We start from the raw sequence: 55,803 nt of genomic DNA, 5'->3' as shown, positions 1-55,803 counted from the left end.
CGCTGATTGAAGCTAATAATGGCCGCTGCTTTATGCTCTGTACCTCGCACGCCATGATGCGCGAGCTGGCGGAGCAGTTCCGCGCCACGCTCTCGCTGCCGGTGCTGCTGCAGGGCGAAACCAGCAAGGGACAGCTGCTTGAGCAGTTCGTTACGGCGGGCAATGCGTTGCTGGTCGCCACCAGCAGCTTCTGGGAAGGGGTGGACGTACGCGGCGATACGCTGTCGCTGGTCATCATCGACAAACTCCCCTTTACGTCGCCGGACGATCCGCTACTTAAGGCGCGCATGGAGGATTGTCGACTGCGCGGCGGCGACCCATTCGATGAGGTGCAGTTGCCGGACGCCGTCATTACGCTGAAACAGGGGGTAGGGCGACTTATCCGCGACGTGGACGACCGCGGCGTGCTGGTAATTTGCGATAACCGGCTGGTGATGCGGCCTTATGGCGCCGTCTTCCTGAAAAGCCTGCCGCCCACGCCGCGAACCCGCGACATTCAGCAGGCGGCGCGCTTCCTCGCCGACGGCGGCGCGCAGTAATTTATGCCAGACTATGGTAATATGCGCGCCATTTTGAATACCACACCTCGCGAGAGTGCAATTTAGCTATGCGAATTCTGGCCATTGATACCGCCACGGAAGCCTGTTCGGCTGCGCTGTGGGACAACGGTACCGCCTATGCCCACTTTGAACTTTGTCCACGCGAACATACCCAGCGCATTCTGCCGCTGGTGCGCGAGATCCTGAACCAGAGCGGCGTTTCGCTGTCTGAGCTAAGCGCGCTGGCCTTTGGCCGCGGCCCCGGCAGTTTTACCGGCGTGCGTATCGGCATCGGCATCGCCCAGGGCCTGGCGCTTGGCGCGAACCTGCCGATGATCGGCGTTTCAACGCTTGCCACGATGGCGCAGGGCGCCTGGCGCAAAACCGGCGCGACACGCGTACTTGCCGCCATCGACGCCCGTATGGGCGAGGTTTACTGGGGCGAATACCAGCGCGACCACGAAGGCGTGTGGCATGGCGAAGAGACGGAGACAGTACTGAAACCCGACGCGGTTGCCGAACGGTTGAAACAGCTTGACGGCGAATGGGCTACGGTGGGTACGGGCTGGCCCGCATGGCCCAGCCTTGCGCAGGACAGCGACCTGTCGCTTTACGACGGCGAGATGCTGTTGCCTGCGGCGGAAGATATGCTGCCGCTGGCTTGTCAGCTTTTCATTGCCGGTCGCACCGTCGCGGTAGAAAACGCCGAGCCGGTTTATCTGCGTAACGAAGTGGCGTGGAAAAAACTGCCCGGCAGAGAATAGTTGCTCAGCGCACTGTCGCTGGGTTAAGGAGTTGCGGTATGGCGAGTCAAATGAAAAAAAGGGGCTGGCTGGCGCTGTTCGCCGCGCTGGCCCTGAGCGGTTGCGTTAGCGTGCCGGATGCCATTAAAGGCACCAGCCCAACCCCGCAGCAGGATCTGGCGCGGGTCATGAATGCTCCGCAGCTTTATGTCGGTCAGGAAGCGCGCTTCGGCGGCAAAGTGATCAACGTGAAGAATGAACAGGGCAAAACCCGTCTCGAAATTGCCACCGTGCCGCTCGATGAAGGGGCGCGGCCGCTGCTTGGTCAGCCGTCGCGCGGCCGTATTTACGCCGATGTCAGCACCTTCCTCGACCCGGTCGACTACCGCAATCAGCTTATCACCGTCGTGGGGCCGATAACCGGCACCGCTGAAGGTAAAGTTGGCGACGCTACCTACAAATATATGGTGATGCAGGTTAACGGTTTTAAGCGCTGGCGCGTTACGCAACAGGTTATGTTGCCGCCACAGCCGATAGATCCCTGGTACTGGGGGCCTTACAATCGCCCCTGGGGTTACGGTCCCGGCGTCTGGTATAGCCCTGGCCCCGCGCCTGTTCAGACAATAGTAACCGAGTAACTGATTGATTTTTTAATAAAAATAAACAGCGGCCGGTCCGCTGTTTATTTGTTTATAACCCATAACAAAAATAATTAGTGACGCGCTTCGCAACCTGAAACCAGCTTAATTAATAAACTGGTACGCTGAGTTAAAATAATGTTAACAACATGTTTATTGCTGCGGGGTTGTGATGACGACGAATACGATTTTCAGAGGTGACGCATTGAAGAAGGTTTGGCTTAACCGTTATCCGGCCGACGTTCCGGCAGAAATCAATCCCGATCGTTATCAGTCCCTGGTAGAGCTATTCGAACACGCCTGCACGCGTTATGCCGACCAGCCGGCATTTATCAATATGGGCGAGGTGATGACGTTCCGTAAGCTCGAAGAGCGCAGCCGCGCTTTCGCTGCTTATCTGCAACAGGGCCTGGGTCTGCAGAAAGGGGACCGCGTCGCGCTGATGATGCCGAATCTGCTGCAATACCCGGTCGCGCTGTTCGGCATTCTTCGCGCCGGCATGATTGTAGTGAACGTCAACCCGCTCTATACGCCCCGCGAACTGGAGCACCAGCTAAACGACAGCGGCGCCAGCGCCATTATTATCGTTTCTAACTTTGCTCACACGCTGGAAAAGGTCGTCGATAAAACCCAGGTGAAGCACGTTATCCTTACCCGCATGGGCGATCAGCTCTCCGCCACCAAAGGCACGCTGGTTAACTTTGTCGTGAAGTATGTGAAACGGCTGGTGCCGAAATACCATCTGCCGGACGCCATTTCGTTTCGCCGCGCGCTGCACGCGGGTTATCGCCTGCAGTATGTGAAGCCTGAGGTGCTGCCGGAAGATCTCGCTTTCCTGCAATACACAGGCGGCACGACCGGCGTGGCGAAAGGGGCGATGTTAACGCACCGCAATATGCTTGCAAATCTTGAGCAGGTGAACGCCACTTACGGGCCGCTGCTGCATCGGGGCAAAGAGCTGGTGGTCACCGCCTTGCCGCTCTATCACATCTTCGCGCTGACCATGAACTGCCTGCTGTTTATTGAGCTGGGCGGACAAAATCTGTTAATCACCAACCCGCGCGATATTCCGGGGCTGGTTAAAGAGCTGGCGAAATACCCCTTCACCGCCATGACGGGCGTCAATACGCTTTTCAACGCGTTGCTGAACAACAAAGAGTTCCAGCAGCTCGATTTTTCCACGCTTCATCTTTCCGCAGGCGGCGGCATGCCGGTGCAGCATGCGGTAGCGGAGCGCTGGGTAAAACTCACCGGGCAGTATCTGCTGGAAGGCTACGGCCTGACGGAATGCGCGCCGCTGGTAAGCGTTAACCCTCACGATATCGACTATCACAGCGGCAGCATCGGCCTGCCGGTGCCTTCAACAGAAGTCAAACTGGTGGATGACGAAGGGCGGGAAGTGGAGCCTGGGCTGCCGGGCGAGCTGTGCGTGAAAGGGCCGCAGGTCATGCTGGGTTACTGGCAGCGCCCCGACGCCACCGATGAGATAATCAAGGATGGTTGGCTGCACACCGGCGATATCGCGGTCATGGACGAACAGGGCTTTATGCGCATCGTCGATCGTAAAAAAGATATGATCCTGGTCTCGGGTTTTAACGTCTATCCTAACGAAATCGAAGATGTGGTGATGCAGCACAGCGGCGTCCATGAAGTGGCGGCCGTGGGTGTGCCTTCAGGCGTGAGCGGCGAGACCGTGAAGATCTTCGTGGTGAAGAAAGATCCGAACCTTAGCGAAGAGGCGCTTATCACCTTTTGTCGTCGGCATCTCACCGGCTATAAGGTGCCGAAGCTGGTGGAGTTCCGCCAGGAGCTGCCCAAATCCAACGTCGGCAAAATTTTGCGGCGAGAACTGCGTGACGAAGCGCGCCGCACGGGTAACAATACCCCCTGAGTTGCGAAGAAGTCGTCCAGACGCCGGTTCCGCCGGCGTTTTTTATGGGCGCAAACTTAAGAGAGAGTGATTTGAATTATCAGATGATTACCACCAATGAGGCGCTCTTGCAGCTTTGCGAGGCGGCTCGTCGTTTTCCGGCGCTGGCGCTGGATACCGAATTTGTCCGAACCCGTACCTATTACCCAATGCTTGGCCTCATCCAGCTTTACGATGGCGAGACCGTAGCGCTTATCGACCCGCTCACCATCACCGACTGGGCGCCGTTTCAGGCGCTATTGCAGGATGATGCAGTCACAAAATTCCTGCACGCGGGCAGCGAAGACCTGGAAGTGTTTCAGAACGCTTTCGGCATGATGCCGCAGCCCTTTATTGATACCCAGGTGCTGGCCTCTTTCGTTGGCAATCCGCTCTCCTGCGGCTTCGCCACCCTTGTTGAGAAATATACCGGCGTGGCGCTCGACAAGAGCGAATCGCGCACCGACTGGCTGGCGCGCCCGCTGACGGATCGCCAGTGCGACTATGCCGCCGCTGACGTCTGGTATCTGTTGCCCATTGCGCGTCAGCTGATGGATGAGACTGCCGAAGCGGGCTGGCTGGAAGCGGCGCTGGACGAGTGTCGCCTGATGGTGCTGCGCCGCAGCGAAACGCTGGACCCGGAAGAGGCCTGGCGCGAAATTGGTAACGCCTGGCAGCTTCGCCCGCGCCAGCTCGCCTGTCTGAAGTTGCTGGCGGCATGGCGGCTGCGTAAAGCTCGCGAGCGTGACCTGGCGGTAAACTTCGTGGTGCGTGAGGAACACTTGTGGCAGGTGGCGCGCTATATGCCGGGCTCCCTTGGCGAACTCGACGGTCTGGGGCTCTCCGGCAGCGAAATCCGCTTCCATGGCAAAACGCTACTGGCGATGGTGAGCGAAGCGCAGGCGCTGCCTGAAGAGGCGCTGCCTGCGCCGCTGCAAAATCTGGTTGATATGCCAGGCTATCGCAGCGCTTTCAAAGCCATCAAGGCGCTGGTGCAGGAGATAAGCAAGGCGAAAGGCGTAAGCGCGGAACTGCTTGCTTCCCGTAGGCAAATTAACCAGTTGCTTAACTGGCACTGGCAGCTCAGGACGCAAACTATGCTGCCGGAATTAATCAGCGGCTGGCGGGAAAAATTAATGGGCGATGAAATTAAGACGCTGCTGCAGGAATATGTGCGGTAAAGCTGTATATATTTCCAGTCAATGAGCGCGTTCCGAAAATTAAATTTTTAGCAACGCGTAAACCCGGACAGAAATTAAAAAGCCCTGGATAAAACTCCAGGGCTTTTTTTTATTTCGACTCTTCCGCTTCCGGCAGCGTTACGTTGAGCTCAAGCACCGAAATATCGTCGCCTTTTTGATCGAGCTGGACCGTAACCATTTCTGGATCAATCTGTACATATTTACAGATGACCTCAAGAATATCCCTTTTCAGCTGCGGTAAATAATGCGGCTCGGCGTCGCTGCGTCGACGTTCCGCCACGATTATTTGCAGTCGTTCTTTCGCGATGTTCGCGGTACTCTTTTTTCGTGAGAGAAAAAAGTCTAGTAAAGCCATGAGTTATCCTCCGAACAGGCGTTTGAGGAAACCTTTCTTCTCTTCTTCAATGAAGCGGAAAGGGCGTTCTTCTCCCAACAGACGTTCAACGGTATCGGCGTACGCTTTGCCTGCGTCCGAGGCGGAATCCAGAATCACCGGCTCGCCCTGGTTGGAGGCGCGCAGCACAGATTGATCTTCCGGAATCACCCCAACCAGCGGAATGCGCAGGATCTCCAGCACATCTTCCATGCTCAGCATATCGCCTTTGCTGACGCGGCCCGGGTTGTAACGGGTCAGCAGCAGATGTTCTTTAATCGGATCGTGGCCGTTCTCGGCGCGGCGAGATTTGGAGGCCAGAATGCCGAGAATACGGTCTGAATCGCGTACCGAGGAGACTTCCGGGTTGGTGGTGATCACGGCTTCGTCCGCGAAGTAAAGCGCCATCAACGCGCCGGTTTCGATGCCGGCCGGGGAGTCGCACACGATAAAGTCGAAATCCATCTTTTGCAGATCGTCCAGGACCTTCTCCACCCCTTCACGCGTCAGCGCGTCTTTGTCGCGCGTTTGCGACGCCGGGAGAATGTAAAGGTTGTCGGTCCTTTTGTCTTTAATCAGCGCCTGATTAAGTGTGGCATCGCCCTGGATAACGTTAACGAAATCGTATACGACACGGCGTTCACATCCCATGATCAAGTCAAGGTTACGCAGACCAATATCGAAATCGATAACAACGGTTTTTTTTCCCTTCTGGGCCAAACCCGTAGCGATGGCCGCGCTGGAGGTGGTTTTGCCAACGCCCCCTTTACCTGATGTAACTACAATAATGCGTGCCATAAAGGAATTCCTTGTGAAAAGGGCTTAAATCAAAGGTTGAACAGACAAAGCGCCCTCAGCCAGTCTCAGGCGGGCGGCTTTGTTATAAAATTCGGCCGGGATCTGCTCGCTCAGCCAGTATACCCCTGCGATAGAAACCAGTTCCGCCGCAAGGCTTGTGCAAAAAATTTGCGCTTCTCGCTCGCCGCTGGCGCCTGCCAGCGCGCGTCCTCGCATCATGCCGTAGATATGGATGTTGCCATCGGCGATGAGCTCCGCACCCGCGCTGACGTGATTAGTCACAATTAAATCAGAATGCGGGGCATAAATACGCTGACCAGATCGGACTGGCGCATCAATAATTCGCGTTTTTGTGATGGGAGTAACAACGGGTTCGACGGGGATTTCAGGCACGACAGGCTGCGCCGCCCGGGCCTTCTCTTTACCTTCATTCAGCAAAGCGATGCCGGCGCGAGCAATCTCCGCTTTCAGCGTGTCGTCCTTACAGCCGCTGAAGCCCACCAGATGCAGCCCGCTTGCCTTCACGGCGCGATGGATTTGCTGCCAGTCCACCGGCCCTTCCAGCCCGGCGATATTCACAACCACAGGCGCGTTTTTCAAAAAAGCCGGTGCCTGAGCTATTTTGTCTTCCAGCGCTTTGCGAATAACTTCCGGGTGAGCGTCATGCAAATGAACCACTGATAACGTGAAACTGCTGCCTTTAAGCTCGATGGGCGTGTTTGACATCCTGGCCTTACTCAATTCAGTTTTAACCACCCACCGGGGTGGGATGATATTCCGTAGCACGTCAGGCATGTTATAGTCCCCGTTATATTGAGGCAAGTCACCATCTGGCTAAACAGAGTAAAAACATGTTTTGTGTGATCTATAAAAGTTCCCGTCGCGAACAGACTTATCTGTATGTTGAAAAAAAAGACGATTTTTCGAAGGTGCCGACGGAATTAATGCAAAGTTTCGGCACACCCATAATGACAATGCTATTGCCATTAGACGGACGGAAAAAATTAGCGCACGCCGATCTTGATAAAGTAAAACAAGCGCTTCAGGAGCAGGGCTATTATTTGCAATTGCCGCCGCCGCCGGAAAATTTGTTGAAAGCGCATCTCGAAGCGCAAAAAAAAGCCTGACCTGCTCCGACGCCGCGTTTTGCGGCGTCGGCCGTTTTCGCCGTTTGTTTTTTCCTCTCTCTATACTGAATCCTGTTACGCTTTGAAACATTGACTCGCGCCCGGCGGGCGGAGATAGTCATTTTTCGGACAATGAGCTCGATTCAGGGGAAAGACATGTACCAACATCATAACTGGCACGGCGCGCTGCTTGATTTTCCGGTGAGCAAAGTGGTCTGTGTAGGCAGCAACTATGCCAAACATATTAAAGAGATGGGCAGCGCCACGCCGGAAGAGCCGGTGCTGTTTCTGAAGCCGGAAACCGCGCTTTGCGATTTGCGCCAGCCGCTGGCGCTGCCGCAGGGTCTTGGCGATGTGCATCATGAAGTGGAACTGGCCGTACTTATTGGCGCGACGCTTAAGCAGGCCACGCCTGAACATGTCGCTAAAGCGATTGCCGGTTACGGCGTGGCGCTGGATCTGACCCTTCGCTCTTTGCAGAGCAAAATGAAAAAAGCGGGCCAGCCGTGGGAAAAGGCGAAAGCGTTTGATAACTCGTGCCCGGTTTCAGGGTTCATCCCGGTGGCTGAATTTCAGTCCGATCCGCAAAACACGCCGCTAAGCCTTATCGTTAACGGCGAAACGCGCCAGAACGGCACAACCGCTGACATGATCCACAAGATTGTGCCGCTGATTGCCTACATGAGCCGTTTCTTTACGCTGCGCGCAGGCGACGTTATCCTCACCGGCACGCCGGAAGGGGTAGGGCCGCTCGCCAGTGGCGATGAACTGGAAGTGCGCTTCAATGGCGAAAGCCTCAGTACTCGCGTGCTGTAATCTTCTGCCGCCCGCAGGGGCGGCAAAACTTGCATCAGGCGTCCATACTGTTTATAAGGTGCAGCTGAATTTGCTTTGCGGATACCGGTATGAACGAAACGCCTTTCTGGCAGCAAAAGAAACTGGACGAAATGAGCGACGCGGAGTGGGAATCTCTCTGCGACGGCTGCGGTCAGTGTTGCCTGCATAAACTGATGGATGAAGATACGGATGAAATTTATTTCACCAACGTCGCCTGTCGTCAGCTTAATATCAAAACCTGCCAGTGCCGTAACTATGAGCGTCGGTTCGACTTCGAGCCTGACTGCATCAAACTGACGCGGGAAAACCTGCCGACCTTTGAATGGTTGCCGCCTACCTGCGCCTACCGCCTGTTAGCCGAAGGCAAAAATCTGCCGCTGTGGCACCCGCTGCGCACCGGTTCGAAAGCCGCTATGCACGCTGAGCGCATCTCCGTGCGCCATATCGCGGTAAAAGAGTCGGAAGTGACTGACTGGCAAGATCACATACTCAATAAGCCCGACTGGGCTGAATAACCTTTTCCCACCTGCGCTTTCACGCTGAGAGCGCAGGAAGTACCACCCACCGCCTGCGTTCTCATCCGAACGCGCGATATCACCGCCTCCTCGGTTTCGTTATTAAAAAGAGACGGGCCAGACGGCCTTTTTTGCGCCATCGCTACCTGCAAGGTAGTGGTTTTGTCTCGTCTGAAACGACGCCAGGGCGTCATTTTCAGACCAACGCGAGTGATATCACAATGGCTAAAGCCGAAGCTCTGACTCCGCTTGAGTTCTGGAAGATCCACGAAGCGCTGCTCAGTCACAACACTACCTATTCTGACCTCTGGTATTTTCTCTACCATGCGCCGTTAAAAATTGGTGAAGTGCTGACGCTGACCTTCGATGATATTGAAAACAGCCGCATCCGGGCCGATGAGAAGCGCGGGAACCGGGCGCTGGCCTTAAATGAAGCAGCGATGAGCGTTATCACTAAACGCCAGAAGCGTTACCCGCAAGATGTTTATCTATTCCAGAGCCACTCCAACCGCGTAAAGGCGCAGCCGAAGGCGATTACCATCATCGCTTTTAACGCCGCGCTGCGCCAGGCGGCGGCAAAGGTGACGACGAAAAATGTCAGCAGCCAGAGCGCGCGCAAAACGCGAGCCATGCAGCTGTTGACCCAAGGGGCGGATCTGGAATTTATCAGCGTAATGCTTAACCACCATGACGCCGCCTATACGCGGGCGTGGCTGGGCGCTGATGAGGAAAAGACGAAGGCGGCGTGAAGTAAAAAGAAAAGGCCGCCGGAGCGACCTTTTCTCTTATTTTTTAGTCGGGGTCGGTTTTTTGTCCCCGGACTCCGGCGCGTCGTTTGGGTTATCTTTTTCGACGTTAAGTTTGTAAGCTCGCATCTGTCCTCCTGTCATTATCAAGGTTCACTTCAGTGTAGGACGGCTTCGCCGCAACAAGCCAGGCGGCAACGAGCACTCCAGGAATCATCCGGCTCCATCCTGCGCAAGATGCAGACTTACCTCACGCCGCCTTAATCGCCTGAAAGACAAAAAGCTGCTGCCAGACCAGCCGGCTATCCGCCTGACGGGGATAGCCGGCGGCAAAAAGATTAGAAGCGGCCGAAAAGGTCGCGTTTTTTAGGTTTGAAAAACTGAGCGATAACCACCAGCGCCGCCACCAGCAGATAAGCGGCGAAAATAACCATCAGCCACTGCGGCATTTCAAGCGACAGGAAAGACCACTGGCGCTCTGCGCAGTCGCCGCTTGCGACAAACACCTGCGGCAGCCATTTATCCAGCGGCAGCCACGTCGGGAACCGCGCGGCGAAATCACAGGTAGCGAACGGGGAAGGGTGCAGCTGAACCATGGTGTGCTCATAGGAGAGCATCAGCCCTTTCACGGCGCTGTAAAGCCAGATAAGGATAGCCACAAAACGCAGCGGCGTTTTCGGCGCGATGGCGCCCACAAGCCCGGCGCCCATTACGCCAAACAGCGCGCATCGTTCATAAATACACAAAACACAAGGCTTCAGCATCATGACATGCTGGAACCACAGCGCCACCATTTCGAGCGCAAAAGCGGTCAATGCTAACAGCAGCCAGGCGCCGCGTCCTCGTGAGCATTGGTTTAAAAATCGCAACATAGTTATTTCCCTGCAGGATGCGTTGAACGGGCAGTGTAAACCAATTCATTTTCCGCGCCACTAGCGTAGCGAAAAAATAGAGATAAGAGCCTGCCCGTAAGGGAAATTTTGGGCCCTAAAGGGCCCAAAAGTTACATCGATGGGGTGGATATCCACTGATGCGCCAGCAGCCATTCGGTGAAGGGCGTCAGCGGGTAAGCCACGCACAGCAGCCCGACCAGCGTTAGCACAAGGGTATAGGGCAGCGCCATCCACACCATCCGGCCATAGGAGAGACGGATAAGCGGCGCCAGCGCTGAGGTAAGCAGGAACAGAAACGCCGCCTGGCCGTTCGGCGTGGCGACCGAAGGCAGGTTGGTGCCGGTATTAATCGCCACCGCCAGCAGCTCAAACTGCTTCACGTCGATAACCCCCTGCTGCAGCGCGTTCTTCGCTTCGTTGATATAAACGGTGCCTACAAAGACGTTATCGGAAATCGACGATAGCAGGCCGTTAAAGAGATAGAAAAGCGAAAGCTGCGCGTGAGGCGAGGCGTCCAGCACAAACTGGATAATCGGCGCAAAAAGATGCTGGTCGATAATCACCGCCACAACGGCGAAGAAGACCGTCAGCAGCGCGGTAAAAGGCAGCGCTTCGGTAAAGGCTTTGCCGATCGCGTGCTCGTCAGTCACGCCGCAAAGCGCGGTGGCGAAAATAATGACGGAAAGCCCGATAAGTCCTACCTCCGCCAGATGAAGCGCCAGCGCAACGATAAGCCATACGGCGATAACGCCCTGCACGAGAAGCCGCACGCGATCCTGCGGGCTGCGTTTGCGCGCGCTCTCCTGATCGTAGTCATGCAGAATCGTGCGCACCTCTTCAGGCAGCGTAGCGCCATAACCAAAGGTTTTGGTTTTCTCCAGCAGAACGCAGGTCAGCAGGCCGCAAAGCAGCACCGGCACGCTCACTGGCGCCATGCGCAGCAGGAAATCAACAAAGCTCCAGTCCGCCGCTTTGGCGATAATCAGATTCTGCGGTTCTCCTACCATAGTCATAACACCGCCAAGCGCGGTGCCGACGCCGGCGTGCATCATCAGGCTGCGCAGAAAGGCGCGGAATTGTTCCAGGTCTTCCCGTTGCTGCTTGTCGATGTTGGAATCATCAAGCAGATCCTGATGCTCATCGCGTGAAGAGGCAACCCGATGATAAATGCCGTAAAAACCGACCGCGACGCTAATTACTACCGCCACAACGGTCAGCGCATCGAGGAACGCGGATAAAAACGCGGCGGCGAAGCAAAAAGAGAGCGAGAGCAGCGCTTTAGAACGAATGCCAAGCAACAGCCTGGTAAAAATCAGCAGCAATAGCTGTTTCATGAAATAGATGCCCGCGACCATGAAGATAAGCAGCAGGATCACCTCTAGATTGTTGGCCAGCTCTTCACGGACATGATTGGGCGTGGTCATCCCAATCATCACCGCTTCAATGGCCAGCAGCCCGCCTGGCAGCAGCGGATAGCATTTCAGCGCCATCGCCAGCGTGAAAATAAATTCGGCCACCAGCATCCAGCCAGCGATAAAAGGGTTAACCCAGAACACCAGCGGGTTGAGTATCAAAAACAGAAGCAGCGTCAGCTTATACCAGTTCGGCGACTGGCCGAGAAAATTGCGGTAAAAGGCGCGGCTGAATGACATTTCCATGCGTAGTCCTTGCAGTAACAGCAGATCTTTTTTGAAGGGAGAAGAGTAACGGCCCACGCCTGGTCAGGCAACTGTGAAAGCCCGGCGGTAATTAGCAAAAAGTAAACCAGGATCCCTTTTTTCACCAGCTGCTGCGCTATCTGTGCTAAACCTCATCTGGTATGATGAGTGAATTTTGCATAGGTGTAATGGAAATCGCATTATGGTTATAAAGGCGCAGAGCCCAGCGGGTTTCGCGGAAGAGTACATTATCGAAAGCATCTGGAATAACCGTTTTCCTCCCGGTTCTATTCTGCCTGCTGAACGCGAACTCTCTGAACTTATTGGTGTAACACGCACAACGCTGCGTGAAGTTTTACAGCGCCTTGCTCGGGATGGCTGGCTGACTATTCAGCACGGCAAGCCGACGAAGGTTAATAATTTCTGGGAAACCTCGGGGCTTAACATTCTGGAAACGCTGGCGCGTCTCGATCACGAGAGCGTGCCGCAGCTTATCGACAACCTGCTGTCGGTGCGCACCAATATCTCAACCATTTTTATTCGCACCGCGTTGCGGCTTCATCCCGATCAGGCGCAGCAGGTGCTCGCCACGGCCAGCGAGGTGGAAGACCACGCGGATGCGTTTGCAGAGCTGGATTACAACATTTTCCGCGGTCTGGCTTTTGCTTCAGGTAACCCCATTTACGGCCTCATCCTGAACGGCATGAAAGGGCTGTATACCCGCATCGGGCGCCACTATTTTTCAAGCCCCGAAGCGCGCAGCCTGGCGCTCGGTTTCTACCATCATCTGGCGAAGTTGTGTGACGCAGGCGATTACGAAGCGGTTTACAATGTAGTACGCGCCTATGGTCGCGACAGCGGGGAAATCTGGCACCGCATGCAGAAAAACCTGCCGGGCGATCTGGCGATGCACAGTCGCTAAGCGCAGACAGTAAAAAGGCTTCCTTCGGGAAGCCTTTTTCGCGTTACAGGCTGTTGAGCCGTGGCGGGCAGCGCTCCAGCAGCTCGATGCTGCCGTCTTCGTTCTGCTGCTCCAGCATAACGTCAAACCCCCACAGGCGATGCACATGCTTGAGCACTTCCCGACGGCCCCGGTCCAGCGGCGCGCGGTTATGAGGAATGTAGCGTAGCGTCAGCGAACGGTCGCCACGCAGGTCGACGTTCCACACCTGGATATTCGGCTCAAGGTTGCTCAGGTTGTACTGCGCCGAGAGCTTGTTGCGGATCTCCCGATAACCCTCTTCATTGTGAATAGCGGAAATTTCCAGGTAGTTATTACGGTCATCGTCCAGCACCGTAAACAGGCGGAAATCACGCATCACCTTCGGCGACAGGAACTGGCTGATAAAGCTCTCGTCTTTGAAATCGCGCATGGCGAAATGCAGCGTGTCGAGCCAGTCGGAGCCGGCGATGTCCGGGAACCAGTATTTATCCTCTTCCGTCGGCGACTGGCAGATGCGCTTGATGTCCTGGAACATCGCAAAGCCCAGCGCATAGGGATTAATGCCGTTGTACCACGGGCTGTTGTAAGGCGGCTGGAACACCACGTTGGTGTGGCTGTGTAAAAACTCCAGCATAAAGCGCTCGGTCACTTTGCCTTCGTCGTACAGGTGATTAAGGATGGTGTAGTGCCAGAACGTGGCCCACCCTTCGTTCATCACCTGCGTCTGTTTTTGCGGATAGAAATACTGGCTGACTTTACGCACGATGCGCAGGATCTCACGCTGCCAGGGCTCCAGAAGCGGTGCGTTTTTCTCCATAAAATAGAGCAGGTTCTCCTGCGGCTCGGAAGGATAACGGCGCGCCGCTTCTATCGTTTTCTCCTCTTCGCGACGCGGCAGGGTGCGCCAGAGCATATTCACCTGGCTTTGCAGATACTCTTCGCGGCTCTTCTGCCGCGCTTTCTCCTCCTGCAAAGAGATTTTCTGCGGGCGTTTATAACGATCCACACCGTAGTTCATCAGCGCATGACAGGAGTCGAGCAGTTTTTCCACTTCCACTACGCCGTAGCGCTCTTCGCATTCGGTAATATAGTTGCGGGCGAAGATGAGGTAATCGATTATCGAGCTGGCGTCAGTCCAGCTGCGGAACAAATAGTTGTTTTTAAAGAAGGAGTTGTGACCATAGCAGGCGTGCGCCATTACCAGCGCCTGCATGGTGATCGTGTTCTCCTCCATCAGGTAGGCGATACAGGGGTTTGAGTTAATCACAATTTCATAGGCCAGCCCCTGCTGCCCATGTTTGTAGAGTCGCTCCGTTTCAATAAACTTTTTACCAAACGACCAGTGGGGATAGTTAATCGGCATGCCGACGCTTGAATAAGCATCCATCATCTGCTCGGAGGTAATGATTTCAATCTGATGCGGATAGGTTTCCAGCCGGTAGAGTTTCGCTACGCGGTCAATCTCGGCGAGATAGGTATCCAGCAGATCAAACGTCCAGTCAGGTCCATCGCTCAGACGTCGGGTATCCTTGGTGGTGGGATCAGTTACGGTAGCCATAGCGCGCCCTCATTGTTAGCGGCCCTCGTCTGGAGAAGGGCCTCATTTCAAGCATAGAACACAGCGGAAAATTGAACGACGCGCCAAAATTTTTTCTACGCGATTTTGCGATCCCAGCTATCGGAAAAAAGCGGCGTCGGCAGCATTTTATCTTGTCGCTAATCTAACCGAAGCAGGACCTTCTGAATCTCAACTGCCTGTGCTGGTGGGAAAAGGTGTGAAATGAGTCACCATAAAAAAGCCATATGTTGAATAACATTTTCATCCAGGTTATCAATTTGTAAGCAGTTAATTATTCTTCAATCTGGAATCGGAGTGATTATGCATGTAGTCGTGCTGGGAAGTGGGGTAGTGGGCGTCACCAGCGCCTGGTATTTACGACAGGCAGGCCATGACGTAACGGTAATCGACCGCGAGCCCGGCCCGGCGCTGGAAACCAGCGCCGCCAACGCCGGACAGATCTCTCCCGGTTACGCCGCGCCCTGGGCGGCGCCAGGCGTGCCGCTGAAAGCCATTAAGTGGATGTTCCAGCGCCACGCGCCGCTGGCGATAAGCCTCGACGGCACCCGTTTCCAGCTCCAGTGGATGTGGCAAATGCTGCGCAACTGCGACACCCGCCACTACATGCAGAATAAAGGCCGCATGGTGCGCCTGGCCGAATACAGCCGCGACTGTTTAAAAGCGCTGCGTGAAAGCACCGGCATTCAGTACGAAGGACGTCAGGGCGGCACGTTACAACTTTTCCGCACCGCTCAGCAGTATGAAAACGCTTCGCGGGATATCGCAGTACTGCAAAGCGAAGGGGTGCCTTATCGTCTGCTGGAATCCGCCCAGCTGGCGGAAGTGGAGCCGGCGCTCGCGGGAGTCGCCCACAAGCTGACCGGCGGTTTACAGCTGCCTAACGACGAAACCGGCGACTGTCAGCTTTTCACCCAGCGACTGGCGAAAATGGCCGAAGAGGCGGGCGTGGTGTTTCGCTACAATACCCCCGTGGACCGCCTGCTTTATGAAGGTCAGCGCATTTACGGCGTGAAATGCGGCGAAGAGGTGGTAAAAGCGGATGGCTACGTAATGGCTTTCGGCTCGTATTCCACCGCCATGCTGAAGGGCATTGTCGATATCCCGGTTTATCCGCTCAAAGGGTATTCGCTCACCATTCCGGTGGTGGAAGAGAGCGGCGCGCCCGTCTCCACGGTGCTTGATGAAACATACAAAATTGCTATTACCCGCTTCGACAACCGGATCCGCGTGGGCGGCATGGCGGAAATCGTCGGTTTCAACACCGAACTGCTGCAACCGCGCCGCGAAACGCTGGAGATGGTGGTGCGCGATCTCTATCCGCGCGGCGGTAAAATTGAAGCGGCGCAGTTCTGGACAGGGCTGCGGCCGATGACGCCGGACGGCACGCCGGTGGTGGGCCGCACGCCGTTTAAAAATCTCTGGCTTAACACCGGTCACGGTACGCTTGGCTGGACCATGGCCTGTGGCTCCGGGCAACTGCTGAGCGACCTGATTTCCGGGCGCACCCCCGCCATTCCGTTTGACGATCTCGGCGTGGCGCGCTATCGCCCGGACTTTACGCCATCTTCTTCGCATCGCCTGCACGGCGCGCATCAGTAACCTAAGGAGCAAGCATGTCACGTCCCATCGTCGCGAGTCTCGACCTGCAGGCGCTGCGTCAAAACCTGCAGGTGGTGCGCCGCGCCGCGCCGCATTCTCGCGTCTGGTCGGTGGTGAAGGCCAACGCATACGGCCACGGACTGGATCGCGTCTGGTCCGCGCTCGGCGCCACGGACGGTTTCGCGATGCTGAATCTGGAAGAGGCTATTCTGCTGCGCGAGCGCGGCTGGAAAGGGCCTGTCCTGCTGCTGGAAGGCTTTTTCCACGCCGACGAGCTGGCGCTGTTTGATAAATATCGCCTGACCACCAGCCTGCACAGCAACTGGCAGGTGAAGGCGCTGGCGAACGCGAAGCTTAACGCGCCGCTGGATGTGTACCTCAAAATCAACAGCGGCATGAACCGACTCGGCTTTGCGCCGGAGCGGGTGCACAGCGTCTGGCAGCAGCTGCGCGACATTAAAAACGTCGGCCAGCTAACGCTAATGGCGCACTTCGCCGACGCGGATAAACCCGACGGCATCGACGAGCCGATGCGGCGCATCGGGCAGGCGGCAGAGGGCATCGACGCCCCGCGCTCGCTCGCCAATTCCGCCGCCACGCTCTGGCATCCGCAGGCCCATTTCGACTGGGTTCGCCCGGGTATCGCGCTGTATGGCGCTTCGCCGAGCGGGCAGTGGCGGGATATCGCCACCAGCGGTTTGCAGCCGGTGATGAGCTTAAAGAGCGAGATAATCGGCATTCAAAACCTGAAAGCGGGCGAGACGGTCGGATACGGCAGCCGCTACCGCGCAGACCAGGAGCGGCGCATCGGCATCGTCGCCTGCGGTTACGCCGACGGCTACCCGCGCCAGGCGCCGGACGGCGCGCCGGTGCTGGTCGATGGCGTACGCACAGGCATTGTCGGCACTGTCTCAATGGATATGCTGGCGGTGGATTTAACGCCCTGTCCGCAGGCGGGCATCGGCAGTCCGGTGGAGTTGTGGGGCAACGCCATCAAGGTTGATGACGTGGCAAGCGCGGCGGGTACGGTGGGCTATGAACTGCTGACGGCGTTAGCGCCGCGTGTGTCGGTGGTGACAGTGTAACTTTTGCTGTTCAGGCCTACAGGGAAACCTGCCGGTTTCCCTTTTTCTTTTATGGCCCTGTTAACGGGCCGTTCTCTCCCGCAACTCCGCCTGTAAAAAGCCTTCCAGCGTGTTCAACGCCGGCGCCAGCAGACCGATGGCGTAAAGGGAATGGCCTAAGCGCTGTTGGTTCTGCGCGCCTGCCTCTTCCACGCGGGTCGGGTTGCTGAGCGTTTCGCCCAGCAAAGCCAGGCAGTGGCAAAGCCCGGCGTGGGTCTCCTGGCAACACTGCATCAGTTGCAAACACTCCGCGTTGCTCATCTGCGCAAAGCTGATGTTCACCAGCGCCGAAGCCATGTCCGAAAAGTGGATATCGCCGCCAGCGCTTATTTCCTGATATGGGTTCGTGTTAACATCCGTCGTAGCCATAACATTAATCCTTGTAATGATGTGGTCAGAAGCCCTTTGATGCGCCTACATCTCTGGGCTTCGCTCTTTGGTGATTCATTTTTTAATACAGTGTAATTACAACGCAAAAGCGGGTCATCCGTCATCATCATGTCCACAGAAAAAACCAAAACCGACCAGTATCAGATTCGGTTGTCTCCTGCGTTCCGCGCCCAGCTGGAAGAGCAGGCGCGCAAAGAGGGGGACCATTCGCTGGCGACCTGGATCAAGCGCACCCTGCGTAAAGCGCTGCTGGCGAACGGCATCGAGCCAAAAGGCTAAGCGCTTCCCGGTCATGCCCCGTACCTCACGCGCAGACAAAAAAAGAGGGTCGTCAGACCCTCTTTTTTATTTACGGCGCGGCGCTTCTGGCGGCTGTCAGGATTCCGCTTCGTCCTCGACGATTTTCAGGCCGATGCGGCGGATCTGGTTATTTTCCTTCTCCGCCACCGTCCAGGTGACGCCCGCGAAATCAATCTGGTCGCCCACCACGGGAGCGGCCCCAAGCTGGCGCAGCACCATCTCGCCAATCGTCTGCTCGGTGTCTACCGATTCCTCCGGCTCCAGCCCATAGATAAAGGCCACGTCGGCAAGCTTCGCATCGGCTTCCAGAATAAAGTCGCCGAAGAAGCGCTGGTCGAGCGCCACGGGCGGCGACTGGCTAAAGAGCTTGCCGAGCGCCGGCAGGTCGCGCTCGCGGCCAATCACGCACAGCACGTCGTCTTCCTGCAGCCGGGTGCTGCCGGTGGGGTGCATCAGCTGATTATCGCGAAACAGCGCCGCAATGCGCGTCTCTTTCGGCATATGCAGGTCGCGCAAGGCCGCGCCCACGCACCATTTGTCGGCGCTGAGCTGGAAGATAAACTGCTCCCACGGGTTTTCCGGGTGAATATCCAGCCCGACGCGGGAGATGGGACGACCCGCCTCCGGCACCACCACTTTGGTTTTTTTCGCCGCCCAGCCAAGCGAGGTGCCCTGAAACAGCAGCGACACCAGCACCACGAAAAAGGCGATGTTGAAAAAGAGGTTGGCGCGGTCAAGGCCCGCCATCATTGGGAACACCGCCAGAATGATCGGCACCGCACCGCGCAGCCCAACCCAGCTGATAAACACGCGCTCGCGCAGGTGAAAGCCTTTAAACGGCAGTAGCCCGGCGAACACCGAAAGCGGACGGGCGATAAAAATCATCCAGATGGAGAGCAGCAGCGCCGGAATGGCGATAGGCAGCAGATCCGACGGCGTAACCAGCAGGCCGAGCACCAGGAACATGCCAATCTGCGCAAGCCAGGCCAGCCCATCAAAGGTTTGCAGAATGCCATAACGGTTGCGAATAGGGCGGTTGCCGAGCAGAAAGCCGCAGAGGTAAACCGCCAGAATGCCGCTGCCGTCCATCGCGGTGGTCAGCGAGAAAATCAAAATGCCGCCGCTTAACGCCAGCAGGGGGTAAAGGCCGGAAGGCAGCGGGATGCGGTTAATCATCTGCTGCAGCAAGTAGCCGCCGCTCAGGCCAATCACAATGCCTAAGCCAAACTGGCGGATGATATCGACGATAAACATCCAGCTCAGGCCAGTCTCATGCTTTTGAATCATTTCAATCAGCGTGATGGTGAGAAACACCGCCATCGGATCGTTGCTGCCTGACTCCATCTCAAGCGTCGAGCTGACGCGCTCGTTAAGCCCTTTGCCGCCGAGCAGCGAGAAGACCGCGGCGGCGTCGGTTGAACCGACAATCGCCCCAATCAGCAGCCCTTCGACTAAATCGAGGTGAAACAGCCAGGCGGCGGCGACGCCAGTTAACCCGGAGGTGATAAGCACGCCGACGGTGGCGAGCGAAAGCGCCGGACCGAGCGCCACGCGCAGCGACTTTGCTTGCGTGCGGATGCCGCCGTCAAGCAGGATCACCGCCAGCGCCAGGTTACTTATCAGATACGCGAAAGGATAGTTATCAAACGGAATGCCGCCAACGCCATCCACCCCCGCCAGCATGCCGATAGCGAGGAAAATAACGAGGATAGGTATGCCAAGACGGGATGAAAAAGAACTCAATAAAATACTGCAGGTTACTAAAACGGAACCCAAGATAAACAAACTGATAATCGTCCCGGCGTCCAAAGTTGCTGGTCTCCTTCTGAGGTTCGTGGTGAATTAAAACCGTAACATAATTATGTCGGGTCAATTTGAATAATTAGCCTGCTGAATGGTTTTTTTCTACATTATTTAGTACGGGATGACCGCTCAGCGTAAGCCGCACCTGCTTGCCGTCGTGCGCCAGCTCGCCCCAGGCGCCGAGCGGCAGCGTTACGGTTTCCTGCTCGTGGCCGAAGGCCAGGCCCGTTACTATCGGCACGCTGATGCGCTCGCGCAGCAGGGCGATGGCGGCGTCGAGATCGTAACCGCAGTCATAGTCGTTGGGCTTCGCCGCCGTAAAGCTGCCGAGGATAATCGCCCGCTGACGGGAAAGAATGCCTGCGTGATGCAACTGCAGCAGCATGCGCTCTACGCGGAACGGGTGTTCGTTGATATCTTCCACCACCAGAATGCCGTCCTGAATGTCAGGCAGCCACGGCGTGCCGATAAGCGACGCCAGCATCGCGAGGTTGCCGCCCCAGACTTTGCCCTGCGCCTCGCAAGGGGCCGCGTCGCTTTCCCATTGCAGCGTAAAGCGCGGCGCCGTCAGCGCCTGCCAGAAGTGGCGCCAGGTAAAATCGTTCATCTCCGGCGCGCCGAAGTTTCCCGCCAGCATCGGACCGCTAAAGGTAATGACATCACCTGCGGCCAGCAGACCCAGTTGGATAACCGTGAAGTCGCTGTGGCCGCAAATCAGCAGCGGGTTGCGCTGCTGGCGCGCCGCCAGCGCGGCGAAATCCAGCCGCTCAAGCAGACGGCTCGCCCCGTATCCGCCGCGTACGGCCAGCACAATGCGTTCACTTTCAGACAATTCCGCCAGCGCCTGTAAATCAGCCAGACGGCAGTCGTCAGAACCGGCGAAGCGCTGAGCGCGACGGCGAATGACCCCCTGATTTTCCACGCGATGGCCCGCCTGTTCGAGAAACGCTACGCCGCGCGCGGCCGCCTCCTGATTAATGCAGTAACCCGACGGCGCTATCAGATGAAAAACGGACATGGCAAATCCTTGCTGAATTCAGATGTGAAACCGTTATCATGCCGCTAACCTTGTCGGTTGTCATCCGCAGCGCCGTGCCGCAGATGGCCTGTTTTTAACATGGAAAGGGAATAACGCGTGAAATTGAGATGGTTGATTATCCTTGTGCTGGTGCTGGCCGGATGCAGCAGCACTTCTGACTATAAAAACCCGCCGTGGAATGCCGAAGCGCCGACAAAGCGCGCCATGCAGTGGCTGCCGATAAGCCAGCAGGCGGGGCAGGCGTGGGGCGTCAGCCCGCGGCTTATCACGGCCATCATCGCCGTGGAGTCGGGCGGCAACCCAACGCTGGTGAGCAAATCCAACGCGGTAGGGCTGATGCAGCTTAAGGCCTCCACCGCCGGGCGCGAGGTCTACCGCTATATGGGCTGGCAAGGCCAGCCTTCCACCAGCGAGCTGAAAAACCCGGAGCGTAACATCTCCATGGGCACCGCCTACCTGAGCATTCTGGAGCACGGCGTGCTGAAGGGCATTGAGGACCCGGAAGTCATGCAATACGCGCTGGTGGTCTCTTACGTTAACGGCGCAGGCGCGCTGCTGCGCACCTTCTCCTCAGATCGTAAAGCGGCGATAGAAGAGATTAACGATCTCAGCCCGGATGAGTTTATCGAGCATGTCGCGAAACATCACCCGGCGCCGCAGGCTCCGCGCTACCTCTGGAAGATCCAGCAGGCGATGAACGCCATGTAATCAGCGCACCCGGCTCGCTTTTTCGCGGGCCGTCCGCTCAAGCGAGAAGATAATCCGCTGCAATTCCCGCTCCACCGCCGGGCTGACGTTGAGAAACCGAAAGCTCAGGCGGGGAGTGGACACCGTCTCGTTCTTACTGCCCACCACCGTGCGCTCGGAAACCGAAATCAGCTGGGCGTCGAAGCGAAACTTGCCAAACTCCAGCAGATCCATATCGATTTGCGAGAACATCGCACCCGCTTCAAGCCCTGCCGGCAACGGGCCTTCCACCAGCGCGCCCATGCCGCCAAGCGACAGATCCTGCAGGCGAAAACGCAGCAGCTTGCCGTCCGGCAGTAACGCGCGACAAAAGTAGAGCGGCTGCACCGGCGCGCTAATGCGGAAATACTCGCGGCGCTGCACAAACCAGAGCGAAGAGGGCAGCGGGGTGACGAAAGCGGGCAGCCCCTGGTAATCCTGCACAGAGAGCGGCGGCAGCGCGAACTCTACCTTGGCGCCCTGGGTCTCGGCCACAAAGACGATGGCGCTGGCTCTCTGCACCGCCTGGTTTTCCAGACTCTGGCTGCCAAAATCGAGCACCAGCTGCTCCCGCGTGACGTCCAGTATGCGGCTGATGAACTGCCCGTTAGCCCAGGAAAGGCGCACCGGCACCTGGCTTTTTTGCAGGTCGCGCAGCACGCCAAGCACCGCAAGGGGATTTTGCTTCAGAAACTGCTCACTGTAATTACTCACGTCCTGTTCTTCCTCGAATTCTGACAGAGTGATATGCACGGTTATCGGCGTGCTGAGAAAAATCTTAATACACGCGCCGTTTTTTTTTCTCGCAGCGTTGCGCGATCACCTAATCCACCCTTTTTTAATTTAGTGCCTATACTTGAAGTACTTGCCCGCGGCGCACTGGCTTTGCCGCAGGCGTTTTTTGCAACACAACCTAAGAGGATGGAGAAACTATGGGTATCCTGGCGTGGATTGTATTTGGTCTTATCGCAGGCATTATCGCTAAGCTGATTATGCCTGGTCGCGATGGCGGCGGTTTTATTCTCACCTGCGTACTGGGTATTGTCGGCGCCGTGGTTGGCGGCTGGCTCGCGACCCTGTTTGGCATTGGCGGTGATGTCACGGGCTTCGACCTGAGGAGCTTCCTCGTGGCCGTAGTGGGCGCCATCGTGGTGCTGGCTATCTTCCGCATGGTTCGTCGCCACTAATCATCAGCCATCAAAAAACGGCCCCTGCGGGCCGTTTTTTTTGCCTTAAAAATCGTAGCCCACGGTCGCCACCACCGAGCGCTCTGCGCCCCAGTAGCAGTTGGTGGTGTAACAGCCAGAAACGTACTCCCGGTCGGTCAGGTTAGTGGCGTTGACCTGGACGAATGCGCCTTTCAGCGCGCTGTTCCAGGCACCTAAGTCGGCTTTCACCATTGCATCCACCAGCGTGACCGAAGGCACGCGGTTGCTGTTCTGATCGTCCGCCCATTGTTTGCCAATGTAACGCACGCCTGCGCCCGCGCTGATGCCGTAGTCGAACTGGTAATGCGCCCAGAACGAGGCGATCTGGTCCGGGGTCAGCAGCGGCGTGTTGCCGTCTTTGCCACCCAGAGAATCTTCAAAGCGCACCCGGTTCCAGCTGTAGCCTGCAATGGTGCTCAGGCGAGGCGTAATCTGATTGCGCGCTTCCAGCTCCACGCCCTGAGAATGCACGTTGCCCGCCGCCTGGTAAGTGGCGGTGGCAATGTTCTCGTCGCGCTGGGAGACATCTTTCTGCTTTAAATCGTACATGGCGACGGTGTAGAGATCCGACGTGCCCGGCGGTTGGTACTTCAGGCCGCCTTCATACTGCTCCGAGGTGCTTGGCTTAAGCAGCGCGCCGTTGGCATCGTAGAGAATGGAAGGGGTGATCGCCTGGCTGTAGCTGAGGTAAGGCGAAAGGCCGTTGTCGAAAGCATAAAGCAGCGAAGCGCGACCGCCGACATGATCGTCGGACCGACGGTAGCCGGTGCCGTAAGCATTGCTGTACTGGCGCGCCACGATGCGGTCATAGCGGCCCGAAAGGGTCGCATGCCAGCGGTTCCAGGTCAGCTCATCCTGCAAATAGACGCCTGCCTGATAGTAGCGACGGTTAAAATCGTCGCTGCTGGTGACGGTATGCCCGGTCTGCGCGGTAGCGCCGGTGAAAGGGTTGAACGGCGCGGCGTCGCCGTATTCGCCCAGAATGTCATTACGAAAGCGGTGGTACTCTGCGCCAAGAATGACGTTATGGTCCACCTCGCCGGTGGCGAACTGCGCCTGCAGGCGGTTGTCGGTCGACCAGCCGTCCAGCGACTCCTGATAACCCACGTAGCCGCGGCTCAGCAGGTTGCTGTCGTCAATCCAGCCGTTCTGATAAACCTGGTCGAGCCCGACATTAGTATGGGTATAACTGCCGCTGGCGTGTACCGACCAGATCTCATCAAAGCGATGATCGAACTCGTAGCTGTAGATCTGCTCGCGACGCTGGTAGCCATCGCCCGGATCCCCTTCGTTATAGTGATTGCTGACTTTGCGGCCGTTATGCGAATAAAGCGATCCTTCAATCGGCGAAGAGCCGTGATAGCCGCCGGAGGGATCTTTTTGCAAATAAGCGCGCAGCAGCAGGCTGGTGTCGCTATCAGGCTGCCAGAGCAGAGAAGGAGAGATAGCGTAACGCTCTTCACGCGTGTTGTCGTACTGCGTATCGGTATTGCGGGTAATGCCGGTGATACGGTAAGCCCACTGGTCGTTAATGGCGTCGGTATAATCAAAGGCGCCGCTTTTGGTCTCCTGCGTACCGGCAGAAAGGCGGAAATGACCTTCAGCGCTGAACTGCGGGCGTTTGGAGGTGAGGTTCACCAGGCCGCCCGGAATGCTTTGTCCGTAAAGAGCGGACGACGGGCCCTTGATGACATCCACGCGCTCGATAAACCATGGATCAATCTGCAAAATGCTGTGGCTGCCGGCGTCGCTCATCAGGCGCATGCCGTCCAGGAAAATATTATCCACGTCGCCGCCGTGGAAGCCGCGCAGGGCAAGGGCGTCAAAGCGCGTTGCGCCGCCGCCGATATTGGAGAAGACGCCAGGCGTGTAGTTCAGCGCTTCAGTAAACGTGCTTGCGCCCTGGTCTTCCATCTGCTGGCGCGTCACCACGGAAACCGACTGGCCGGTGGTGATAAGCGGCTCGTCGGTTTTGGTTGCGCCGCTGCTGGTTTTAACGGTGTATCCCTGCGTCGGTGACGTGGCGGTTTGCGCCGGCGCGGCGCTGACGGTGATGGTGTCTTCAGCCAGTGACGCATGCGGCGCGCTCAGCGCCAGCGCGCACAAACTGGCGGAGCGCGTTAAGGTTAATGCCATTCTCATAATCTTGTTCCCGGAGTTGCCAGAGGGCGACCGTGTAATAACGAATGCGAATTATTATCGTTAATGGCCTGAGGGTTCAAGTATCAAAATTGGCAGGGGAAGTGACGATAACCTTATGATGCGTGAGCGATAAGCTGGCTGGCGGAGCGTGAAAAAAGCCCTCCCGCAGGAGGGCTTACAGGCGCTTACTGCGCGGCGGCGGGTTCAGGCGTGGCCGCGTTTTGCGTCTGCCCGCCAGCAGGTGTGCTGGATGTCTGCGCGCCGCTTTGCGGCTGATTGCCGGTCAACGGTTTAGCCGCATCGGTTTGCGCAGGGCCGTTTGCGAGCGGTGCCGACGCGCCAGGTTGCGGCTGGCTGCCGGAAGCGTCGTTCTGCGCGGCGTTACCCGTCAGCGGCTGGCTGGCGCTGCTCTGCGAAGGCTTCGCAGCGCTTGCGGTGTTGCTGGCGGCAGGGCGCGTTTCCGGTACGTTGTCGCATGGCGTTTTATCGCCGCACAGCAGGTCCAGCATGCGCAGCGTTACGCCGTTGCTCCAGCCGAAACCATCCTGCAGCGGATATTCGCCGCCGCCGCCGCCCGTGCCGGTGGTGCTGACGTCATATTTTTCCACCAGCTTCTGTTCGCGGTTATAGGTGTGCTGCACGTTGGTGAGGAAGCGCCAGGTAACGTCCATCGCCAGATCTTTATGGCCGTAGTTATCAAGCCCCACGGTCGCGACCCACTGCAGCGGCGCCCAGCCGTTAGGCGCATCCCACTGCTGGCCGGTTTTCTGCGTGGTGGTCAACACGCCACCCGCTTTTAGCAGCTGCGCCTGGGTGGCGGCGGCGACTTTATCGGCGCGCTCCTGCGCTGCCGCCTTCACGTAAAGCGGAAAGAGCGCGGCGGCGGTGAGCGAATCTCGCACCGCGTTGCGGCGTAGATCGTAATCGGCGTACCAGCCGCGTTTGTCGTTCCACAGGTTCGCCTCAATGGCCTGCTGGCGTTTGTTCGCCAGTTCGTCATACTGCGCCGCCCCAGCGTTGTCGCCCGCCACTTTGCTGGCGTGAGCGAGGGTTTTTTCCAGCTGATACATCAGGGCGTTCAGATCCACCGGCACGATAGAGGTCGTGCGGATCGTGCCCAGTTTTTCCGGGTTATCCATCCAGCGCGAACTGAAATCCCAGCCCGAGGCGGCCGCCGCGCGCAGGTCGCGGTAAATCTCGGTAGCCGGGCGGTCCGGGTTATTTTTGGCGGTCGTCACATCGTCAAGCCAGGACTCGGTGCGTGGCGTATCGCGGTCGTCCCAGTAGCGGTTGAGCAGCGAGCCATCCTGCAGCTTCACTACGCGTTTATTGGCGCCGCCGTTTGCCAGCGTGTCGCTGCCTTCCATCCAGTAGGCGTACTCCGCTTTCAGCTGCGGCAGATATTTCTTCAGCGTATCGTCGCCTTCATGCGTCGCCAGCAACTCCACCATGAAAGCGAAGAACGGCGGTTGCGAACGGCTCAGATAGTAGCTGCGGTTGCCGTTGGGAATATGGCCCCAGGTGTCGATTTCGTAGGCGAAGTTATCGACCATATCCTGCACTTTATCCCAGTGGCCGCTCTCGGCGAGCCCCAGCATGGTGAAGTAGCTATCCCAGTAATAAACTTCGCGAAAGCGCCCGCCGGGCACCACGTAAGGCTTGGGCAACGGCAGCAGGGAATCCCATTTACCCGCGGTATCGGTGGTGCGGGTCAGCACCGGCCACAGGCCGTCAATATGCGCACGCAGGCTCTGGCCCGCGGGCGGCACATATTTTTCGCCCGCAGCGGGCAGGGTGAAGTTCACATCAACGAAGTGGCGCAGATCGAAGCCGGACTGGTTACGCTGCATGCGATAATCGGCCAGAATCATCAACGGGTCGCCTTTGGGCACCGCGTCGGCGAAGGTTTTCTGGTCGGGGAAAAGTTTGGCGCTTTGTACATCGGTGAAAAGCGGCCCGAGCAGCGCATCAGGCGGCTGCGGGAAAGTGCGGGCGGCGGGCGCCTCTTCCGCGGCGGCGGGCAGCGAGGTGAAAGCCAGCAGCGCGCCGCTAAGGCCAAGCTGGACGGCGAGCAGGAGCGTCCGTGGTCGGCGCAACAGGGGTTGGGTCATCGATTATTCTCCTTATCGAATGCGCAGCCGGGGACGCTGCGATCAAGCCTATGAAAACCTTAGACGAATATCGACGAGACGAGGACCATAAGGTGCCCTTTCTGCCGCTTTTTGCTTTTCCGTCTCACTTATTGCGCAGAAAACCGTCAGCGGAAGTTGCCTCGTGACGTCGAGAATACGCTCGCCGGGCGCTGCGCGTAAACCTGTCGACGTTTTTTATCGGGAAGTCAGCCGACCGGTAAAACTGGTGCATAGCATGCCGTCAGGTTGTCGCCTGCGCTTTAAACCACTAGCATGAGGCGAAAAAAAGAGGCCAGGAGTAATTTATGACTTCACAGGAGTATCCCTCACCGCTACGCCGTCTCGCCGACTTTTATCTACGGCTTAACCTGATGCAGCGTATGCATTTCAACGCAATAGTGGTTTTTACATTGTTTGTCGCCGCCCGGGTTGTTAGCGGTCTCAATGAGGTGACGCTCTCACTGTTGCGCGTCGCGGTCGTGCTCTGGACGCTGGCGGTCGCGCGCGATCTGCTGCAACTTTATAAACAGATGTACGCAACGCTTGCGGGAAAGGGCCTGATTCTGGTGCTGTTCAGCCTCTGCACCACGCTTGCTATTTCCATTGCCGGGCAGGTGGTCAACGACGTGACGGGCGTGGAGCCGTCAAAATTTCCAAACGCCACGGCGATACTTTCTATCTTCACCATCCCGTTTATCTTTTCGCTGATTATGGGCGTGCTTTTCTTTGTGATAATGCTCGCCGTGCCGCTGATAGGATTTTATTACCTTGGCGTGGATGATTCGCTGAAAAAGGTGATTTTGCCGGTTAATGCGAAGGCGCCGACCATGGTCTGGCCGAAAGTCACGCGTGTGACGCAGTTTATCAGCGTCGGTTTTTATTGCGCCTTTATTTACGGTATGTCACACCACATCATTAATGGGTACGCCAGCTTTATGACCCGTTTCGGCGCTGACTTTATTTATACCTTCGAGACTTATGCGAAATCGCCTTGCGTTATCCCGGCTGGTACCCGCGCGGTGCTGCTGGACGATGACCATATTTTGCAGGCGAAAGCGGTGGGCGAAGAGAAAATCTTCACCCTGGGCCGTTGCCATTATCGTACAGACACAGAGAAAAAGTCATAAACCGGACGCCGCCTCAGGCGGCGTTGTCCGGCCAGGCGATGGGCGGCACGCCGTTAAGCAAGGGGCGCGCGAAGAGATAACCCTGAAAGCGCTGAATGCCCGCCGCCTGCAGCCAGCACCACTCCTCCGCTTTTTCAACGCCCTCTGCAACGATGGTGATTTCCAGCGCCGAGCAGCAGTTAATGATAGCCTGCACGATGGCCTGTTTCGGGCCATTCATATGGATGTCGCTCACCAGACTGCGGTCGAGCTTGAGCTTTTCCGGCTGGAATTTTGAGAGCAGCGAAAGGCCGGCGAAGCCGGAGCCAAAATCGTCTATCGCCAGCGCAATGCCCGCAGAGCGAAGCTGTCGAATGGCGATAGCAAACTCGTCGAAGCGAGAGATAACCTCATCTTCAGTCACCTCCACCACCACCTGTTCGGGGATAAGGCCGTTGCGAACAATCTGATCAAGCAGGATCTCTACCGCGTTCGGCACCATCACCAGCGACATCGGCAGCAGGTTTACCGCAATTTTCTGGTTGCCAATGCCAATGCGTTTCGCCAGCGCGAAGGCGTAGTTCTTGGACGCCAGATCGGCCTCGTACACTTTATCGGCCGGCACAGAGGCGAAGTACTCGGCAGGCGAGCCGCCGTCCGGACCGCGGATCAGCGCCTCCAGCGAGCTAATCTGCCCGCTTAGCGGCTCTACGATAGGCTGCAGGGCGAACTGGCAGGGCTGGTCGTCGTGAAGCGATATCGGCAGCGAGAAGGCGTTATCGCGGGATGTGAAGCGCCAGTTTTGACAGTCGGGACACTCCAGCAGATGCGCGCGCCACTGGCCTTCGACAAACGAGCGGATAAATTTCAGCACCCGGTCGTCATAAGCCAGGTTATAGCGCGAGGTGCCTTTTTGCAGCACCGCTTCCAGAATGGAGCCCTGCGCGTAGCTGCGCGTGTCGAAAAGCTCCATGCCGAGATTGCCGAAGCGGCGCAGCGGGGCGTAGTCGCGCATCAGCTCGACCAGATTGTAGTGGCGCGGGTCGCGACGGATGCTGGCGTATACCAGATTTACGGCGCTGTCGGGCCCTTCAAGCACCTGCAGGAAGTAGTCGCCGTCGAAAAGCAAAATGCCCGTTATCTGCAACGCCGCGTTGCGAGTCTGCGCTTGCGCCACTATCTGGCTCAGCGCTTCAGGGCAACATCCGGGGCTCAGGCGGCTGCGGTAAATCAGGGTGGACAACATGCTTTTCATCTCGTTAAACGCCTGTTTTGCAAGTCTGGACGTCGTGCGGCGAGGCGCGCGTCGCGCAACAGGCTCCAGGCGGGATTTTTGCGTTAAGTAGTCAGACCAGAAAACATGTAAAGTCAGAACGTTCCGGTAGGCAACCAATCCTTGGTGTGCGAAGTGAACGATACTAACACTCGCTGGCGATTAGGTGAACGTATCCTGGCAAATTGCAGCGATAAGCCGTGAAACGGTTCGCACAAGCGCGTGGGGATGAGCGTTTAAAGATGAGCGTTTAAAGATGCCCGTTATGGCATTGGTAGGTGAGGGGAATAGCAGGTGCTGTTAAAGCAGCGCGGACAGCCTGAAGCCCGCGCTGCTGCTGTTACTGCGCCTGCCCGCCAATGGCGTTAAGCGCCGTCATCGCTTCATCAGAAAGCACCAGTTCGCTGGCGGCCAGGTTCTCCCGCAGATGCGCCACGGAAGAGGTGCCGGGGATCAACAGGATGTTAGGCGAACGACGCAGCAGCCAGGCGAGCGCCACCTGCATCGGCGTGGCGTTCAGGCTTGCCGCTACTTCCGCAAGCGCGGATGATTGCAGCGGCGTAAAGCCGCCCAGCGGGAAGAAGGGCACATACGCGATGCCATCCCGCGCGAGATCCTCTATCAACGCGTCATCCTGGCGATGGACAAGGTTGTAGTGGTTCTGCACGCAGACAATGTCGGTGATGTTTCGCCCCTCGCTCACCTGCGCGGCAGTGACGTTGCTCAATCCGATATGCTTCACCAGTCCCTGTCGCTGCAGTTCGGCAAGCGCCGTTAATGGCGCTTCAATGGAACCTTCCACCGGGCCTTCCACGCTAAACATAATCCGCAGGTTGACGACATCCAGCGTCTCCAGCTGAAGATTGCGCAGGTTGTCGTGTACCGCCTGCGTCAGCGCCTCGGGGGTGAAGGCGGGCAGCCAGCCGCCTTTTTCATCGCGCCGCGCGCCGATTTTGGTGACGATGGTCAGGTCGTCCGGGTAAGGGTACAGCGCATCGCGGATTATCTGATTGGTAATGTGCGGGCCGTAAAAGTCGCTGGTGTCGATATGGTCAACGCCAAGCGCAATAGCTTCCCGCAGCACGGCCAGCGCAGCGTGGCGATCTTTCGGCGCGCCGAAAACGCCGGGGCCGGCAAGCTGCATTGCGCCATAGCCCAGGCGCTTCACGCGACGGCTGCCTAAGGTAAAGGTGTCGGTATTATTGATGCGGGTCATACGCTTCCCTCTTGCTTTGTTGTGTTGGGAGAAGTATATGAAGGATCCTTCAGCTTTAGAATTCGCATTCTATGACCATGATGAACACCATGCTGAAGCCGCGTAAAACGCCGCTTCAGGCGCGATCGACCGCCACGGTGGAGGCGCTGCACACCGCGACTATTCAGGTTTTAACCCGCGAAGGGTTAAGCCGCTGCACCACCACGCGCGTCGCCCGGCGGGCGGGTATGTCGGTCGGCAGCCTTTATCAGTACTACCCTAACCGCGACGCGCTGCTCGCCGCCGTGCTGGAAAAACATCTGGACGGCATCGCCACGGCGGTGGAGGCGGTTTGCAGGCAACAGCATGGCGCGAAAGTAACGCAGATGGCGCGCGCGCTGGTGACCGCCTTTCTTTCCGCGAAGCTGCGCGACCCGCAGGAGTCCCGGGCGCTGTATGCGGTTGCGACGGAACGGGGAGGTGCGGAGCTTGCCGCAGAGGCCTACGGCCGGATGGCGACCGCCATCACCGCCATGCTGACAAGCGCCAGCGAGGGGAAATTCGCAGACCCGGCGCTGATAGCCACAGTCGGGTTAAGCAGCCTTGTCGGACCGGTGCGCGCAGTGCTGGAAGGGCAGGTGCCGCCCGGGTTTGAGGCGAACCTGGAGGGGCAGCTTATCGTAATGCTGAGCGCTTATTTCCAGGCGGCCTGTCAGCAGTAAAACGCAGTTCGCCGCCGCAGGGCGGCACGTCTCAGCATCCACCGCCACCGGCCAGGGTTTCGCAGATGCGAGACTGCGCCTTCGCCAGCCGGGGCAACGTGACCACGCGCCGCTTTCATTAGTTACAACATACTAATGAAAGCGATGGCGGTGCCCGCATAAGGCGCCGCGCCCATTCTTTACTTACAGGGCGGATCGGCGCCGCCGCCCTGTGCCTGTGTAACGCAGCAGCGCTTCGCTAACCGGCTGGACAAAATCCATCTCAAACCGCTATCAGAACAGCGTATCCAGCTCGTCGATAACGTTGTACTCGTCATCCACCAGCAGCAGCGTTTTCCATTTATCAAACGTCAGGCAAGGGTGCGACGTGCCGAAAATAAGAATATCGCCCACCTGCACATCGGTTCCGGCGCTTAACGTCACCATGCAGTGCTGGTCCATGATGCCGACGCTGGTGATGGAGTGCGGCGCTAACGCCTGCGCCTGTCCGTCGCGGTAATGCGCGATAGGTTGCGGCAGACCGGCGTCGAAGGCGCAGTCGCGCTTGCCGAAATTCACCACCGCGCGGCCCGCTTCCGGCACCGACTGCACCATCGCCACCAGTTCAAGCGCCGACGTCAGGTCGCCGCCGAGATCGCAGGCGACACTGTCTCGCGCCATCAGCGCCTGCTGCGCGTCGGCGTAAATGCCCTGGTCGTGCGTGATGTAACAGCCCGGGCGGATAACGATGCGGCACTGCGACGGTTTTTCCACGCTTAACCAGACGTTGCACACCACGTCATACCAGACGGTGCCCGCGCCGGTGAGAATAAACTCGCCTTCGACGAAGCTTTCCATCGCGCAGGCGAGGCGGGCCGCTTCACGCAGCAGCGCTTCCACCTGCGGCTGCGGATTGTCGCCATGCAGCACCCCTTCGTACAGCTCCAGCCCGCGCAGGCGCAGCCCCGGCATGTCCGCTATCTTCTGCGCCAGCGTCAGCGCCGCCTCGCTGCTGCGACAGCCGCAACGTCCGCCCGCCACGCCCAGTTCCACCATCACATCCAGCGTCTGGTTTTGCGCGCTGAAAAAGGCGGAGAGCTGACGGGCGTTAGCCAGGCTGTCTACGCAGCAAAGGTAATCCACGTCGCGATAGTGGCGCTTGAGCTGCGAGATTACCGCCATGTTCGCCTTGCCGACGAGCTGGTTCACCATCAGCACGCGCTGTACGCCGCTCGCCATCGCCACGCTTGCCTGCCAGGCGGTGCCGACGCCAATCGCCCAGGCGCCCGCCTGCTGCTGCGCCTGAAAAATCCACGGCGTCATGGTGGTTTTGCCGTGCGGCGCAAGGGACACGCCGCGCGCCCCGGCGTAGCGCTGCATCCAGTCGATATTGCTGAGCAGGGCGGATTTTTTGATAACGGCGGCGGGCAAGCAGACCTCTTCAGCCAGCACGTTAGCCGGGGCGCGAACGGGCGCCGCTTTGTGAGGTATCAACGTCTCGGAGTGATATTTCATAACATTTCCTGTTCGGGTTATGTGGCTGGCAACAGTGCGGTAACATTATTAATTGATTGAAAATTAAAAATAAAATATGAATTTTGTGCTTTGTTTGAATAAAAGTATCAGAAAATCATCTGGATTTTGCGTAGTTTTCCACTGTTTTTTCAGCTTGTAAATGCTTAACTTGTGACCAGAGCAAAAAGGGAGCGAGAGGCTATGAAGGTTGACTGGCTATTTAAAAACGTCACTGTCATCGATGGCAGCGGCGGGCCGCAATACCACGCGGACGTGGCGGTAAGCGGCGACAAAATTGTGGAAATCGCGCCTGCCATTACGGCGCAGGCAGAGCAGGTGATAGACGCAGCAGGGCGGGTGCTGGCGCCCGGTTTTATCGATGTGCATACGCACGATGACATCAACGTTATCCGCATGCCCGACTACCTGCCGAAAATCAGCCAGGGGATCACCACCGTGATTGTCGGCAACTGCGGCATTAGCGCTGCCTCCGCCACCATCCCGGGCGAGGTGCCGGATCCCATGAATCTGCTGGGGGAGAAAGCGCAGTTCGTTTACCCAACGGTGGATGCTTACGCCCACGCGCTGGAAGCGGCCCGTCCTGCCATTAACGTTGGCACGCTTATCGGCCACACCACGCTTCGCAACAACCACATGGACTCTCTGTTCCGCGCCGCCGCGCCGCAGGAGATAGCGCAAATGCGCCAACAGCTTCGCCACGCGCTGCAACAGGGGGCGCTAGGCCTGAGCACCGGGCTGGCTTACGCGACGGCGTTTAACGCGCCCACGGAAGAGGTGATGGCGCTGGCGGAAGAGCTGGCGGCGGAAAACGGCATCTACACCACCCATCTGCGTTCGGAGTTTGAGCCGATTCTGGAGGCGCTTGACGAAGCGTTCCGCATCGGCCGCCACGGCAACGTGCCGGTTGTGGTGTCGCACCACAAATGCGCTGGCGCGAAAAACTGGGGGCGCACCCGCGAGACGCTGGCTTTCTTTGATGCGATGCGCAAGCGCCAGGAGATCGCCTGCGACTGTTATCCCTATTCCGCGAGCTCCTCAACGCTGGATTTAAAACAGGTTACGGATGAGTTCGACATCGTTATTACCTGGTCGCAACCTGAGCCGGAGCAGGCGGGCAAAACGCTCAGCCAGATAGCCGCCGCGTGGGGCGTCAGCCTGCCGGAGGCGGCGAAACGGCTAATGCCCGCCGGCGCTATCTACTACAACATGGACGAGCAGGATGTGCGCCGGGTGATGCAATACCCGGTCACGATGATAGGTTCCGACGGTTTGCCAAACGACCCGATGCCGCACCCGCGCCTGTGGGGCGCGTTTCCCCGGGTGCTCGGGCACTACTGCCGCGATGAACAGCTTTTTCCGCTGACGACGGCCATACACAAAATGACCGGCCTGTCGGCGGCGCGCTTCCAGTTGCCGCAGCGCGGGCTGATTAAAACGGGCTATTTTGCCGACCTGGTGCTCTTCGACCCGGAGACGGTGCGCGATGTCGCAAGCTTCGCTGACCCGAAGCAGCCCGCGGCGGGCATCGAGGCGGTGATGGTCAATGGCGTGATGAGTTACGGGCAGGATAAAAAAGTTATCGGACGGGCGGGGCGTTTCCTGCGTCGTCAAAACGCTAAGGAGCAAGTATGAGCATTAAACGTTATGGAACCGAAGGCGGCACCGGCACCGGCGGGCAGCATCTGCCCTTCGCCCGCGCCGTGGAGGCGGGCGGCTGGCTCTATGTCTCGGGTCAAACGCCAATGAAAAACGGCGAAGTGGTGGAAGGAGGCATCGTCGAGCAGTCCCGGCTGGCTATCCAGAACTGCGTGGAGATTATGACCGAAGCGGGCTTTACGCTTGCGGACGTGGTGCACGTGAAGGTGATCCTGACCGACGCCCGCTATTTCACCTCTTTTAATAAAGTGTTTAAAGAATTTTTCGGCGACCATCCGCCTGCCCGCATCTGCTGCGTGGCGGATCTGGTGGTGGACTGCAAAGTGGAAGTCGACGTGACCTGCTATAACGCAGCGCGCGCCAAATAACAGAACGACCCGATAAAAAATGATGCGTACGTCAGGCGGATTTTATTCCGCCTGTATCCGGCTTCCCTGCGCCGTTTTCCGGGCGGCCGTTTCTTTCAACCTATACTCTTCGCGCGGGCGAAAGTATTTATACTGTCTGGACGTGAGCAATGAATAATATGTCATTTCTGGTTTGGTTTACCGTATACGCCTGCGCCATGATAACGCTTGGCTGGTATGTTTCGCGGCATCAGAAAAATGGCGATGACTTTCTGCTGGGCGGGCGCTCATTGCCGATGATTTTAACCCTCGGCTCCACCGTCGGCACGATGGTGGGCACCGGTTCGAGCGTCGGCGCGGTGGGCTTTGGCTACACCAACGGCTGGGCGGGCATGCTTTACGGTCTTGGCGGCGCGGCAGGGATATTGCTGGTGGCGTGGTTATTTGCGCCGGTGCGTAAATTACGCTTTATGACCATGAGCGAAGAGATTTCTTATTACACCGGCGGCAGCAAAATAATTAAAAACCTCGTGGCGGTATTAATATTTATCGCCTCTATTGGCTGGCTGGGAGCGCATATTCTCGGCGGCGGTTTATATCTCGCCTGGGCAAGTGGAATAGATATTAATGTCGCCAAAATTATTATTGCGCTGGCGTTTGTGGTGTATGTCGGCATTGGCGGCTATTCCGCCGTGGTCTGGATAGATACTATCCAGTCCGTTGTCTTGTTCGTCGGCTTTATTTTAATGGCGGTGCTGGCAGTGCAGCATGTGGGCGGCTGGGCCAACATCCAGCAGGCGGTCGACCCGGCGGCGCAAAGCCTCTTCGCGGTAGACAAACTTGGGTTTTTACCGGCCTTCTCGCTCGCCATGGTGATTGGCGTGGGCGTACTGGCGACGCCTTCTTATCGCCAGCGCATCTACTCCGCCAAAACCGTCTCTTCAGTGCGCCAGTCCTTCACCATCACCGGGCTGCTCTATCTGCTGTTTTCCTTCCTGCCGGCCATTATCGGCATGGCGGTCTGGACGATGAATGATCATCTGGACAACAGCGGGTTCGCCTTCCTGTTCGCCACCCAGGTGTTGCCGCCTGCGCTGGCGATGGCGGTGCTGATTGCCGGGATGTCGGCCAACATGTCCTCCGGCAGCTCAGACGCCATCGCCGGGGTGTCGATTATTCTGCGCGACCTCTACACGATGATAACGGGCCATATGCCTGCCCCGGAGAAAGCCATTCGCCTGTCGCGTATTTTCCTCGTGCTGGTTATCGCGCTGGCGCTGCTCTTTGCAATGACCTCGAATGACATCATTAGCTACATCACCAAGATGATATCGATGATCATGTCAGGAATGTTTATCTGCTCGATTCTGGGCCGCTTCTGGACGCGCTTTAACTGGCAGGGCGCGCTGGCGGCGCTGGCGGGCGGGGCTGGGGCGTCAACGGTGGTGTTGATGAACGACAGCTGGCTCGCTTTCTGGGGCAACCCGTGTCTGCCTTCCGTGCTGACGAGCCTCGTCTGCGGCGTGGTCGTCACGCTGGTGACGCCTGCGAGCGCCCTTAGCCGCGAAGAGGCGCTGGAGATGATAACCCGCGAGCGCGAAAGCCAGCCGGAGGCGCCGCCGCTGCCGATTGGCAAACGCAAGGCGTCCCAGGGGTAAGCGTGAAAAACGCCTGGCGAGCGCGTATCGCCACTCCCTAGTCCCCCAGCGGCTGGCGGTCCACGCCGCCGCGGTGGCTGTCGAGGGCAAGCTTGATGCGGCGCAGGCGGTCTTTCGTTTGCGCCTTATTCGCCATCGCCAGTTCGGTGGCGAGCACATCCACCATCGCCAGCATCGCATAGCGCGAGGTGCTGGGCTTGTAGATGTAGTCGTTCTCCCGCACCAGCAGCGGCAGCACCAGGTCCGCCTGTTCGGCAAGCGGCGTTTCAAGCGGGGTAATGGCGATGACTTTCGCGCCGTACTGGCGGGCTATCGCTGCGCTTTCGGTTATCTCTGGCGTGAACCCGCCAATGGAGAGCGCCAGCACCACATCCTTTGGCGTCACCGCCGAGCACATCATGCGCACCAGCAGGCCGTCATTCTGGCTGACCACCGGCAGTCCCAGACGAAACAGGCGATGCTGTAACTCCTGAGAACAGATAGTGGAGCCGCCGCCCATACCGATGGCGAGAATTTGTCGCGCCTGGCTAAGCCAGCTGACTGCGGTGTTAAGCGACTCGCTGTTAAGCGCCCGGCGATTGGTCTCCAGCACGCTGATTATCGATTCATAAATGCCCTGCACGCCTTCCAGGTCCGGCACTTCCAGGATAAAGCGCTGCCCCACGGCGAGCGACTGCGCCAGCTTGATTTTCAGCTCGCGCACATCCTTGCAGCCCAGGGCGCGGGCGAAGCGGGTGACTGATGCCTGGCTGGTGCCGGTCAGCCGCGCCAGTTCGGCGATGGGCAGGTCCGCCGCGGCGGCGATGTCGTCAAGGATAAACTGGGCGATGCGCTTCTCGGTGGCGGTCAGTTCCACAAAGCGGTCGGTAATGCAGGAGATGATGTCAATGGAGTAGGCCATATGCAGTATCAGTCAGCGTTTGAGAGAATGATACTTTGTACCATAACTTGCATTTAAAGGCGGAAACAATCTCCGCTTCGCCCGGTCGGGAAGGGGGCGGCACCCTGTGTTGTCGCATAAACACGTATATAAAGTAGGGCTGTTAACATTTTGTTGAAAATGACTTTCAATTGTTAATTTACCTGTTAAAATAATTGCCTAATTTTTCAAATGTAGTTGATGATTTTTACGCAAATGCCACAACATAAACAGATTGTTCCTGCTTTATCCCTTCTTGCAGTACTTGTTGCTTCAAATGCTTACGCAGAAAACACCACGGAAAAAACCGATGTGCTGTTAATCGGCGGCGGCATCATGAGCGCGTCTCTGGGCACCGTGTTACAGGAAATTCAGCCTGACTGGAAACAGATAATGGTTGAGAAACTCGACGGCGTTGCGCTGGAGTCCTCTAATGGCTGGAACAACGCCGGTACGGGCCACTCCGCCAACATGGAGCTGAACTACACGCCGGAGCGTCCGGACGGCACCATCGACGTGAGCAAAGCGCTGGAGATCAACGAAGCGTTTATGATCTCTCGCCAGTTCTGGTCCACCCAGGTGAAACGCGGCGTGCTGCATGACCCGCACTCCTTTATCAACTCCACGCCGCACATGAGCTTTGTCTGGGGCGATAACGTAGATTACCTGGCGAAGCGTTATAAAGCGCTGCAGCAGACTACGCTGTTCCAGGGGATGGAGTTCTCCACCGATCAAAACCAGATCAAAAAATGGGCGCCGCTGATTATTGAAGGCCGCGATCCGAAGCAGAAAGTCGCCGCCACCTGGACACCGGTCGGCACCGACGTCAACTACGGCGAGATAACCCGTCAGCTGGTGGGCAGCCTGAAGAAGCAGAACAACTTCAAGCTGGAAACCTCCTCTGAAGTCACGGACTTCAAACGCAACGACGACAACTCCTGGCATGTCACCATCACCGATGTGAAAAGCGGCGATGAGCGTGCGGTAGACGCGAAGTACGTGTTTATCGGTGCAGGCGGCGGGGCGCTGAAGCTGCTGCAGAAAACCGGCATTCCGGAAGCGGATAACTACGCCGGCTTCCCGGTGGGCGGTTCGTTCCTCGTGAGCGAAAACCCGGAAATCGCCCGTCAGCACGGCGAGAAAGTGTATGGCCAGGCGTCCGTAGGCGCGCCGCCGATGTCGGTACCGCACCTGGACGCCCGTTTCCTTGACGGCAAGCGCGTCGTGCTGTTTGGGCCGTTCGCGACCTTCTCCACCAAGTTCCTGAAAAACGGTTCATTCTTCGACCTGCTGAGCACCACCACCACCAAAAACGTTATCCCGATGACCGATGTCGGCCTGGATAACTTCGATCTGGTGAAATACCTGATTGGTCAGGTGATGTTAAGCGACGAAGACCGCTTCGACGCGCTGAAAGAGTACTATCCGTCCGCGCGTAAAGAAGACTGGAAACTGATCCAGGCTGGCCAGCGCGTGCAGATCATCAAGAAAGATCCCGAGAAAGGCGGCGTGCTGAAACTTGGCACCGAAATCGTGACCGATGAGCAGAAAACCGTGGCGGCGCTGTTGGGCGCTTCTCCGGGCGCATCCACCGCGGCGCCTATCTCACTGAACGTTATCAAGCAGCTCTTCCCGGAGCAGTACAAGTCCGCCGAATGGCAGAGCAAGCTGCGTGAAATCGTACCGACCTACGGCCAGAAGCTGAACGGCAATGTGGCGCTCACTCAGCAGGTCTGGGATGAAACCGCCGCTACGCTGCAGCTGACCAAGCCGCCGGTGATTCAGATGAAAGAGGCGCAGCCGTCCATGCCGCAGGCAAAACCGGCGCAAGCCGAGCAAGCGCCTGCCCAGCATGACATGGCGCTGTAAGTAAAGCCTGACAAAAACCCCCGTCGCCCTGCGCCGGGGGTTTTTTTATGGGCTGAAGAGGGAAAGAAAGGCGGCGCGGAGCCGATGAGCTACACTGATCGCTTGCAACCCTTTGTTAGCGAACGGCCTTTACCGATTAGCGGTCTTTCAGGGAATAAAAAAGCGATGATGAACGATCCGCTGTCACTGAAGCTCAGCCCCGGCGCTATCGATATGGCTAAGCTGCTGGCGCTGCTGGCCATGATTATCGACCACGCCAACACCATTTTTCTCTCTCCCTCCAGGCCTGAGCTGTTCGCCTTCGGGCGCATGGCTTTCCCGCTGTTTGCGCTAATCTGGGCATTAAACCTTCACCGCCAGCCGTCGCGTTTGCAGGCGCGGGCGAATCGGCTGTGGCTCTGGTCGTTCATCACCCAGCCGGTTTTCTGGCTGGCGTTTCGTGAAATCCACTACGGGTATGCGCTGAATATTCTGTTTGTTTTCGCAGGCGTAACGCAGCTCTTCGCCTGGGCATACCGCTACCAGCAGCGGGGCGTGGCGGCGGGGACGGTGCTGCTGTGCCTGCTCGTCTGGCCGCTTAATTTCGCCAGCTACGGGCCGCAGGGGATTATCCTGACCCTCTCGCTGGCGGTGCTCTTCTCGCCGAAACTGCAGCGCTGGCGCGCGCTCGGTCTGACTGGCGCCGTCGTCGCGATGTTGATGTTAAACGGCATGTACCGTGTTGCGCAGCAACCGCTCGATACGCTGACGTATTACATTCTGCCTACATTAGTCTTGCCTTTCGCCGGGCTGTATCTGGCCGCGAGGCTCAGGCCGGAAGGGTCGCCGCGCTTTCTGCCGCGGCAGTTTTTCTACTATGCCTATGCCGGGCATCTGCTGATCTACGGCGTGCTGCTCACGATACTGGAGAAAGCCTGATCAGTTTCGCCCGCGCGCCTTCTCCAGCCCTTCGAAGATCAGCATGCCCGCCACCATCGCGGCGACGAACGCGATGCCTTTAACCTCGCCGAGCCCCATCAGCACCAGGCCCGGTCCAGGGCAGATCCCCGCCAGGCCCCAGCCCACGCCAAACAGCACCCCGCCGCCGAGCAACCGGCCATCAATACGCCGTGTTGCAGGGATATGCATTTCGTCGCCAAAAACCGGGCGCACGCGCTTTTTCGCCATGCGAAAGGCGAAAAAGGCCACGCTGATGGCGCCGCCCATGACAAACGCCAGCGAAGGGTCCCACAGCCGGGTGATATCAAGAAAACCGAGCACCTTAGCCGGGTTGGCCAGGCCGCTAACGAGCAGCCCAATGCCAAACAGCAAACCGGCAAGCAACGCAAAGAGCGCATTCATGGTGTTCTCCTTCAACGCCCGCTGCCGAGCAGCCAGACAGTGAGGAACGCCACGGCGGTAAACGCCAGGGTGGCGACCAGCGAACGTGGCGAGAGCCGGGAAAGGCCGCACACGCCGTGGCCGCTGGTGCAGCCGGCGCCGTAACGCGTGCCGACGCCGACCAGCAGGCCCGCCAGAATTATCAGCGGCCAGCCCGCGTCGATGCGGGTTTCCGGCAGGGTTGTAAAGAGGCGGTAAAGCCAGGGTGAGGCCGCCAGTCCCAGCAAAAAGGCGACTCGCCAGCGCTTATCGGGCGCGGCGGTGGAAAGAAGCCCGCCGAGGATGCCGCTTATGCCGGCCACCCGGCCGCAGAAGAGAATCAGCAGCCATGCGGCGGCGCCGATGAGCATCCCGCCGAAAAAGCTCTGCAGCGGGGTAAAGTGAGTAAGATCGAGAGTCATGCTTCACGCCTTTTCCCGTGGTCGGGAGCGAAATGGAGAGTACGGACGGGCTTCAGCCTCCACAGGCTAGTGTAGTGTGCCGCAAAGGGGGAAGGTGCTGCGCGCTTCTCACTTCAGGGCGTCACAGGGCGCGAAGAGTGATTCAGGCGAGAAAGCGAGGCGGCCTCCCGCCTCTTCAGGTTTTACGGAATATAGCGTTGTTCGCGCAGCGCCTGCAGCCGGTCGATAAACATCTCTTCGCTGTCGATGCAGTCAGCGAAGCCGTGCTGGCGCGCTTTAATGGTGCTGGTGATATTGTCGAAGGTGGTTTTCAGAATGAAATCCCCGAACCGCCAGGAGACTACTTTTTCGTAAGGGTAAGGTTGTAGCCCGTGCGTCCGGGTAAGTTGCTCCCACAAAGGCCCTTTGTCCGCCATCATCTGCTCAAGGGAGAGAGGGAACGGCTCGCCGACCGGCACGTCAAAAAAGGCGGCGATGCGCGGCCAGACGCGCGACCAGCGGAAATAGTCGCCGTTGGTGATATTAAACACTTCGCCCCGGCAGGCCTCGTTCTCGCCCGCCCAGTCGATGGCGCTGGCGAGAATGCGCGTGTCGGTGACCTGGTAGAGCACATCGTATGCTTCGCGCGGGCCGGGGAAGGACATCGGCACGCCCAGCGCCTTCGCCAGCGTTCCGTAGACGGCAATCACCATCAGCAGGTTCATCGGGTTGCCCACCGCCATGCCGATGACCGCCTCCGGGCGCAGCGCGGTCCATGACCAGGCTTTGCCGACAGCGCGTTCGCGCAGAAAATCTTCCTGATCGTAATAGAAGTTCGGCGGCATATGACGCGGGTCGCTCTCTTTCGCCGGCGACGGGAAGGCGCCAATATGCGCGCCATAGGCTTTCCCGCCCTGCATCAACGTCACGTGATTCAAATGCGGCGCTTTCGCTTCCAGCACCTCCACCAGGTTTTTCAGCATCAGCAGGTTGGTTTCCACCAGTTCGGCGGGGGTGGGTTTCTCCTGGTAAGCGGCGAAAACCAGGTGGGTGGCTTCCGGTACCTGGGCGAGCATCGCTTCGCAGGCATGTCTGTCGGTGAGATCGACCGGCAGGTGTCTTGCGCGGGTGGGAAAATCGGGCTGGCTGCGCGAAAGCGCGACCAGCTCCACATCCTGCTCTTCAAAATGGGCCAGCACGCCGCGCCCAATTACGCCTACGGCGCCGGCGACAACAACGGTTTTTTTCATAACGACTCCAGTAAACCTGACGCCCGGTGGGCGAAAAGACCAAACTGGAAGTGTTGTTGCCAGGCGCGCGGGCGTCAAATTAAGGCGCAGGAAAAGCCCTCCGGGGCGTGGTCCCCGGAGGCGAGCTGAAGGCTCAGTAAGGGCTGGCGGTAGGGCGCACGATGATTTCGCTAACGTCGACGCCATCGGGCTGCGCGATGGCCCAGCCTATCGCTTTTGCAATGGCCTCGGCAGGCAGCGCGACGCGGCGGAAATCCACCATCGCTTCCCGTGCGGAAGTATCGGTAATGTGGTCCGCCAGCTCAGATTCCACCACGCCCGGGCTTACCACCGTGACGCGAACGGTATCGGTCTCCTGGCGCAGCCCGTCCATAATGGCGCGAACGGCGAATTTACTGGCGCAATAGACGGCGCAGGAAGGCCAGACCAGGTGCGCGCCTATCGACGCGACGCTGATAATCTGCCCCTGCTTTTGCTGCTCCATGACGGGGAGCACGGCGGCGATGCCGTGCAGCACGCCGCGAACGTTGACATCCAGCGTCTGGTTCCACTCATCGGTTTTGAGGGCTGAAAGCGGCGAAAGCGGCATAATCCCGGCGTTATTAACCAGCACGTCGATGCGGCCATACTGCGTGAGCGCGTGCTGCGCCATTTTTTGCAGATCTTCAGGTCGGGTCACGTCCACTGCCAGATAGTCGATATTGCTGAACTCCTGGCTCAGCGCCTGTAAGCGATCCGTACGGCGGGCGCCGATAATTAACTGATGACCTTCGCGGGCGAGCAGGCGAGCCGTCGCTTCGCCGATACCGCTGCTGGCGCCGGTGAGCAGAATAACTTTTGACGTTTGCATCGTTTTATCTCCATAGCTGAGTGGGATAGTTCATGAACGATGCTAAAGCGTGCGCAGCGGATAAAAAAGCGCCATTCTTATCGCATGATTGCCTGATCCTATCGGGGGGCTTCCCCTTTCGGGCGCAGAGCGGCAAAGTTGTTGCACATTCATAACTCACGCCACAGAGGAGGGTGCCGAATGAACGAAATGATCGCGCTGCTGGAAAAACTGGCGCCGCAGGAGGGGTACACACGCTCGTTGCTGGATTGCGTGCGATTTATGCGCTCAGACCGCCCGCTGGGCCGCACGCCGGTGGTTTATGAACCCTGCATCGTGATTGTCTGTCAGGGGGCGAAGCGGGGCTATCTGGCGGACAAAGTCTACCATTACAACCCGCAGCATTACCTGGTGCTTTCCGTCCCGCTGCCGTTTTCCACCGAGACGGAAGGCAGCCCTCAGGCGCCGCTGCTGGGTGTTGCGGTTTCGCTGGATATGACTGTGCTTTCAGAGCTGGTGATGTCGCTTGGTCACGCCCAGGCGAGCTACCACGAGGCGCCGGAAGGCATCATCTCCACGCCGCTGGATGAGAGCCTGACCGACACCACCCTGCGCCTGCTGCGCGTGCTTTCCTCACCGCAGGAGGCGCGCATCCTCGGGCCGCAGGTGGTGCGCGAGCTTTACTACCGGGTGCTGGTGGGGGAGCGCGGCGGCGCAATCAAAGCGGCGCTGGCAAGCCAGGGACATTTCGCCTCCATTTCCCAGGTTCTGTTGCGCATACATGACGATTACTCGCAGCCCTTTAACATCAGCGAGCTTGCAAGCGAAGCGGGGCTCAGCGTGCCGGTTTTTCACCGGCAGTTCAGGGCCGTCACGCGCACCACGCCGCTGCAGTACATTAAATCCGTGCGTCTGAACCAGGCACGGCTGCTGATGATCCGCGACGATCTCAGCGCCGCGTCCGCCGCTTTCAAAGTCGGCTATGAAAGCCCTTCGCAGTTTAACCGCGAGTTCCGCCGTCTGTTCGGGCGAAGCCCGGGGGAAGAGGCGCGGGAGATGAAAGCGTCGCTGGCGCTGCTGCCTGCGGTGTAACTAGCGCTGCATTGCGGCGGTCAGCAACGGGGCGCAGGCGGCGGGGTTCTGCCGCGCGCGCTGCTTCTCCTCTTCGCTTAACTGCGCCCAGCGGTGAATAACGGCTTTCGCCAGCGACGGGGAAAAGTGCGTTTTTTGCAGCGCATAATCGGTATTGCCGCCTTCGATAACCTGCTCCATTTGCGAAAGGGGCGCGCCGGTGCCGGCTTTGTTAACCGAACAGAACACCGCGGCGTAGTAAGCCTTCTCCTCATCGCTGTAGTGCGGGCGCAGCCACCAGACCAGCAGCAGGGCGACAGCGACAAGCGGGATGAGAACGCGAAGCGACAAAAGTTTCATGGGATAACCCTGTTAAGCCGTAAACCCGCCATTATAAAGCCGTTACTTAAACTCTGCGTCTACAACGCGCTGACGCTGCGTTTGCGTGGCGGGCAGCAGCATCGCCAGCAGCGCGACGCCGCTGAAAATCCACAGCGCGATGACGGCGCCTGCGCTGTCCAGCAGCAGGCCGAACGCCGCCGCGCCCGCTACCTGGCCGATGGCGAGCATCAGGAACACCGCCCCCAGTCCCGCAGCCGGGTCATCGCCCGCCGCGTTGACGCCGCTCACCAGCAGCACGCCCGAGAGCGTGATATAGGCAAAGCCGTAGAGTGCTGCCGCCAGATAAACCAGCAGCGGGTTATGCGTTGAGGCCATCAGCAGCAGAAAGGCCGCCGCCGTCAGCGCCTGCATCATCCGGTGGATGCGGTTGATGCCAAAGCGGTTAGTCAGATAACCCGTCAGCAACCCAAAGCAGCCGGTGATGCCGGTAATCAACCAGAGCAGCGTCACCGTTCGCGCTTCCATCCCGGCGAGTGACGCAAACATCACCGGGCCGAAGGTCCAGTAAGCGGCGCTGGCTATCCCGCTCAGGAAGGCCACGCGCAGCGGAGGGCGTAAGGCGGGCGAAAGAAAGGCGGCGCCCTGCGCTTTTAGCGAAAACCTCACGCCGCTGGCGCCGCCGGGAATGACTTTCAGCGCCAGCAGGGTGGGGATAAGGGTGGCGAGCGTGAAGCAAAAATAGATAACGCGCCAGTTATCGGTCAGCGCCAGCACGGCGAGCGACGAAAAGATAATGCCTCCCCCCGTGCCCGCGTTAATCAGGGTATTCACGACCGGACGCTGGCTTTCCATGACCTTCCGGTTGACCGCCTCCGCCATCGGCGGCGAGACGAGCCCGGTGCTGAGCCCGGCGCAGATAACGCCCGCCATCAGTCCGCCCGGGCTGTGAGACAGGGCAATTATCCCCATGCCCGCCATGGCGAACAGCCCGGCGAGCAGCGCAGGCAGACGGGGGCCGGTGCGGGCGGTGCAGACAGAGGCGAAAACAATCGCCACGCAGTAAGCGGCAAAGGAGGCGGAGGAGAGCGTGCCCGCCAGGGAGAGCGATAAGCGAATATCCGGCATGATAGCCGGCAGCAGCAGGCCCCAGGAGAAGCGGGCCAGCCCGTATGCCGCAGCGATAAGCGCAAACCCGGTCAGGGCGAGGAGTTTGTTTCCGGCACGCAAAATGACCTCCCGACAGTCAGTCGACTACGCAAAGAGTGTAGTGCGCGTTGGCGTCTTGCGTGACGAAGGGGGCTGGCGGGCGGCGAAACAGAAGGAAGCGGCGCGGGAATGCCGCCGCTACGAATAAGACTACAGGCGGCTTGCGACGCTCTGCAACACTTCCATATCCATCTGGGTTAACTCTCTGGGTTCGCTGCGCAGCGTTTCCAGGCGGATAAACCACGGGTCGTTATTGCGGATAATCAGTTTGGTTTTGATGTTGTAATGCTGGCTGGCAAAATCTTCCTGCACCAGCTTTTCAACGGCGCTGAGATTCTGGAATACCGTTGTGTTATTCGGCCCGCGCGTAAAGCGGTTCGGGTTGGAGCTTAGCCCCGCCTGCAACTGTGTCGCCGCTTTTTCCGGATCTTTCACCACCTTATTGTTGGTCTCCTCAAAAAACTTATTCACCTTGTTGCGCGCCTTCACTATTTTCTTCACCGTTTCGATAAAGCGCTTGTTGCTGGCCACCTGGCTGTCGGCAAGGCTGTTGCGTAGCAGCACCAGCGCGCCGCCGGCTAAGGAAGCCGCGCCTCCGGTTGCGGTTAACGCGGCGCGCACCGTGGTGGTGGTGGTGGCGGCCACGGCGGCGGCGATTCCGCCCCCCATGGTGGCGAGACCGCCGACGGCGTTTAATATTTTGCTGGCGTAGTCATATTTAATTTTGGTGCTGTCTTCATAGACATTCCCGCCATACCCGCGGCCATAGGGAACCGAAGTATTAAAGCGTTCAAAGAAAGCCCGGTTATTTTGTACGGCGGTATTGGCGGGCCGGTTTAGCAAGCCCATTTCAATATCATTGCCGCGGTTATTTCGCCCGGTAAAGACCAACTGCTCATAAGCGTACATTACCGTGCGCTCATCAGAGTTTTCGAACTGATAAAGCGTTTCTTCATCAAGCTCATTCACAAACGCAACCATGCTATGCAATTGTTGCGTATTAAAATAAGAGTGATCGGCGAGAAGGGCATTTATCATCGCATTAATTTCTGCCACGGGAATGACTCCTTACGCATCAAATTTCTTTGTTTTGCTTAATATCCCATCCCGACTTCGTTTCGGCGGCTTTGGTCCCCTGGCTCGACTGTTCCCAGTAATGGAAATTCACTTTCGACGCCTGGAAGTGGTAATTCACCAGCACGGTGTCCGTATGGCCGACGCCGGTAAATTCCGTGCGGGTAACAAGCACGTCCTCAAGCACCACGCGGGAGTACTCAACCTGCTGGCCGCCTGCTTTGCAGATGGAAAGCTCAACCTTAGTCACATGCTTGCCGCTGGCGCAGAATTTCAGAATGGCTGGCGTGGCTTTATCTACCATAGACTGCACGGTTAAATCGTGAAAATTGACTTTGCCCGCGCCGCCGCCGCCGCCCACCGCCATATTGCCCGGCTGCGAGGCGCCCCAGTTAAAAGAGAGCACGTCAAGCCAGTTCTTATGATTGGAATCTTTCGATTCGCCGGTCACGCCATCCACTTTCAGGAACATATCAATAGCCATGTAGTACTCCTTTTTAACCGGAAGATAAGGTGAATAAGAAATGCTTAAGAATTAATTTTCCGGCTTCACTCTAATTTTATTAATTTCGCTAAACAAGACTGACCGCTAAATTAAGATAAATCGCAACGCTGAGCCTTGCTATAAAAGAGAACTATGAATTTTTTATTACGAAACGGCTGCTTTTATTACATGAGAATAAGTTATGAAAAAGCGAAAGATTTACTTTGCATTCAAATAGTATGCGTTTGATATTATATTGTCGTGGCGAAAAAATAGTTCCTGACTTTAGCTATTTAGCGGCGAAACTGGGAAATTATATTTAGGTTTATTTCATAAGAAAAAGTGCTCGCGGTTTTAAAAGGCGCCGAAAGGCATAAGCCATAACGCTTCACGCTTATTGGCTGAAACAGGAACCTGGCGTGCCGACACGGTCACGTTTTCACAACGAAAGGCGTACGGTGGGCTGGCGCTTCACGGGCTGACGCTTTATAGTCGCTCAATCCATTCACTTAACGAATAAAAAGGAGGAATGCTATGCCGATGTGTGAATTGTTTGTTCACTCACACCTCTATGGTGATTGGTCTCGCTCGGGCATTACCGGTATCGTGCTGCGATAATCCCGCCTGAGCGAAGCTTTCCAACACCTGTTCTTCTCTCCGGCTTACCGGATTGTCGTCAGCGAATTTTGACGACAGGCATCCTTATGCCTGCAAATCACGGGTAAGCATATGAGCACTCTGCTTTCTGTTCATGCTGTCGGCTATGACAACGCCTTCGGCACACTCCTGCATGACATCTCCTTCGCCATTAAAAAGGGCGATCGTATTGGGCTTATCGGCCATAACGGCAGCGGCAAAAGCACGCTGTTGAAAATCCTCAGCGGCGAGCTTGCCGCCAGCCGGGGCCGCGTGACGGCGTCTCACGCCTGCCTGCTGGCGCGGGTTGAGCAGTCCCTGCCTGACTCTCTCTATTCCTGTTCGCTGCTGGACGCCCTGCTGGCGCGCCTGCCGCCCGCGCAGCGCGAGGCGGAGCGCTGGCGCTGCGAAGCGCTGCTGGCGACTATCGGCTTTTCCCCGGCGCTCTGGTCACAGACGGCAGGGGCGCTCAGCGGCGGGCAGCACACCCGTCTGCTGCTCGCCCGCGCGCTATTACGCCAGCCGGACCTGCTGTTGCTGGATGAGCCGAGCAACCACCTCGACCTGCCCACCTTGCTCTGGCTGGAGCGCTTTCTGAAAAGCTGGGGCGGCAGCATGGTGCTGGTTTCCCACGACAGCCGCCTGCTCGACAGCGTCACCAACTGCACGCTGATCCTGCGCGATAAAACGCTGCAGTTTTTCCGCCTGCCCTGTACCGCCGCCCGACAAACGCTTAAGGCGCGGGATGAGGCGGACGCCTTGCGCCATCAGGCGGAGCAAAAGGAGATTGAACGCATCGAGAAAAGCGCCCGGCGCATGGCGCTGTGGGGGCGTGATTACGACAACGAAGGGCTGGCGCGTAAAGCCCAGCAGATGGAAAAACGGGCCGACTGGCTGAAAGAGACGCAAACCCGGTTGACGGAAGGGAGCGGCTGGCGGCTGCGATTGCAGGGAGAAGCGCTGGAAGCCGACCGGCTGCTGGATTTGCCGCGCCTTGCGGTGCGCCCGTCCGCCGACGCGCCGGTTCTTTTTACGCTTGATCCCCTGCAGGTGAAAAGCGGCGATCGCATCGCCATCGTCGGGCGTAACGGCGCTGGCAAATCGTCGCTGCTTCAACATCTGTGGGGCGCCTGGCAGGCGCAGGAACAGGCGCTGTTTCATCCGCGGCTGCGGCTGGGCTATTACGATCAGAGCCAGCGGCAGCTCGACGATGAAGAGACCCTGAGCGAAGCCCTGGCCCGTTTTTCTGCCGCTGACGACGAGCAGCGCAAGCGGGCGTTAATCAGCGCCGGTTTCCCTTATGCGCGCCACCTGCAAAAGGTGGGTGCCCTGAGCGGTGGCGAGCGCTCGCGCCTGCTGTTCATCGGGCTGACGCTTGGCCGGTATTCACTGCTGTTGCTGGATGAGCCGACCAACCATCTTGATATGGAAGGCAAGGAGGAGCTGGAGGCGACGCTTCGCGAATTCCAGGGCGCGGTGCTGCTTGTCACCCACGATCGCCGCCTGATTGAGCAAAGCTGCAACCGGTTCTGGCTTATCGACCAGCAGAGGCTTAGCGAATGCCATGCGCTGGAGGAGGTTTATGAACGGCTAGGCGGGGAGCAGGGCGGCGCTTGCGCGCGGCCTGCGCCGGTTGCAGAGCGTCATGCCGCGGCGCAGGAAGATGAAGAGTCGCTGCTGGCGGCGCTGCTTACGCTTGAGGAAAAACTTCGCGAGGATACCGCACGCAAGCCGAAGCATCAGAAACCGGCGCTTCAGGCCCGCTGGCGGGCGCAGATCGAGACGCTAAGCGCCCGGTTGAATCTGCGTTAAGTTTTACGGCCGCCGTAAGGCGGCCTTTTTTCAGGCGCGAAGCGGGTAACCAGCAAGGTAAGCAGACAAAGCAGCGCACCGGCGTAAAACGTCGAACCGGAGCCCCAGATATCCCATAATAGCCCGGCGCCCAGGCTTGCCAGCAATAATCCTGCGCCGCTCAGCAGGCTGAAGATGCCAAACGCCGTGCCCCGTAAATCCGCAGGCGCCGTGCGGGCGACCATCGCATTGAACAGCCCTTGCGTCATGCCCATATGCACACCCCACAGCGCCACACCTGCGATAATCCCTTGCCAGCCCTGGCTCATGGCAAGGGTAATATCCGCCGCAATCAACACGAGCAGCCCCAGCTGCAACAAGCGACGGTGGCTTAGCGTGTCGGACAGGCGGCCAAAAGGGTAGGCCGTCACGGAAAACACGACATACATCGCCACCATCACCAGCGGGATCAGGGCAAGCGGGATGCCCACCTCCTGCGCTCTGAGCACCAGAAAGGCTTCGCTAAAGCGGGCCAGGGTAAAGACGGCGCCAAGGCCTATCACCTGCCAGCAGTCGCGGCCCAGCCGTTTGAGATTTTCCTTTTTAATAGGGTTGCTTCTGCGGTGCTCAACAGGCTTTCGCGGCTCATGCAGCCCGAAACAGAGCAGCCCGACGGCGAGAAACGCGGGGATAACGGCCACCCAGTAGACGGAGCGGAAATCGTTATGCCACAGCAGCATCAGCCCGACCGCCAGCAAAGGGCCGAGAAACGAGCCCGTGGTATCCAGCGTCTGGCGCAGGCCGTAGGCGGCGCCACGGATATCCGGCGGCGTGACGTCCGCCACCAGGGCGTCGCGCGGCGCGCCGCGAATGCCTTTGCCGAGCCGGTCGATAATCCTGGCGCTGAAAACCATCCCGGAGGTGGAGGCGAGCGCAAACAGGGGTTTGCTCACCGCGCCAAGGCCGTAACCGAGCACGGCAAGCCCTTTACGCTTGCCGATATAGTCGCTAATCACGCCGGAAAAGACTTTAACGCACAGCGCCGTGGCTTCGGCGAGCCCTTCAATCAGGCCGATAACCACCACCGGCGTTCCCAGCGCGGTCGCCATAAATAACGGCAGCAGGCTGTGGATCATCTCTGAAGAGATATCCATCAGCAGGCTGACAAAGCCGATTATCCAGACGCCGCGAGGAATACGGCGCAGGGTGGCGAAGCGGGAAGACATCGCAGTTCCTTCAGGGGTAATCGCAGGGCGTAGTAAATACTATATTCCGTTACACGCTGATAAGGTAAGCGGTGACGTTGTTATCGGTTTTGAAAGCAGGCAACCCTGATAACGAGTCCAAACGCAAAGGCCTGGCGACGCCAGGCCTTTTTCTCTCTACGCCTTAGGTTAACGCGTTGGCGCAGGCGCGGCGTTAATGCGCACGCGCAGCAGGGCGTATGGTTTCTGGCGCAGATCCTTGCCGGCGTGGAAGCCTGGCTGGCGGTTTAACTGGTTTACCGTGAAGTAAAGGTAACCGTCCGGGCCGACGGAGAGGGTGTCGGGCCATAAAATCTGCGGGCCGTGGACGATGGTGCGCCATTCGCCGCCAGGCTCGCGCTTGCGGATGCTGTTTCGCTCGTAATCGCCTGCGTAAACCGCGCCGCTGGCGTCGGCTTCCAGGCCGTCCGACGCTCCTTTCTCACCCAGGTCCTGCACGGCGGCGGAGAGCTGCGCCTCGCTGACGTTCGGGTCGCGCAGCAGCGCGGTGGAAATCGCATACAGATAGCGGCTGGAGAGCGGGCTGTAGTAGAGGGTTTTGCCATCCGGCGACAGGGCGATGCCGTCTGAGGCGACGCTGAACGGCGCGGTGGAGCCGTCGGCATGGCGCTGTAACAGCGTTTCGCCTTCCACTACCGGGACGAAGCCTTTCTCCGGCGACGTGGAGCGGTCTCCGGTCAGGCGTCGGACGGCGCTGCCGGTGGCGAGATCCACCACAATAATGCCGCCGGTGCCGGAAAGCGACGAGTCGGTAATATAAGCGACGCCCGCTTCGCCGACGCGAAAGTCAAAGCGCACGTCGTTAACGTAGGTGGTGGAACGGATAACCTCCGCCGGGAAGATAATGGTTTTTACTACCTTATTGGTTTTGAGATCGATAGCCACCAGCTTTGCGCCGCCTTTCACCGGTTCGGCGAAGCCAGGGGCGGCAGTATCCAGCACCCAAAGGCGGCCCTGTCCGTCGGCCACCACGCTCTGCACGCTCAGAAAACGCTCGCCCGGTTTGGCATCGTCCGGCTGGTTAATCTCGCGGTTAGGATACGCCGTTAGCTGATTGCCTTTCACTTCAGCGACGGTAAAAGGCACGTCGTCGCCCCAGCGCGGGAAGTTAACAAAAATGCGGCCTTCTTGCGTCACCGTCACGCCGGTAGGCATGGCGCCGTGAAAGGTGGCGACCACTTCAGGCTGGCCGATGGCGCGATCGCTTGCTAATTCGCTCAGGGTTAACGGCTGCGCCTGGGCTGTGGCGCTCAGTAAAGCAGGGCCGGCAACAGCCAGCGAAACGGCCAGCGCCAGGGCAGGCCGGGTAAAACGACGAGTACGCATGGGATAATCCTTGTGGTGATGGCCAGGCGCGTTGCCGCGCCCGGCGACGTTATCAGAAGCCTTCCAGCACGATTTTGCCGCGCGCTTTACCGCTTTCGATAAAGGCGTGGGCGCGGCGCAGGTTTTCGGCGGTGATCTTGCCGTAGTGCTCGCCCGTGGTGGTTTTCAGCGTGCCGTCTTCAATCAGGCGGCGAACATTTTCCAGAATGTCGCTCTGGCGGCGGATGTCCGGCGTGTTAAACAGCGAACGGGTGAACATCAGCTCCCAGTGCAGCGAGACGGCTTTGCGTTTGAGCGGCACGGCGTCCAGACTTTCCGGGTCGTCAATCAGCGCCAGACGGCCCTGCGGCGCCAGCGCGTCCACAATCTGCGGGTAGTGTTTATCAGTATGGGTCAGGCTCGCCACATAGCGTACCTGCGTAATGCCGATGTCGCGCAGCCCGTCGGTGAGTGGGCGGGTGTGGTCGATAACGTGATGCGCGCCGAGGGATTTCACCCACTCCGCGGTTTCCGGGCGCGAGGCGGTGCCGATAACCGTAAGCCCGGTGAGTTTGCTGGCAAGCTGGGTGAGTATTGACCCGACGCCCCCGGCGGCGCCGATGATAAGCAGCGCGTCGCCTTCGCCGTCTTTCACTTCCAGGCGGTCGAACAGCAGTTCCCAGGCGGTGAGCGAGGTGAGCGGCAGCGCGGCGGCGTCGGCGTCGCTTAAGTTTGCGGGCTTATGCCCGGCGATGCGCTCGTCCACCAGACCGTACTCCGCATTGGAGCCGGGGCGGGTAATTGAGCCTGCGTAATACACGTCGTCGCCTGGCTTAAACAGGGTGACGTTTTCACCCACGGCCTCGACGGTGCCGACGGCGTCCCAGCCCAAAATGCGCGGTTTGTCGGTGGGCGAACCGGCGCGGACTTTCGTATCCACCGGGTTCACCGAAACCGCGCGGATTTTCACCAGCAGGTCATGGGCGCCAGGCTGCGGCTTCGGCAGCTCCATTTCATAAAGGGATTTCGCATCGGAGATAGGTAACCCGTTCTGGCTGTATACGATGGCTTTCATGGCGTCTCTCTTCTTATTTAAGGATGAAGGCGGCCTTTGCCGCCGGTGATACGCAGCGTACTGCCAGGGGATACAGAGAAAAACCGGCGTAAACGAGCAGCACTTTCTCTTTTGCAGTGAAAATCAAAACGCGGCGCGCCGCGCATGCCGCCATTGAGGGGCTTACCAGAAAGCGCCATAATCCTTTCAAATAATTACCAAAAGCGGCGGGTCATCGCGGGCAGGCTGGCCCCGCTGCTGACGGCTGTAGGGCTAAAGGTTCGGGAGAAAAGATGATTCGGCTGGAAGATGTCACGCTGTTTGTCAGGTCCGCTGCGCTTGGCAGCTTTTCTAACGCCGCCCGCGAGGCGGATCTACTGCCAGGCCAGGTGAGCGCCGCGGTGCACCGGCTGGAGCGCGACCTCGACAAGCGGCTGTTTGTGCGCTCTACGCGCAGCCTGCGCCTGACCGCCGAAGGGGAAAAGTATTTGCCCTACGCCCAGGAGTTGCTGGCGGTGGTACAGGCGGGCGCGGAAAGCCTGCACAACAATGAGGATGAGCTGCAGGGGGAGCTGAAAGTGGCGGTGCCGTCCGATATTGGCCGCAACATTCTGCTGCCGCTCATCACGACGTTTTGCGAACAGCACCCGAAAATTTCGCTGCGCCTGTTTCTCTCCGACCAGCGAAGCGACGTCTTTCGCGACCCGGTGGATGTGGCTATCCGCTACGGCGCGCTGGAGAACAGCAGCTACGTGGCGCTGCCGCTGGCGGAGGATAACCGCCGGGTTATGGCCGCTTCGCCGGATTATCTCGCGAAACACGGGCGACCGGCGACGCTTGACGAGGTGGCGCAGCACCACTGTTTGCTCTTCACAATGAACGGCCACGTTTATGATAAATGGAGCTTTCCGGAAAACGGCATGCGCCGCCAGCTGCATGTGAAAAGCCGCCTGCTGTGTGACGATGCGGACGTGGCCCGCCGCTGGGCGGTGGAAGGGATGGGGATCGTTTATAAATCCTGGATTGACCTCAGCGCCGACGTGCTGGCGGGCAGGCTGGAGGTGTTGTTGCCGCAGCACCCTGGCGAAGCCGCGCCGTTGAGCCTGATATGCCCGCACCGCAAGCAGTTCTCGCCCGCTATTCGCCAGCTTCACGGCGCGTTTCGCGACCATCTGAAAGCGATTACCGGCCTGCTGCGCACCCATCCCGCTTTTCGCGTTAACGCCGTACAGGCGGCTGAAAAATAAAAACCCGGCGCAAACGCTGCGCCGGGTTTCTTCTCTCAGGCTTATTTTTGCAGTTCAGCCGTCATATGCACCTGGTTGCCGTTAAACGCTTCGGTGATTTTATAGGACGCGCCTGCCTGGCGGGCCTGTTGCGCGATTTGCGCTTCTGCGTCGTCAATGGTGGCGGCGGTGGCGCTGATGCTCTGCGCGAAGCTTACGGAAGTCATCAGAGAAAGGGCGGCGATGGCGAATTTTACGGTTTTCATCTTGTTTATCCTCAATAGTAAATATCATCAGGTGATTGATTTTTCAGGCAAGGGGTTCATTCATTGCCTTGCTTGAGGGTAAGAATAGGCCGCTTGCGGCGGCGGAAACACCGGGCCGGAGCGGTAACACTTTCACTTACCGAGTGAAAATCAACACAGCGCCCGGCGCATAGCGCGCCGGGCCGCAGAAAACATTATTTCAGGTGAGTTTTCAGCTCGGTGGAGGCCTGAAGGATAGCGGTGCGTACCGCCGGCACCGTGCTCAGGGCGTTCAGCAGGCCGTAGTCGTGAATCAGGCCGTTATAGCGGGTGACGGTGACATCAACCCCCGCCGCATCCAGCTTGCGGCCAAAGGCTTCGCCTTCGTCGCGCAGCACGTCCAGCTCCGCCGTCTGGATAAGCGTCGGCGGCAGGCCTTTCAGCTGCTCCGTCGTTGCGCGCAGCGGCGAGGCGAGAATGCTATTGCGGTCGCTCTCTTTGGTGGTATAGGCATCCCAGAACCATTTCATCATGTTGCGCGTCAGGAAATACCCCTGCTCGAACTGGTTATAAGAGCCGGTAGTAAAGTTCGCGTCGGTGACCGGCCAGAACATCACTTCATAACGAATGGCGGGCGTGTGATTCTGCTTCGCCTGCAGGGCGACGGCCGCCACCATGTTGCCGCCCACGCTGTTGCCCGCCAGCGCCAGACGGGAGCCGTCCACGCCAATCTCCTCGCCATGCTCGGCAACCCAGCGGGTGGCGGCGTAAGCCTGATTAATGGCGACCGGGAAATGCGCTTCCGGCGACGGGGTATAGTTAACAAAGACCGCCGCTGCGCCTGAGCCCACCACCAGGTCGCGGACAAGGCGTTCATGAGTCGGGAAGTCGCCCAGGATCCAGCCGCCGCCGTGGAAGAACATAAAGACCGGCAGGATGCCTTTAGCGCCTTTCGGCTTAACGATGTTCAGGCGGACAGGCTGGCCGTTAACCTGAATGGTTTTTTCACTGACGTCGGCAGGGGGAAGCGCGGCGCCTTTTT

55 protein-coding genes (2 of these 55 running past the window's edge) are annotated in these 55,803 nt (G+C 58.4%); 26 read left to right on the top strand and 29 right to left on the bottom strand.

Translation table 11 applies throughout. The features are described 5' to 3' along the window. From MT962_RS09350 to rnd, 5 genes are all read left to right on the top strand, one after another. A protein-coding gene (locus MT962_RS09350) for an ATP-dependent DNA helicase (RefSeq protein ID WP_024561565.1) crosses the window boundary here: on the top strand, positions 1-539 show its end. 1,372 nt of this gene lie to the left of the window's left edge; the window shows 539 of its 1,911 coding nt (coding positions 1,373-1,911); its start codon lies off the left edge, out of view; the stop codon is at positions 537-539. A 68-nt stretch (positions 540-607) separates the two neighbouring features. Next, on the top strand, positions 608-1,303 hold the full coding sequence (tsaB, locus tag MT962_RS09345; RefSeq protein WP_247365463.1) for a tRNA (adenosine(37)-N6)-threonylcarbamoyltransferase complex dimerization subunit type 1 TsaB: 696 nt from the start codon (positions 608-610) through the stop codon (positions 1,301-1,303). Positions 1,304-1,341: 38 nt separating this feature from the next. Next, on the top strand, positions 1,342-1,920 hold the full coding sequence (locus MT962_RS09340) for a Slp family lipoprotein (RefSeq protein WP_024555725.1): 579 nt from the start codon (positions 1,342-1,344) through the stop codon (positions 1,918-1,920). 205 nt (positions 1,921-2,125) lie between these two features. After that, positions 2,126-3,811 (top strand): long-chain-fatty-acid--CoA ligase FadD, encoded by a 1,686-nt coding sequence (fadD, locus tag MT962_RS09335; RefSeq protein WP_024555724.1) that lies wholly within the window; start codon positions 2,126-2,128, stop codon positions 3,809-3,811. An 83-nt stretch (positions 3,812-3,894) separates the two neighbouring features. Next, the gene (rnd, locus tag MT962_RS09330) at positions 3,895-5,010 is read left to right on the top strand and encodes a ribonuclease D (protein WP_024555723.1); all 1,116 of its coding nucleotides are present in this window, start codon (positions 3,895-3,897) and stop codon (positions 5,008-5,010) included. 109 nt (positions 5,011-5,119) lie between these two features. Here rnd and minE read toward each other — a convergent pair whose 3' ends face one another. The 3 genes from minE to minC are packed head-to-tail and all read right to left on the bottom strand — an operon-like array spanning position 5,120 to position 6,928. After that, positions 5,120-5,386: a cell division topological specificity factor MinE gene (gene minE / locus MT962_RS09325; RefSeq protein WP_024554730.1), complete on the bottom strand. Its 267-nt coding sequence runs from the start codon at positions 5,384-5,386 to the stop codon at positions 5,120-5,122. A gap of 3 nt (positions 5,387-5,389) precedes the next feature. Further along, on the bottom strand, positions 5,390-6,202 hold the full coding sequence (gene minD / locus MT962_RS09320; protein ID WP_024555722.1) for a septum site-determining protein MinD: 813 nt from the start codon (positions 6,200-6,202) through the stop codon (positions 5,390-5,392). A gap of 24 nt (positions 6,203-6,226) precedes the next feature. After that, positions 6,227-6,928 carry a septum site-determining protein MinC gene (gene minC, locus MT962_RS09315; protein ID WP_024555721.1) on the bottom strand — a complete coding sequence of 234 codons (702 nt, stop codon included), beginning with the start codon at positions 6,926-6,928 and terminating at the stop codon, positions 6,227-6,229. A gap of 125 nt (positions 6,929-7,053) precedes the next feature. Between minC and MT962_RS09310 the strand changes: the two genes are divergently transcribed. The 4 genes from MT962_RS09310 (at position 7,054) to MT962_RS09295 (ending at position 9,430) form a co-directional block, all read left to right on the top strand. Continuing rightward, on the top strand, positions 7,054-7,329 hold the full coding sequence (locus tag MT962_RS09310) for a YcgL domain-containing protein (protein ID WP_024561563.1): 276 nt from the start codon (positions 7,054-7,056) through the stop codon (positions 7,327-7,329). A 156-nt stretch (positions 7,330-7,485) separates the two neighbouring features. Continuing rightward, positions 7,486-8,145, top strand: coding sequence for a fumarylacetoacetate hydrolase family protein (locus MT962_RS09305; RefSeq protein WP_024555719.1), 660 nt, complete (start codon positions 7,486-7,488; stop codon positions 8,143-8,145). An 89-nt stretch (positions 8,146-8,234) separates the two neighbouring features. Continuing rightward, positions 8,235-8,681: a YcgN family cysteine cluster protein gene (locus MT962_RS09300; RefSeq protein WP_024555718.1), complete on the top strand. Its 447-nt coding sequence runs from the start codon at positions 8,235-8,237 to the stop codon at positions 8,679-8,681. A 221-nt stretch (positions 8,682-8,902) separates the two neighbouring features. Further along, positions 8,903-9,430 (top strand): tyrosine-type recombinase/integrase, encoded by a 528-nt coding sequence (locus tag MT962_RS09295; protein WP_024555717.1) that lies wholly within the window; start codon positions 8,903-8,905, stop codon positions 9,428-9,430. 335 nt (positions 9,431-9,765) lie between these two features. Here the strand turns inward: MT962_RS09295 and dsbB are convergent, their stop codons facing one another. After that, positions 9,766-10,299, bottom strand: coding sequence for a disulfide bond formation protein DsbB (gene dsbB / locus MT962_RS09285; protein ID WP_024555716.1), 534 nt, complete (start codon positions 10,297-10,299; stop codon positions 9,766-9,768). Between the two features lie 131 nt (positions 10,300-10,430). After that, entirely contained in the window at positions 10,431-11,978 is a 1,548-nt protein-coding gene (nhaB, locus tag MT962_RS09280; RefSeq protein ID WP_247365462.1) for a sodium/proton antiporter NhaB, read from the bottom strand. Between the two features lie 202 nt (positions 11,979-12,180). Between nhaB and fadR the strand changes: the two genes are divergently transcribed. Beyond that, positions 12,181-12,900, top strand: a complete 720-nt coding sequence (gene fadR, locus MT962_RS09275; protein WP_024561561.1) for a fatty acid metabolism transcriptional regulator FadR — start codon at positions 12,181-12,183, stop codon at positions 12,898-12,900. Between the two features lie 43 nt (positions 12,901-12,943). Here the strand turns inward: fadR and MT962_RS09270 are convergent, their stop codons facing one another. Further along, on the bottom strand, positions 12,944-14,479 hold the full coding sequence (locus MT962_RS09270) for a SpoVR family protein (RefSeq protein WP_024555713.1): 1,536 nt from the start codon (positions 14,477-14,479) through the stop codon (positions 12,944-12,946). Positions 14,480-14,800: 321 nt separating this feature from the next. On the opposite strand from MT962_RS09270, the gene MT962_RS09265 reads away from it, so the two are divergent. Next, positions 14,801-16,099, top strand: a complete 1,299-nt coding sequence (locus MT962_RS09265) for a D-amino acid dehydrogenase (RefSeq protein WP_247365492.1) — start codon at positions 14,801-14,803, stop codon at positions 16,097-16,099. 14 nt (positions 16,100-16,113) lie between these two features. Further along, entirely contained in the window at positions 16,114-17,184 is a 1,071-nt protein-coding gene (dadX, locus tag MT962_RS09260) for a catabolic alanine racemase DadX (RefSeq protein WP_247365461.1), read from the top strand. A gap of 60 nt (positions 17,185-17,244) precedes the next feature. Here dadX and MT962_RS09255 read toward each other — a convergent pair whose 3' ends face one another. Then, positions 17,245-17,592 (bottom strand): hypothetical protein, encoded by a 348-nt coding sequence (locus MT962_RS09255; protein ID WP_247365460.1) that lies wholly within the window; start codon positions 17,590-17,592, stop codon positions 17,245-17,247. 129 nt (positions 17,593-17,721) lie between these two features. Between MT962_RS09255 and MT962_RS09250 the strand changes: the two genes are divergently transcribed. Continuing rightward, complete coding sequence (locus MT962_RS09250; RefSeq protein ID WP_167541508.1) at positions 17,722-17,892, top strand: hypothetical protein; 171 nt, start codon at positions 17,722-17,724, stop codon at positions 17,890-17,892. 96 nt (positions 17,893-17,988) lie between these two features. Here MT962_RS09250 and MT962_RS09245 read toward each other — a convergent pair whose 3' ends face one another. After that, positions 17,989-19,722 carry a potassium/proton antiporter gene (locus tag MT962_RS09245; protein WP_024555709.1) on the bottom strand — a complete coding sequence of 578 codons (1,734 nt, stop codon included), beginning with the start codon at positions 19,720-19,722 and terminating at the stop codon, positions 17,989-17,991. A gap of 73 nt (positions 19,723-19,795) precedes the next feature. Next, positions 19,796-20,734, bottom strand: a complete 939-nt coding sequence (ldcA, locus tag MT962_RS09240; RefSeq protein ID WP_247365459.1) for a muramoyltetrapeptide carboxypeptidase — start codon at positions 20,732-20,734, stop codon at positions 19,796-19,798. 117 nt (positions 20,735-20,851) lie between these two features. On the opposite strand from ldcA, the gene emtA reads away from it, so the two are divergent. Further along, entirely contained in the window at positions 20,852-21,463 is a 612-nt protein-coding gene (gene emtA, locus MT962_RS09235; protein WP_024555707.1) for a membrane-bound lytic murein transglycosylase EmtA, read from the top strand. Here emtA and MT962_RS09230 read toward each other — a convergent pair whose 3' ends face one another. Further along, entirely contained in the window at positions 21,464-22,195 is a 732-nt protein-coding gene (locus MT962_RS09230) for a flagellar brake protein (protein ID WP_024555706.1), read from the bottom strand. It lies immediately after the preceding gene. 218 nt (positions 22,196-22,413) lie between these two features. On the opposite strand from MT962_RS09230, the gene MT962_RS09225 reads away from it, so the two are divergent. After that, positions 22,414-22,668, top strand: a complete 255-nt coding sequence (locus MT962_RS09225; protein WP_024555705.1) for a GlsB/YeaQ/YmgE family stress response membrane protein — start codon at positions 22,414-22,416, stop codon at positions 22,666-22,668. A gap of 45 nt (positions 22,669-22,713) precedes the next feature. Here MT962_RS09225 and MT962_RS09220 read toward each other — a convergent pair whose 3' ends face one another. Beyond that, complete coding sequence (locus MT962_RS09220; RefSeq protein WP_247365458.1) at positions 22,714-24,831, bottom strand: TonB-dependent siderophore receptor; 2,118 nt, start codon at positions 24,829-24,831, stop codon at positions 22,714-22,716. Positions 24,832-25,016: 185 nt separating this feature from the next. Further along, a complete protein-coding gene (gene treA / locus MT962_RS09215) occupies positions 25,017-26,942 on the bottom strand; it encodes an alpha,alpha-trehalase TreA (RefSeq protein WP_247365455.1) in 1,926 nt (641 codons plus the stop codon). A gap of 326 nt (positions 26,943-27,268) precedes the next feature. On the opposite strand from treA, the gene MT962_RS09210 reads away from it, so the two are divergent. Further along, positions 27,269-28,090 (top strand): hypothetical protein, encoded by an 822-nt coding sequence (locus tag MT962_RS09210; protein WP_247365453.1) that lies wholly within the window; start codon positions 27,269-27,271, stop codon positions 28,088-28,090. 13 nt (positions 28,091-28,103) lie between these two features. Here the strand turns inward: MT962_RS09210 and MT962_RS09205 are convergent, their stop codons facing one another. Together MT962_RS09205 and MT962_RS09200 are read right to left on the bottom strand one after the other, a co-directional pair. After that, complete coding sequence (locus tag MT962_RS09205) at positions 28,104-29,315, bottom strand: diguanylate phosphodiesterase (RefSeq protein ID WP_188723743.1); 1,212 nt, start codon at positions 29,313-29,315, stop codon at positions 28,104-28,106. Positions 29,316-29,682: 367 nt separating this feature from the next. Then, positions 29,683-30,558 (bottom strand): aldo/keto reductase family oxidoreductase, encoded by an 876-nt coding sequence (locus MT962_RS09200; protein ID WP_247365452.1) that lies wholly within the window; start codon positions 30,556-30,558, stop codon positions 29,683-29,685. Between the two features lie 71 nt (positions 30,559-30,629). On the opposite strand from MT962_RS09200, the gene MT962_RS09195 reads away from it, so the two are divergent. Continuing rightward, positions 30,630-31,259, top strand: coding sequence for a TetR/AcrR family transcriptional regulator (locus MT962_RS09195; RefSeq protein WP_247365451.1), 630 nt, complete (start codon positions 30,630-30,632; stop codon positions 31,257-31,259). Positions 31,260-31,532: 273 nt separating this feature from the next. Here the strand turns inward: MT962_RS09195 and MT962_RS09190 are convergent, their stop codons facing one another. Next, a complete protein-coding gene (locus MT962_RS09190; protein WP_247365450.1) occupies positions 31,533-32,753 on the bottom strand; it encodes an amino acid deaminase in 1,221 nt (406 codons plus the stop codon). A gap of 201 nt (positions 32,754-32,954) precedes the next feature. Between MT962_RS09190 and MT962_RS09185 the strand changes: the two genes are divergently transcribed. The 3 genes from MT962_RS09185 (at position 32,955) to MT962_RS09175 (ending at position 36,435) form a co-directional block, all read left to right on the top strand. After that, positions 32,955-34,406 (top strand): D-aminoacylase, encoded by a 1,452-nt coding sequence (locus MT962_RS09185; protein WP_247365449.1) that lies wholly within the window; start codon positions 32,955-32,957, stop codon positions 34,404-34,406. Then, positions 34,403-34,798, top strand: a complete 396-nt coding sequence (locus MT962_RS09180) for a RidA family protein (RefSeq protein ID WP_024561543.1) — start codon at positions 34,403-34,405, stop codon at positions 34,796-34,798. The genes MT962_RS09185 and MT962_RS09180 overlap by 4 nt, the downstream gene beginning before the upstream one ends. Before the next feature lie 149 nt (positions 34,799-34,947). Then, positions 34,948-36,435, top strand: a complete 1,488-nt coding sequence (locus tag MT962_RS09175) for a sodium:solute symporter family protein (RefSeq protein ID WP_024555695.1) — start codon at positions 34,948-34,950, stop codon at positions 36,433-36,435. Positions 36,436-36,472: 37 nt separating this feature from the next. Here the strand turns inward: MT962_RS09175 and MT962_RS09170 are convergent, their stop codons facing one another. Then, positions 36,473-37,336 carry a MurR/RpiR family transcriptional regulator gene (locus MT962_RS09170; RefSeq protein ID WP_024561544.1) on the bottom strand — a complete coding sequence of 288 codons (864 nt, stop codon included), beginning with the start codon at positions 37,334-37,336 and terminating at the stop codon, positions 36,473-36,475. A gap of 234 nt (positions 37,337-37,570) precedes the next feature. Here MT962_RS09170 and mqo point away from each other — a divergent pair, with 234 nt between their 5' ends. Together mqo and MT962_RS09160 are read left to right on the top strand one after the other, a co-directional pair. Further along, the gene (gene mqo / locus MT962_RS09165; RefSeq protein WP_247365448.1) at positions 37,571-39,223 is read left to right on the top strand and encodes a malate dehydrogenase (quinone); all 1,653 of its coding nucleotides are present in this window, start codon (positions 37,571-37,573) and stop codon (positions 39,221-39,223) included. An 84-nt stretch (positions 39,224-39,307) separates the two neighbouring features. Continuing rightward, positions 39,308-40,141: a TraX family protein gene (locus MT962_RS09160; RefSeq protein ID WP_247365447.1), complete on the top strand. Its 834-nt coding sequence runs from the start codon at positions 39,308-39,310 to the stop codon at positions 40,139-40,141. On the opposite strand, the gene MT962_RS09155 is transcribed toward MT962_RS09160, so the two are convergent. From MT962_RS09155 to MT962_RS09140, 4 genes are all read right to left on the bottom strand, one after another. After that, positions 40,142-40,564: a DUF6691 family protein gene (locus MT962_RS09155; protein WP_024558213.1), complete on the bottom strand. Its 423-nt coding sequence runs from the start codon at positions 40,562-40,564 to the stop codon at positions 40,142-40,144. An 11-nt stretch (positions 40,565-40,575) separates the two neighbouring features. Continuing rightward, on the bottom strand, positions 40,576-41,004 hold the full coding sequence (locus tag MT962_RS09150) for a YeeE/YedE family protein (RefSeq protein WP_024561547.1): 429 nt from the start codon (positions 41,002-41,004) through the stop codon (positions 40,576-40,578). A 182-nt stretch (positions 41,005-41,186) separates the two neighbouring features. Beyond that, positions 41,187-42,233 (bottom strand): SDR family oxidoreductase, encoded by a 1,047-nt coding sequence (locus tag MT962_RS09145; RefSeq protein WP_247365446.1) that lies wholly within the window; start codon positions 42,231-42,233, stop codon positions 41,187-41,189. A gap of 133 nt (positions 42,234-42,366) precedes the next feature. Next, a complete protein-coding gene (locus MT962_RS09140) occupies positions 42,367-43,083 on the bottom strand; it encodes an SDR family oxidoreductase (protein WP_024558216.1) in 717 nt (238 codons plus the stop codon). A gap of 180 nt (positions 43,084-43,263) precedes the next feature. Here MT962_RS09140 and MT962_RS09135 point away from each other — a divergent pair, with 180 nt between their 5' ends. Beyond that, positions 43,264-44,154 (top strand): AraC family transcriptional regulator, encoded by an 891-nt coding sequence (locus MT962_RS09135; protein WP_024558217.1) that lies wholly within the window; start codon positions 43,264-43,266, stop codon positions 44,152-44,154. On the opposite strand, the gene MT962_RS09130 is transcribed toward MT962_RS09135, so the two are convergent. Both MT962_RS09130 and MT962_RS09125 read right to left on the bottom strand, forming a co-directional pair. Next, positions 44,155-44,493 (bottom strand): hypothetical protein, encoded by a 339-nt coding sequence (locus MT962_RS09130; protein ID WP_024558218.1) that lies wholly within the window; start codon positions 44,491-44,493, stop codon positions 44,155-44,157. 42 nt (positions 44,494-44,535) lie between these two features. After that, positions 44,536-45,702 carry an MFS transporter gene (locus tag MT962_RS09125; protein ID WP_247365443.1) on the bottom strand — a complete coding sequence of 389 codons (1,167 nt, stop codon included), beginning with the start codon at positions 45,700-45,702 and terminating at the stop codon, positions 44,536-44,538. 1 nt (position 45,703) lies between these two features. Between MT962_RS09125 and MT962_RS22230 the strand changes: the two genes are divergently transcribed. Then, positions 45,704-45,829, top strand: a complete 126-nt coding sequence (locus MT962_RS22230; protein ID WP_268743933.1) for a hypothetical protein — start codon at positions 45,704-45,706, stop codon at positions 45,827-45,829. Positions 45,830-45,831: 2 nt separating this feature from the next. Here MT962_RS22230 and MT962_RS09120 read toward each other — a convergent pair whose 3' ends face one another. After that, entirely contained in the window at positions 45,832-46,737 is a 906-nt protein-coding gene (locus tag MT962_RS09120) for a hypothetical protein (protein ID WP_188723680.1), read from the bottom strand. A gap of 19 nt (positions 46,738-46,756) precedes the next feature. Further along, the gene (locus MT962_RS09115; protein WP_024557940.1) at positions 46,757-47,239 is read right to left on the bottom strand and encodes a type VI secretion system tube protein Hcp; all 483 of its coding nucleotides are present in this window, start codon (positions 47,237-47,239) and stop codon (positions 46,757-46,759) included. 729 nt (positions 47,240-47,968) lie between these two features. On the opposite strand from MT962_RS09115, the gene MT962_RS09110 reads away from it, so the two are divergent. Continuing rightward, complete coding sequence (locus tag MT962_RS09110; RefSeq protein ID WP_247365442.1) at positions 47,969-49,687, top strand: ATP-binding cassette domain-containing protein; 1,719 nt, start codon at positions 47,969-47,971, stop codon at positions 49,685-49,687. On the opposite strand, the gene MT962_RS09105 is transcribed toward MT962_RS09110, so the two are convergent. From MT962_RS09105 to MT962_RS09095, 3 genes are all read right to left on the bottom strand, one after another. Next, on the bottom strand, positions 49,684-50,892 hold the full coding sequence (locus MT962_RS09105) for an MFS transporter (RefSeq protein ID WP_247365440.1): 1,209 nt from the start codon (positions 50,890-50,892) through the stop codon (positions 49,684-49,686). The two genes, MT962_RS09110 and MT962_RS09105, sit on opposite strands and share 4 nt — an antisense overlap. Before the next feature lie 168 nt (positions 50,893-51,060). Further along, a complete protein-coding gene (locus MT962_RS09100) occupies positions 51,061-52,257 on the bottom strand; it encodes a major royal jelly family protein (protein ID WP_247365438.1) in 1,197 nt (398 codons plus the stop codon). 52 nt (positions 52,258-52,309) lie between these two features. Then, positions 52,310-53,311 carry a zinc-binding alcohol dehydrogenase family protein gene (locus MT962_RS09095; protein WP_024557944.1) on the bottom strand — a complete coding sequence of 334 codons (1,002 nt, stop codon included), beginning with the start codon at positions 53,309-53,311 and terminating at the stop codon, positions 52,310-52,312. Positions 53,312-53,583: 272 nt separating this feature from the next. On the opposite strand from MT962_RS09095, the gene MT962_RS09090 reads away from it, so the two are divergent. Beyond that, positions 53,584-54,537, top strand: coding sequence for a LysR family transcriptional regulator (locus tag MT962_RS09090; RefSeq protein ID WP_024557945.1), 954 nt, complete (start codon positions 53,584-53,586; stop codon positions 54,535-54,537). Positions 54,538-54,578: 41 nt separating this feature from the next. Here the strand turns inward: MT962_RS09090 and MT962_RS09085 are convergent, their stop codons facing one another. Both MT962_RS09085 and MT962_RS09080 read right to left on the bottom strand, forming a co-directional pair. Then, a complete protein-coding gene (locus MT962_RS09085; RefSeq protein ID WP_188723676.1) occupies positions 54,579-54,782 on the bottom strand; it encodes a YdgH/BhsA/McbA-like domain containing protein in 204 nt (67 codons plus the stop codon). A 194-nt stretch (positions 54,783-54,976) separates the two neighbouring features. Further along, positions 54,977-55,803 carry the 3' portion of an alpha/beta hydrolase gene (locus tag MT962_RS09080; RefSeq protein WP_247365436.1) on the bottom strand. It continues 181 nt past the right edge of the window, so the window shows 827 of its 1,008 coding nt (coding positions 182-1,008); the start codon falls outside the window, past its right edge; its stop codon occupies positions 54,977-54,979.

The organism is Franconibacter sp. IITDAS19 (genome assembly GCF_023079515.1).
Classification (GTDB): domain Bacteria; phylum Pseudomonadota; class Gammaproteobacteria; order Enterobacterales; family Enterobacteriaceae; genus Franconibacter; species Franconibacter pulveris.
The sequence above is the reverse complement of the archived record's forward strand: the minus strand, read 5'-3'. Positions and strand labels throughout refer to the sequence as shown.

Excerpts from the sequence above, each read along its gene's own strand:
- tsaB (WP_247365463.1), top strand. The coding sequence starts at position 608 with ATGCGAATTCTGGCCATTGATACCGCCACGGAAGCCTGTTCGGCTGCG.
- MT962_RS09340 (WP_024555725.1), top strand. The coding sequence starts at position 1,342 with ATGGCGAGTCAAATGAAAAAAAGGGGCTGGCTGGCGCTGTTCGCCGCG.
- rnd (WP_024555723.1), top strand. The coding sequence starts at position 3,895 with ATGATTACCACCAATGAGGCGCTCTTGCAGCTTTGCGAGGCGGCTCGT.
- minE (WP_024554730.1), bottom strand. The coding sequence starts at position 5,386 with ATGGCTTTACTAGACTTTTTTCTCTCACGAAAAAAGAGTACCGCGAAC.
- minD (WP_024555722.1), bottom strand. The coding sequence starts at position 6,202 with ATGGCACGCATTATTGTAGTTACATCAGGTAAAGGGGGCGTTGGCAAA.
- minC (WP_024555721.1), bottom strand. The coding sequence starts at position 6,928 with ATGTCAAACACGCCCATCGAGCTTAAAGGCAGCAGTTTCACGTTATCA.
- MT962_RS09310 (WP_024561563.1), top strand. The coding sequence starts at position 7,054 with ATGTTTTGTGTGATCTATAAAAGTTCCCGTCGCGAACAGACTTATCTG.
- MT962_RS09305 (WP_024555719.1), top strand. The coding sequence starts at position 7,486 with ATGTACCAACATCATAACTGGCACGGCGCGCTGCTTGATTTTCCGGTG.
- MT962_RS09300 (WP_024555718.1), top strand. The coding sequence starts at position 8,235 with ATGAACGAAACGCCTTTCTGGCAGCAAAAGAAACTGGACGAAATGAGC.
- MT962_RS09295 (WP_024555717.1), top strand. The coding sequence starts at position 8,903 with ATGGCTAAAGCCGAAGCTCTGACTCCGCTTGAGTTCTGGAAGATCCAC.
- dsbB (WP_024555716.1), bottom strand. The coding sequence starts at position 10,299 with ATGTTGCGATTTTTAAACCAATGCTCACGAGGACGCGGCGCCTGGCTG.
- nhaB (WP_247365462.1), bottom strand. The coding sequence starts at position 11,978 with ATGGAAATGTCATTCAGCCGCGCCTTTTACCGCAATTTTCTCGGCCAG.
- fadR (WP_024561561.1), top strand. The coding sequence starts at position 12,181 with ATGGTTATAAAGGCGCAGAGCCCAGCGGGTTTCGCGGAAGAGTACATT.
- MT962_RS09270 (WP_024555713.1), bottom strand. The coding sequence starts at position 14,479 with ATGGCTACCGTAACTGATCCCACCACCAAGGATACCCGACGTCTGAGC.
- MT962_RS09265 (WP_247365492.1), top strand. The coding sequence starts at position 14,801 with ATGCATGTAGTCGTGCTGGGAAGTGGGGTAGTGGGCGTCACCAGCGCC.
- dadX (WP_247365461.1), top strand. The coding sequence starts at position 16,114 with ATGTCACGTCCCATCGTCGCGAGTCTCGACCTGCAGGCGCTGCGTCAA.
- MT962_RS09255 (WP_247365460.1), bottom strand. The coding sequence starts at position 17,592 with ATGGCTACGACGGATGTTAACACGAACCCATATCAGGAAATAAGCGCT.
- MT962_RS09250 (WP_167541508.1), top strand. The coding sequence starts at position 17,722 with ATGTCCACAGAAAAAACCAAAACCGACCAGTATCAGATTCGGTTGTCT.
- ldcA (WP_247365459.1), bottom strand. The coding sequence starts at position 20,734 with ATGTCCGTTTTTCATCTGATAGCGCCGTCGGGTTACTGCATTAATCAG.
- MT962_RS09225 (WP_024555705.1), top strand. The coding sequence starts at position 22,414 with ATGGGTATCCTGGCGTGGATTGTATTTGGTCTTATCGCAGGCATTATC.
- MT962_RS09220 (WP_247365458.1), bottom strand. The coding sequence starts at position 24,831 with ATGAGAATGGCATTAACCTTAACGCGCTCCGCCAGTTTGTGCGCGCTG.
- treA (WP_247365455.1), bottom strand. The coding sequence starts at position 26,942 with ATGACCCAACCCCTGTTGCGCCGACCACGGACGCTCCTGCTCGCCGTC.
- MT962_RS09210 (WP_247365453.1), top strand. The coding sequence starts at position 27,269 with ATGACTTCACAGGAGTATCCCTCACCGCTACGCCGTCTCGCCGACTTT.
- MT962_RS09205 (WP_188723743.1), bottom strand. The coding sequence starts at position 29,315 with ATGTTGTCCACCCTGATTTACCGCAGCCGCCTGAGCCCCGGATGTTGC.
- MT962_RS09200 (WP_247365452.1), bottom strand. The coding sequence starts at position 30,558 with ATGACCCGCATCAATAATACCGACACCTTTACCTTAGGCAGCCGTCGC.
- MT962_RS09195 (WP_247365451.1), top strand. The coding sequence starts at position 30,630 with ATGACCATGATGAACACCATGCTGAAGCCGCGTAAAACGCCGCTTCAG.
- MT962_RS09190 (WP_247365450.1), bottom strand. The coding sequence starts at position 32,753 with ATGAAATATCACTCCGAGACGTTGATACCTCACAAAGCGGCGCCCGTT.
- MT962_RS09185 (WP_247365449.1), top strand. The coding sequence starts at position 32,955 with ATGAAGGTTGACTGGCTATTTAAAAACGTCACTGTCATCGATGGCAGC.
- MT962_RS09180 (WP_024561543.1), top strand. The coding sequence starts at position 34,403 with ATGAGCATTAAACGTTATGGAACCGAAGGCGGCACCGGCACCGGCGGG.
- MT962_RS09175 (WP_024555695.1), top strand. The coding sequence starts at position 34,948 with ATGAATAATATGTCATTTCTGGTTTGGTTTACCGTATACGCCTGCGCC.
- MT962_RS09170 (WP_024561544.1), bottom strand. The coding sequence starts at position 37,336 with ATGGCCTACTCCATTGACATCATCTCCTGCATTACCGACCGCTTTGTG.
- mqo (WP_247365448.1), top strand. The coding sequence starts at position 37,571 with ATGCCACAACATAAACAGATTGTTCCTGCTTTATCCCTTCTTGCAGTA.
- MT962_RS09160 (WP_247365447.1), top strand. The coding sequence starts at position 39,308 with ATGAGCTACACTGATCGCTTGCAACCCTTTGTTAGCGAACGGCCTTTA.
- MT962_RS09155 (WP_024558213.1), bottom strand. The coding sequence starts at position 40,564 with ATGAATGCGCTCTTTGCGTTGCTTGCCGGTTTGCTGTTTGGCATTGGG.
- MT962_RS09150 (WP_024561547.1), bottom strand. The coding sequence starts at position 41,004 with ATGACTCTCGATCTTACTCACTTTACCCCGCTGCAGAGCTTTTTCGGC.
- MT962_RS09145 (WP_247365446.1), bottom strand. The coding sequence starts at position 42,233 with ATGAAAAAAACCGTTGTTGTCGCCGGCGCCGTAGGCGTAATTGGGCGC.
- MT962_RS09140 (WP_024558216.1), bottom strand. The coding sequence starts at position 43,083 with ATGCAAACGTCAAAAGTTATTCTGCTCACCGGCGCCAGCAGCGGTATC.
- MT962_RS09135 (WP_024558217.1), top strand. The coding sequence starts at position 43,264 with ATGAACGAAATGATCGCGCTGCTGGAAAAACTGGCGCCGCAGGAGGGG.
- MT962_RS09130 (WP_024558218.1), bottom strand. The coding sequence starts at position 44,493 with ATGAAACTTTTGTCGCTTCGCGTTCTCATCCCGCTTGTCGCTGTCGCC.
- MT962_RS22230 (WP_268743933.1), top strand. The coding sequence starts at position 45,704 with ATGACCTCCCGACAGTCAGTCGACTACGCAAAGAGTGTAGTGCGCGTT.
- MT962_RS09115 (WP_024557940.1), bottom strand. The coding sequence starts at position 47,239 with ATGGCTATTGATATGTTCCTGAAAGTGGATGGCGTGACCGGCGAATCG.
- MT962_RS09110 (WP_247365442.1), top strand. The coding sequence starts at position 47,969 with ATGAGCACTCTGCTTTCTGTTCATGCTGTCGGCTATGACAACGCCTTC.
- MT962_RS09105 (WP_247365440.1), bottom strand. The coding sequence starts at position 50,892 with ATGTCTTCCCGCTTCGCCACCCTGCGCCGTATTCCTCGCGGCGTCTGG.
- MT962_RS09100 (WP_247365438.1), bottom strand. The coding sequence starts at position 52,257 with ATGCGTACTCGTCGTTTTACCCGGCCTGCCCTGGCGCTGGCCGTTTCG.
- MT962_RS09095 (WP_024557944.1), bottom strand. The coding sequence starts at position 53,311 with ATGAAAGCCATCGTATACAGCCAGAACGGGTTACCTATCTCCGATGCG.
- MT962_RS09090 (WP_024557945.1), top strand. The coding sequence starts at position 53,584 with ATGATTCGGCTGGAAGATGTCACGCTGTTTGTCAGGTCCGCTGCGCTT.
- MT962_RS09085 (WP_188723676.1), bottom strand. The coding sequence starts at position 54,782 with ATGAAAACCGTAAAATTCGCCATCGCCGCCCTTTCTCTGATGACTTCC.